This window comes from Chelatococcus asaccharovorans (genome assembly GCF_003201475.1).
In the GTDB taxonomy this organism is placed as follows: domain Bacteria; phylum Pseudomonadota; class Alphaproteobacteria; order Rhizobiales; family Beijerinckiaceae; genus Chelatococcus; species Chelatococcus asaccharovorans.
On record NZ_QJJK01000017.1, the window covers coordinates 1 to 57,671 of the forward strand.

A 57,671-nucleotide genomic window follows, 5' to 3' on the forward strand; every position below is an offset into this window, starting at 1 on the left:
CGGAAGGGGCGATCGTGGCGCGCGTCGAGGACACGGGTCCGGCGGCCAAGGCCGGCCTGAAGGCGGGCGATGCGATCGTGGCGATCGACGGCAAGCCGGTCAGCGATGCGCGCGCCCTATCGCGCGAGATCGCCGGCCATGCGCCGGGCTCCAAGCTCAACCTCTCGGTGTGGCGTGACGGCAAGACCGAGAAGGTCGCGCTGACGCTGGCGACGATGCCGGGCGAGAAGACGGCGGCGCTCGATACGGACGCGGCCGGCGGTCAGGGCAAGCTTGGGCTGCAGCTCGCGCCGGCGGCGAGCGTCGGCGGTGCCGGCAAGGACGGCGTGGTGGTGATGGGCGTCCAGCCCGGCTCGCCCGCCGAGGAGCGGGGCCTGAAGACCGGTGACGTCATCGTCGAGGCCTCCGGCCGCAAGGTCGAACGTCCCGCCGACATCACCAAGGTCATCGCCGAGGTCAAGAAGGAAGGCAGAAAGGCCGTCCTCTTCCGCCTCAAGACCGAAGACGGCTCGCGCTTCGTCGCCCTGCCGGTGGCGTAAGACAGCCGGCGGGAAGGACGGCGCGCCGCCCAAGTGGCGCGTCGGCCCCGCCCGCCAGCCGCAAGGCGCGCGACGCCTGTCGGACATCCCCCTGGAGAGCCGGACCCCTGCCGGGGATTGTCACTGCGTATCGGCTCTCCAAAGCGCGGCAGGCCGGACACCATCATCCAGCCTGCCGCTCTTCTTGTGAATGCTGATGGCGAAGAGGCGAAAATGCAGATATTTCCGCTCCCTCACGACGATTCTTCGCCTACACTCGATGCCATGCGGATTCTCGTTATCGAAGATGATCAGGAAGCGGCCGCCTACCTGACGAAAGCCCTTAGGGAAGCTGGCCATGTCGCGGATCACGCGCCGGACGGGCTGGAGGGCTACGCCCTTGCCCGTGAGGGCGCTTACGACGTGCTCATCGTCGATCGCATGCTGCCGAAGCTCGATGGCCTCTCGGTGATCAGATCATTGCGTGAACAGCATGTCGATACGCCGGTCCTCATTCTCTCCGCGTTGGGACAGGTTGATGATCGCGTCAAGGGCCTGAGAGCGGGCGGTGACGACTATCTGCCCAAGCCCTATTCCTTCTCGGAGCTTTTGGCCCGTATTGAGGTGCTGTCGCGCCGGCGTGCTGCGCCAACGGGCGAGGCGACCACCTACCGCGTGGGCGATCTCGAACTCGACCGCTTGTCGCATCGTGTTACGCGATCCGGCCAGGAGATCATCCTCCAGCCGCGTGAGTTTCGCCTGCTCGAATACTTGATGCGCCATGCGGGCCAGGTCGTCACGCGCACCATGCTGCTCGAAAATGTCTGGGACTACCATTTCGACCCGCAGACGAATGTCATCGATGTGCATGTGTCGCGGCTGCGCTCAAAGATCGACAAGGGGCATGAGCGCCCGCTGATCCAGACCATCCGGGGCGCGGGATACATGGTCCGTGACAGCGCTCACTAAACTCTTCAAGACGACGGCCTTCCGCCTCTCGGTTGCTTATCTCCTCGTCTTTGCGCTCTTCGCGGGCTTCATCCTGGGATATGTGGCGTGGAACGCGCGCCAGGTCCTCGACGATCAGATCCAGGGGACCATCGAGGCTGAGATCACAGGCCTCGCCGAGCAATATCGCCTCGGTGGCATCCGCCGCCTCGTCGGCGTCATCGACCGCCGTACCCGCGAGCCGAGCGCCTCCCTCTATCTTGTCACGACCAATGCCGGCGAACGCCTGGCCGGCAACGTGGGCAGCCTGCCCGCGGGCGTGCTGGACGACCCAGGCGTCCGCGAAACCGACTATCGCCAGAGCGACGAACCGGACGCTCATATCCGCCGGGCCCTGGTGCGGGTCTTCATCTTGCCGGGCGGTTTCCGGCTGCTCGTCGGCCGGGATGTCGAGGAACGCGAGCGGCTCGGCGCCGTTATTCGTCAGGCGCTCGGCCTGTCGCTCGGCCTCGTCACCATACTCGCCTGCCTTGGCGGCTGGTTCGTAACCAGACGCGTGCTGAAGCGGGTCGATGCCATGACGGAAACGACGCGCACCATCATGGCGGGCGATCTCGACGGGCGTCTGGCTGTCAGCGGCAACGGCGATGAACTGGACCGGCTGGCAACCAATCTCAATGCCATGCTCGACCGCATCGGCGAATTGATGTCGGGGATGAAGGAAGTCTCGGACAACATTGCCCACGACCTCAAGACGCCTTTGACGCGGCTCCGCAACCGCGCCGAGGAGGCCTTGCGCACGGCCAAGGCGCCCGAGGACTACGCCCGCGCCCTTGAGGGCACGATCGACGAATCCGACAATCTGATTCGTGTCTTCAACGCGCTCCTGATGATCGCCCGTCTCGAGGCCGGCAATGCCGCCACGACGATGGCCGATTTCGACCTGAGCGAAGTCGCCCGGAGCGTGGCCGAACTTTACGACGCGGTTGCGGACGAGGCATCCGTTCCGCTCGCGGTTGAGATCGAGCCGGACCTGTCTCTCCATGGCAACCGCGAACTGGTCGGCCAGGCGCTCGCTAATCTCCTCGACAACGCCCTCAAATATGGTGTCGCGACGGAAGGCGAGCCCGCTTGTCCGCCTTCCATCACCATTGCTGCCAAACGCGTTGGCGAGCATGTCGAGATATCGGTTGCCGATCGCGGTCCTGGCATTCCCGAAAGTGCACGCGGCCATGTGCTCGAACGCTTCGCCCGGTTGGAAGCGGCCCGGTCGCGGCCGGGATTCGGTCTTGGTCTCAGCCTCGTTGCGGCTGTCGCACGTCTGCATGGTGGCGAATTGCGGCTTGAGGACAATTCTCCCGGCTTAAAAGCCGTGCTAGCTCTGCCAGCCAAACCTGCCTGAACAGGGGCAGGGATCGGGACGCATTGCCGGGGATCGTGAATATGGCCAAGCGTGGGCGGGGCGAGGAGACGGGATTGGGGGCAGGTGCCAGGATTGCGCCCGGCCTTATCCCCTTTGATCGGAAGTCCGCGGAGCGCCGCCTTGACGACCTGCTCGCGGACGCGGCACGACACGCCGCATCCGCCCAACTCGCCGAACGCCTGTCGCAGTGGCGGGGCGCCCGCGATGTTGTGTCGGCGCTCGCCGATCACTCCCCCTTCCTGTGGTCGCTGGCGGCTGCCGATCCGGCGCGCCTCCTCAGTCTGCTGACTGATGATCCGGAGACACGCCGGCTGCATATTCTCGCGGAGACACGCGCATGCTGGCGCGATGCCGCCGATCAGCCGGCAATCATGAGGCGTCTGCGCCAACTCCGTGGCGAGCATGCCTTGCTCGTTGCGCTCGCCGACTGTGGCGGCCTCTGGCCGCTGGAGGCAACGACCGCGGCCCTTACCGACTTCGCGGATGCGGCCGTCGGCGCGTCCGTACGCTTTATCCTCAACGAGGCCCGCGAGGCCGGCCGCTTCACGCCTGTCGATTCCGAAAATCCGGAGGTTGGCTGCGGCATCGTCATTCTGGCGCTCGGCAAGCACGGCGCCGGTGAGCTCAATTATTCCAGCGATATCGACCTCGTCGTCTTCTATGAGCCGGACGGGGTCCCTGTCGCTGGCCGGGCGGAACCGCCGTCTTTCTCCATCAAGCTTGCCCAGGGACTGGTGAAGCTCCTGCAGGAGCGCACCGGCGACGGCTATGTCTTCCGCGTCGACCTGCGGCTGAGACCCGATCCGGGATCCACCGCGGTGGCCGTCTCCCTGCCGTCGGCCTTCACCTATTATGAGACTGTCGGGCAAAACTGGGAGCGGGCGGCCTTCATCAAGGCACGCGCCGTCGCGGGCGACATCGCCTTGGGGGAACGCTTCCTGGCGGATCTCACGCCGTTCATCTGGCGGAAGTATTTCGACTTTGCCGCGATCGCCGACATTCATGCCATGAAGCGCCAGATCCACGCCGCGCGCGGGCATGAAGCCATCGCTGTCGCTGGCCACGATATCAAGCTGGGGCGCGGCGGCATCCGCGAGATCGAATTTTTCGTCCAGACCCAGCAGCTCGTGTTCGGCGGCCGGCGGCCAGCCCTGCGCGGCCGGCGCACGCTCGACATGCTCGACGCACTTGTGACAGAGGGTTGGATCACGGCGCAGGCACGCGACGATCTCAGCGCGGCCTACCGCTTCCTGCGGACCGTCGAACATCGCCTGCAGATGGTCGCCGACGAGCAGACCCAGCGCCTGCCGCGCGACGCCGGTGAACTCGCGGATTTCTCGCGCTTCTGTGGATTTGAGGACCAGGCCGCCTTCGCCGATGCGCTGACGCACGAGGCGCAGGCGGTTCAGAAGCACTATGCGCTGCTCTTCGAGGAGGCGCCGGAACTGGCAAGCGATGTCGGCAGCCTCGTCTTCACCGGCACGAGTGACGACCCGGAAACCTTGGAGACCCTGCAGGCGCTGGGCTTCCAGGATCCCGCGCGCGTCGCGGAAACGATCCGTGGCTGGCATTTCGGCAGGCGTCCCGCCGTGCGGTCTGCGCGCGCGCGCGAAGTGCTCACGGAACTGACGCCGGCGCTCCTCACCGCGCTCGGCCGCAGCGCCGATCCGGATGCGGCACTTGCCGCCCTGGACGAGGCCTTCGGTCATATGCTCGCGGCCGTGGAACTCTTATCCATGCTGCGGTCCAGCGAGCGGCTTCTCACTTTGTTCGCCGATCTTCTCGGCAGCGCGCCCCGGCTTGCCGATGTGGTCGCATCGAGCCCGCATGTGCTCGATGCGGTGATCGACCCGGCCTTTCTCGATCCCACGCGGAGCGACGCCACCACGGAAGCGCGCCTCGCGGGCCTCGTTGGCGAAGCCTCGTCCTTCGAGGATTTCCTCGATCGGATACGCGGCGCCGCACGCCAGGAGAATTTCCTCGTCGGCGCCCAATTCCTGACCGGCATCCTCTCGCCCAAGGCGGTCGGCGAGGCTTATTCGGCCGTGGCACAGACGGTCGTCCGCCTCTGCTTCGCCGCGGTCGAGAGGGAATTTGCGGCCCAGCACGGCCGCGTGCCCGGCGGCCGGGCCGCGGTGTTCGGCTTCGGTCGCCTGGGATCGCGCGAGATGACGGCGACCTCCGATCTTGATCTCGTCATGCTCTACGATTTCGATGCGGACAACAGCCGCAGTGATGGTGAGCGGCCGCTTGAGGCGCTGGTCTATTACACGCGCCTGACCCAGCGTCTCGTCAGCGCGCTGACCGTGCCGACGCGGCGCGGACGGCTCTACGAGGTCGACATGCGGCTGCGGCCTTCGGGCAACAAGGGTCCGGTGGCGACGCAATTCCGCAGCTTTCTCGCCTACCACGACGACGGCGAGGCGGAGACATGGGAGCGGATGGCGCTGACACGGGCACGCGCCGTCGCCGGCGATGTGAGCCTCGGGGATGAGGCGACAGCAGCGATCCAGTCGATCCTGCGCAATCCGCGTGCCGCATCCGAGGTCGCGCGCGATGTCGCGTCGATGCGCCAGCTCATCGCCGCGGAGAAAGGCGATGCAGGGCCATGGGACCTCAAGATGGCGCCAGGTGGGCTCGTCGATCTCGAGTTCATGGCCCAGTATCTTGTTCTCGCCCAGGCACATGCGCATCCCGCCATCAGTGGCGTTGTCGGCACTGGCGAGGTCTTGGCCTTCGCGACGCGCAACGGCTTGCTCGGACCGGAGCAGGGCGAGGAGCTCCGGGTCGCCTATACGCTCCTGTCAGATGTCTTCCAATGGCAGCGGCTGACAGTCGATGGCCCCTTTGACGCGAAGGTTGTGGCGCCGGCCGTCCTCAGGCGGATCGCGGCGGCCATCGGCATGCCGGATGTCAAGGTGCTGACGAGCGACCTCAAGGAGACCCGTGGTCGCGTTCGCGCCCATTTCGAGCACATCATCGGGGCGGTCGGGAAGAGCGCGCGCAAGAAGTAGACGAGGGCAGCCGGATCTCAGGCCGCGCGGCGCCGCATCTGTTCCAGCGGGAGATGGACCAGTACGATGGTCCCCGCACCGACATTCGAGCGGATCCGCAGCGAACCACCGTGCAGTTCAGCCAGGGACCGGGCGATGGCGAGCCCGAGGCCCGAGCCCTTGTAGGTCTTCGACATCTCTGTCTCGACCTGCTCGAAGGGACGACCGAGCTTCTTGACGGCCTCGCCTGGAATGCCGATGCCGTTGTCCTCGATATAGATATTCACGGCGTCGGCCGCGGGGCGTGCGCGGACCGAGACCCGGCCGCCGTCCGGCGTGAATTTCACGGCATTGCGCAGGATATTGACCAGCATCTGCTGCATGGCGCGCCGGTCGGCCAGCAGGCCCACCCCTGGCAGGGGGTCGACCTCCAGCGTGATATCCTTGGCGTCGGCGTCTTTCGCCACGGCCTGGGCCGCATCGCCGATGATTTCGTCGACGGTGAGCGCCTCTTTCTCCAGCCGCACACGTCCAGCCTCGATGCGTGACATGTCGAGGATATCGGTGATCACGCTCAGGAGATACTGGCCGCTGTGGCGGATGTCGCGGCAGTATTCGTTATATTTCTCATTGCCCAGGGCGCCGAAGATGCCGCTCTCCATGACTTCCGAGAAGCCGATGATCGCATTGAGCGGCGTGCGCAGCTCATGGCTCATGTTGGCCAGGAATTCCGATTTGGCGCGGTTCGCGCCTTCGGCGGCCGCCTTCTGCTCGAGGTAGCGCTCCGCGAGATCGGCGAGCTGGGTGGCCTGGGCCTCAAGCTTGTGGCGCGAACGGCGGAGGTCGGAGACAGTCAGGAGCAGGCGGCGCTCGGAATCGATCAGCTGCTCTTCGTGGCGCTTGAGGTCAGTGATGTCGGTGCCGACGGACACATAGCCGCCGTCCTTCGTGCGACGCTCGTTGATCCTGAGCCATCGCCCGTCGCCAAGCTCCGCCTCGAACGAGCGGGCGCCGATCTTGGGGCCGTCGTGGGCGACGGGATGCGTGGCGATGAGCGGCGCATCGCTTGCCGCCATCAGGTCCTCATAGGCCATGCCGGTGATGACCGCATCCGGCGGCAGGTCGCGCAATTTCTGGAATTTGGAATTGCACATCACGAGCCTGTTGTCGGCGTCCCACAGGACGAAGGCCTCGGAGATCGTTTCGATCGCATCCCTCAGCCGCATATCGGCGGTCGCCGTGCGCTCGGCGAGACGCCTTTGCTCGGTGATGTCCATGGCGATGCCGACGAGATGCGGGCCTTCGCCTTCCTCGCCCTCGACGATCTCGGCACGGGCCTTGATCCAGACCCAGTCACCGGCCGCGTTGCAGATGCGGAAGTCGTGATCGATCGCGCTGGCCTGCGAGGAGGCGAGCAGGTCCGCCATGCCGTAGAGGTCGGTATCGTCAGGATGGACCAGACGGTTGACCTCGCCGAAGGAGAGGAATTCGCTGCGGCGCTCATAGCCGAGCATCGCGTACATCGAATCCGACCAGTAGAGCCGGCCGCGCGCGATATCCCAGTCCCACAGACCGCAACGCCCCCGGTTGAGCGCGGCATCGACGCGATCCTTCACGCGGTCGCAGACATCATCGGCGGCGCGTGCCCGCTCCGCCTGCATGAAATAGGCGAGCGCGATGGAGATAAGCACGAAGGCGGCGGCTGCCAGCAGCGTCGCCTGGCCGTAAAGGCGCGCTTTCCACCCAGCCAGCACCCCGCTCATGGGTTGCACGACGACGATCTGCCCCAGCGCCGGCAGGCTGCGAGCGGTGGCGAGAGCGTCCTGACCGTTGGGCAGCGTGATCTGCATCACGCCGGCACGGTCGGTAAAGGTGGTGAGCGGCTGGCCGGGGCCGATGATGTCGATCAGCGATGCATGCGGCCCCAAATCGACATGGGACGCGGCGACGACGCGACCGTCCTTATTCGCCACGAGAATGGTGCGCTGATTGTCGGTCGCGGCGTCGGGCAGGGCCTGGGCGAGTACACCGGCCGCCGTTTCTCCAAGACGAGCGACGTCGGGGGTGCGCTGCGCAAGATAGCTTTCCGTCAGCGTCGCGATGAGTTCGATGCTCTGCGTCGCCTCCTGAACGGCGTCACGTCGCGCATCCAGCGCCTGGATCACCGCTCCGACAATGAGAGAGGTCAGGAAAACGCCAAGGAGGGCAGGCACCGCCAGGCGCAGCCAAGGCTCCATCCTGGCGAGGCGCCGGTAGGCGGGATTCGCTATAGAACGTGCTATCCCTAGTACCGTGCCCGCGCGTGCAGGCACGCACGTCGCGTCGATACGCGCCATGCCTCACCCTTTCGGAATCCAATCATCGCTTCGGGTCGACGTGCCGCATCTCTCCGAATCATGACCATCAGAATCCTCTCTGAGCATTTTGTCCAGAGGTTGATGAAGCGTTGACGGAATTAAATAAATGGCTCGCAGGCAGGCTTCGGGCTAAACCGGTTCCGGCAGGTGCGCTCGTCGTTTCGGCGTTATTCGAGCGAGCGCCCGGCAATGTCGGAGACATCCGGTGATAACCCTTGCGTCGCGGCCACCCGGCGCAGCGCCGCTTCTGCCTTGCCGCGCCGGATGGGCTCGAGAACCCGCCAGGTCCGGAAGGCGGTCAGGAGGCGTGCCGCGACCTGTGGGTTGCGCGCGTCGAGCGCCAGGACCGTGTCGGCGATCAGATCGTAGCCACGTCCGTCTTCCCGGTTGAATTGCGTGGCATTCGTCATCGCGAAGCTGCCGAAGAGGGCCCGGATACGATTGGGATTGCCCATCGAAAAGGCCGGGTGGCGCGCGAGTTCTGTGATGCGATCGAGGGTGCCCTCCTCGGGAATCCCGGCTTGCAGCGCAAACCATTTGTCGAGGACGAGCGGATTGTCCCCGTAGCGGGCGGCGAATGTCGCGAGCGCATGGTCCCGCGCCGCTCCTGGAATAAGCACCAGGACGGCGAGCGCGCCGAGCCGTTCGGTCATGTTGTCGGCTTCATCGAACTGCGCCGTAGCGCGTGCCGCCCCCTCGGTCGCATCGCCGGCGGCGAGCAGATCGAGGGCTGCATTGCGCAGGGCACGTCGCCCCGTGTTCGCGGCGTCGGGACGATAGGCCTCGCTGGATTGCAGCGCGCCGTGCAGCGCGTTGAGGTGTGGGGCAAGCTCCGCGCCGAGCGCCCGCTTCACAGCGAGCCTCGCGTTATGGATCGCGGTCGGATTGATATCGCGGCCGATATCACGGGCAATGTCCGCCTCGCTCGGCAGTGCGAGAACCTGCGCCGCAAAGGCGGGGTCATTCCTGGCGTCGCTGTCAAGGAAATGGCCGAGCGCTTCGCCAAAGCGTGTATTGACGGTCTCGCCGCGCATGGCCGCGAGGATAAGGCGCGTCGCCAGCGTCTGGCCCGCCTGCCACTGGTTGAATGGATCGCTGTCGTGGCGGAAGAGGACGACGAGGTCGTCGTCATCGAGCTCCGATTCGAGCCGGACGGGCGCCGAGAAGCCGCGCAGCAGCGACGGCACGGGCCGCTCGGTGAGCCCGGTGAACGTGATGGTCGCATTTGCACTGTCGAGCACGAAAAGTCCGTCGGCGTCGACGGTGGCTTCATTTGTGGTCGCGATCGGCAAGGCGTCGCCCGACGCACCAACAAGCCCCAACACGATCGGAATGACCATCGGGGCCTTCGTCGGCTGGCCAGGGGTCGGCGGCGTGGCCTGGCTCAAGGTGAGGCGATAGGTGCCGGCCGCGGCATCATACTGTCCGGAAGCCGTGACCACTGGCGTGCCCGCCTGCTCGTACCATTGCGCGAAATGCCCGAGATCGCGACCGCTGGCCTCCGCGAAACACCCGAGGAAGTCCTCGATCGTCGCGGCCGTACCGTCGCAGCGCGCGAAATAGAGGTCCATCCCGCGACGGAATGCGGCGGGGCCGATCAGGCTGCGCAGCATGCGCACGATTTCCGCGCCTTTCTCATAGACCGTCGCGGTATAGAAGTTATTGATTTCACGATAGGTTCTTGGACGAACGGGATGGCTCAGCGGCCCTGAGTCCTCCGCGAACTGCTGGGTGCGCAGGGTGCGGACATCGGCGATACGCTTGACGGGGCGGGAGCGCTCGTCCGCGGAAAACTCCTGGTCGCGGAAGACGGTCAGTCCTTCCTTCAGGCAGAGCTGGAACCAGTCCCGGCAGGTGATGCGGTTGCCGGTCCAGTTGTGGAAATATTCGTGGGCGATGACCGTCTCGATGCCGGCGTAGTCGGCGTCGGTCGCCGTATCGCTGCTCGCCAGCACGTATTTGTCGTTGAAGATATTGAGCCCCTTGTTCTCCATGGCGCCCATGTTGAAATCAGACACGGCGACGACATTGAACACGTCGAGATCGTACTCACGGCCGAAGGTGGTCTCATCCCAGCGCATGGAGCGTCTCAGGGCATCGAGCGCATAGGCCGCGCGTTCGCGCTTGCCCGCCTCGACATGGACGGCGATCTCGACCTTGCGGCCGCTGGCCGTCACGAACTCCTCCGCAAGGGTATCGAGCGTGCCGCCGACCAGCGCGAAGAGATAGGCCGGTTTCGGGTGGGGATCATGCCAGACGGCGTAGTGCCGGCCGGTCCCGGGGATGTCGCCGCGTTCTACGAGATTGCCGTTGGCAAGCAGGAGAGGTGCGTCGGCGCGCGCGGCTTCGAGGCGCGTCGTATAGACGGACAGCACATCGGGGCGGTCGAGGAAATAGGTGATCCGGCGGAAGCCCTCGGCTTCGCATTGCGTGCAGTAGTTGCCGCCCGAACGATAAAGACCCATGAGCTTGGTGTTGGCGGATGGGTTCACCATCGTCTCGATGGTGAGGCTGAAGCTTTCGGGCAGGGGGCCGGGCAGGATCAGTCCCTGGGGATCGGCTTGATACTGATCGGCCGTCAGTCGCACCCCATCGCGGGTAACGGACAGGAGCACCAGTTCATCGCCCTGCAAGACAAGCGGTGCATCTGCACGGCCGGCCGGGTTGCGGCGCACTGAAAAATCCGCGTGAACGCGGGTTGCCGTCGCATCGAGAGCGATGTCGAGCACGACCGTATCGATGAGAAAATCGGTCGGGCGATAGTCCTCGAGGCGGACGACCGGGGCGGTATCTGTGCGCATTTGATGTCTCGGATGGGTCGGTGAGGCGGACGGCCGGCACTTTTCTCTTTAGTTCGGGTGCGCCGACGTCAGACGCAATGGTTCTGCCGCCAGCGGTTCCGCATGACCGACCACACGGCAGATCTCGGGGTGGCCGGCGCGCACCAGCCGCTCGAGCAGGTCCACCTGCTCGTGCACCTCGGCGACGTTCAGTTCGCCGTTGGCACGGCAATGATAGTTCACCACCAGGCCGGCCGGCGTTTCACGCACACGCACGCTGTGCACTTCGCTGATCACCGCCGAGGCTGTCGCCTGTTCGGCCAGAGCCAGAGCGACGCGCGCGACCGTCGCCGCATCCGCCTCCCGCCCGTCGAGTTGCGGCACGAGCGGCTCGATGTGGCTTTCCACCTCGACATCCGGGCCGAGCTCGTCGCGAATGGCGAGTTCGACGCGGCTGGCAATCTTGTGAGCCTCCCCCAGCGTCAGGCGTTGATCAACCTCCAGGTCGAAGCTCACCGACAGGCGGCGGGCGAGGCGCTGCACGGTCACGTGATGCAAAGGCACGCGCAGGCGCGCCGCAATGAGCATGACACGCTCCATCACCGTCTCGTCGTCGAGCTGCACCGGGTTGGTGGTCACGGTGAAGAACGAGCCGGGATGCTCCTGCATGAGCGCCTCCCGCACGCGATCCTTCAGCATCTGCACACCCTCCAGCGGCAGGGTGCGCGACACGCGGACGCCCACCTCGCCGATGACATGGCCGCCGGCGGGGCGAACGCGGACATGGTCCACGCCGACGACGCCAGGCAGCGCCTCGACCTCGAGAGTGATGCTATCCCCAAGCCCTTTCGGTGCTGTGTCGAGCAGGGTGTTGATGGTGCGCCGGGCCAGTCGAAAGGCGGCGATTGCGATGAAGACCGACACGCCGATGGCGATGATTGGGTCAGCCTGCGGGAAACCGAGCTGGGCTGCGCCGATGGCGATCAGCACGAAGATCGAATTGATGAGGTCCGAGGAGAAGTGCAGCGCGTCCGCGGCCAGCGCCTCGCTGTTGGTCTCCGCAGCAACCTTCCGCAGCGTCCACCAGCGCCAGCCATCCACAAGGATCGAGCCGACCAGCACGGCCACGGCGACCCACGAAAACAGAAACGCGGTCTGGCCGCTGGCAAGCCGGCGGATACCCTCATAGGCAACGGCGCCGGAGAGCAGGAAGAGAAAGGCCGTTTCAATCAGGGCCGACAGGGACTCGAACTTGCCATGCCCATAGTGGTGCTCGTCATCGGCCGGCTTGTGCGCCGCGCGGATCGCGAGCCACGTCATGGTCGTCGCGGCGATATCGAGAAGGCTGTTGGCGGCATCTGAAATCAGCGCCAGCGACCCCGTTGTGAAGCCGGCGAACCCCTTGGCGATGGTGAGCAGCGCCGACACGAAAATGGAGACGAGGGCGACACGTTCCTTGCGCCGCTCGGTGATGCTGATCCGGGCCGTGGTGTCGACCGAGGGGGGAGTTCCAGTCGCCCTATTCATGGCACCTATACCCGAGAGGAGTTTGACAGAAGGCTATCGACGCTGTCCTGTGTGCAGATTCTATGGAGGGATGCCAGATGCGCTATGTGCACACAATGGTCCGCGTTGCGAACCTGGATGACGCGCTCGACTTCTACTGCAAGAAATTTGGCCTGGTGGAGACACGCCGCACCGAGAACGAGAAGGGGCGCTACACACTGGTTTTCCTGGCCGCACCGGGTGACCAGGCGGCCGTCGAGAAAAATCGCGCGCCGGAACTCGAACTTACGTACAACTGGGACCCGGAAGTCTATACCGGCGGGCGCAATTTCGGCCATCTCGCCTATCGTGTCGACGATATCTATGCGTTCTGCGACAAACTCATGAAAGCGGGCGTGACCATCAACCGCCCGCCGCGTGATGGCAACATGGCCTTCGTGCGGTCGCCCGAGGGCATCTCGATCGAAATCCTGCAGGAAGGCCAGGCCCTGCCGCCGCAGGAGCCTTGGGTGTCGATGCCGAATACCGGTCAGTGGTGAGGATTGGCCGGGGCAGGCGTTGGGGATAGGGTCCGCAGGAGGCAACGCGGGCCTGCTCCCTACGCGCCCCGGCGTATATCCGGGACATTGAGTGTGGCACCGCCAGGACGTGCAGACGGCAGTGCGACAGGGCGACCGGCGGGGGGACGCCGGATTCGACGGTTTGATTGCGGGGAGCCATTCATGAAAGGGGTGGGGACGGATGTCCGTCAGGCAATTTGGTGAGATTGAAGGTACGCCGGTGTGGGAGGTCACGATTCGCTCTGCCGCCGGTGCGGAAGCGAAAATCCTCAGCTGGGGGGCTGTGGTTCGCGACATGACGGTGCCGTTGCATACCGGGACCAGGCAACGCGTCGTTCTCGGTCTGAATACGATCGATGACTACCTCGCGCATTCGCCCCATATGGGTGCAATTGCCGGTCGATGTGCCAACCGCATCAGCAACGGCGAGTTCAAGATCGGTGGCACGAAATACGAGCTTGAACGCAATTTCCGCGACAAGCATACGCTCCACAGCGGCCGGAGTATCGGCAAGTCGCTATGGCAACTGGCGCACCGCGATCGCTCGAGCGTGACCCTGACCCATGTCTCCCCTAACGGCGAAAGCGGCTTTCCCGGCACGGTGACGACCACCTGCACCTACCGTCTGGTGGAACCCGCCACCCTCCGGGTGGAACTGACCGCGACGACCGACGCCCCCACGCCTGTCAATCTCGCCCATCATTCCTATTTCAATCTCGACGGGGCCACCTCGGTTCTCGACCATCGTCTCATGGTGTCCGCGGATTTCTATACGCCGACGGATGCCGAGCTCATCCCCACCGGCGAGGTGCGTTCGGTCGGCGGCACGCCCTACGACTTTCGATCCAATCGCTCCGTCCGATTCCCCGATGCCGCGACGGGCGCGCCCTATGCCTACGACGTGAATTTCGTGCTGCGGCGGGACCGCATCGAGCCCGCAGGCTGGCTTGGCCTCTGGCTTGCGCATGCCGCCAAGTTCTCTTCACCCCAGACCAAGCTCGCCCTCGACGTCTGGACGACCGAGCCGGGCGTGCAGGTTTATGACGGCCGCAAACTGGACATGCCGGTCGCCGGTCTCGATGGCGTCGTCTACAAAGCGAGCGCGGGCTTGTGCCTGGAGCCCCAGCATTTCCCCGACAGCCCCAATCGCCCCCATTTCCCCTCCGTGATCTTGCACCCCGACGACGTCTATCGTCAGATCAGCGAATACCGTTTCCAGTCGGGCTGATCTGCGAGGGGGAACCGCCGGAGCCATGTCGACGATCGACGATGAGCGCTTTCTGCAATATGCCGCCGAATTGTCCCGGCGGCAGCTGAGCGAGACCTATGGCGGTCCTTTCGGCGCCGTCGTGGTTCGGGACGGGCGCATCATCGGCGAAGGGGCCAATGCGGTCACGGCCGTGAACGACCCGACGGCCCACGCGGAAATCGTCGCCATACGCGCGGCCTGCGCCGCGGAGGGCAGCTTCTCGCTCGCCGGAGCGACGATCTACGCAAGCTGCGAACCCTGCCCGATGTGCCTCGCCGCATCCTATTGGGCGCGGGTCTCCCGCATCGTTTTCGCGGCGACGCGGGCAGAGGCGGCCGCGGCGGGCTTCGACGACGCCTTCATCTATGACGAGATCCCCAAGCCACGGGAGAAGCGGAGCCTCGCGATGGAGCACCGGCCGAACGCGACCGCGTCGGACACCCTTGCGGCCTGGCTGGCGAAAGCCGATCGCATCGCCTATTAGAGGCGCTGACCCCGGCCGCCTGAGGAGGCGAGGGGTAAGCGTGGAGGACCGCGATGGCGTCGTTGCAAGGCGAAGCACTGGATATTCTCGCTTTTGGCGAGCCTTTGATGGAATTCGCCGAAACCGAGCGGCAGGGCGAGGCCCTCTACCTGCCGGGCTTCGGCGGTGACACGTCCAACGCGGCGATTGCGGCGGCGCGCATGGGTGCGCGCGTGGGCTATTTCACGGCTGTCGGCAGCGATGCTTTCGGCCAGGGGTTTCTCGACCTGTGGGACCGCGAGAACGTCGATCGCTCCAGCGTCAAGGTGATGCCCGGTGCCCGCACGGGCGTCTATGTCATCAGCTATGGGCCGCAAGGGCATCAGTTCAGCTATTACCGCGCGGGGTCGGCGGCAAGCCTCGTGACACCCGCGGATCTGCCGCTCGATGTCATCGCCTCCGCCAAGATCCTCCACGTGTCGGGCATCAGCCAGGCTATTTCGACGACGGCCGCCGACGCCTGCTTCGCGGCGATCCGCCATGCGAAGGCCGCCGGTGCGACGGTGAGCTACGACACCAACCTGCGTCTGAGCCTATGGCCGCTGGATCGGGCCCGCGCCGTCATTCATGGCGCAGTGGCGCTGTCCGATATCGCCCGTCCCGGACTCGACGATGCGCAGCAGCTGACGGGCCTCGATCGCGCCGAGGACATCTGTGACTTCTACCTCGGTCTGGGTTGTCGGATTGTCGCGCTGACGCTCGGCAAGGAGGGCGCCATGGTCGCCATTCCCGGCGAGCGTCAGGTCATCCCCTCGAAGAAGGTCGACGCGGTCGATGCGAGCGGTGCAGGCGACGCCTTCGGCGGCGCCTTTCTCGCGGAATGGCTGCGGTCTCGCAATCCTTTCGCCGCGGCGGAATTCGCGAATGCCGCAGCCGCCCTGTCGACGCGCGGCAAGGGCGCCGTCGCGCCACTTCCCCGTCGCGCCGATGTCGAGGCCTTCCTTCGAGCATAATCCGACCGGAGTGAAACGAGGATCGATAAGATTAAGCTTGAAATAAAAGAGGTTAGAGCGAGGAAAAAATAAGCCTTTATCGGGTCATATGTGAAGGCCTGCCGCCAAGGTCGTCGCGCGCTGGTCAAGCGGCGGATTGTGCGGCATCATGTTTGCTACGGGTATCTCCGACTAAACCATTCGTCCCGTTCTGGCACGCCGATCCAGCGGGAGAAGGAGATGCCATGTCGGTCTCGCAGCAAGTCTTCCATCGCGCCGCCGATCGCGCCGACGCTACCGTTGCAGCCACCATTGCTCCGGCGGAGAGGCAAGGGGATCAGGCGCCGCTGGTGCTCGATCTCGATGGGACATTGCTGCGCACGGATCTGCTCTACGAGTCCTTCGTCGCCTATCTCAGGCACAATCCGCTCGGTTTCTGGCGGGTGTTCGGTTGGGTCCTCAAGGGCAAGGCTCATGTGAAGCGCGAGCTGGCCGCGGCCGCGCCGCTCGATCTCGACAGCCTCCCGGTCAACGAGGATGTCGCAGCCTATGCCGTGGAGGCGCGCGCGTCCGGACGCGAGGTCTATCTCGCCACGGCGGCCGATGGCGATCTGGCTCGTCGCATTGCTGCCCGCTTTCCTTTCCTGACAGGCGTCATCGCCAGCGATGGGGTCACCAATCTGAAGGGCGGGCACAAGGCCGAAGCGCTCGCGGCCCAGTTCCCCGATGGCTTTTCCTATGCCGGCGACTGTCGCGCCGATCTCGCGGTCTGGCGCACGAGCCGCGAAATCGTCCTGGTCGGCGCGTCGCCCGCGGTGGAAAAAGCGGCGCGGGCGATCGGCGAGCCGGTAGCCGTCTTCCCGCGACCGCCGTCGGGGCTCAAGGTCTATGCCAAAGCCCTTCGCCTCCATCAGTGGGCGAAGAATCTTCTCATCTTCGTGCCGCTTATCCTGGGTGGAAAAACGCTTGATCCCGCGGCCTGGGGGGCGACGACCGCAGGCTTCCTCGCGCTTGGCCTCCTGGCCTCCGCCACCTATCTGCTCAACGATTTGACAGATCTGCCGGATGACCGGCGGCATTGGTCGAAGCGCGAGCGGCCGCTCGCCAAGGGCAGTCTCCCCATCCGGACGGCGCTCATCCTGGCGCCCCTCGGGCTTGCCGTGAGCTTCGGCATCGGCGCAGCGCTCGGGCCGCCCGCCCTCGTCATGCTCGGCCTTTATCTCGCACTGACCTTGGCCTATTCGCTGCGCCTGAAGCGCGAGCCGATCGTCGACGGCTTCGTGCTCGCCTGCCTGTTCACCCTGCGGCTCGGCTTCGGCATCGTGCTGGCGCAGGTGGTGACCTCGCCGTGGCTCCTCACCTTCTCCATGTTCCTGTTCCTGTCGCTGTCCTTCGCGAAAAGGCACACGGAGGTGGAGCGCATGGTCCAGCACGGGATCAAGAAGACCGCAGGCCGCGGTTACCGGGCGGGCGACGGACCGCTTCTCCTAGCTGTCGGCGCGTCGGCAGGTGTGGGCTCCGTGCTCGTCATGGTGCTGTACCTCATCCAGGAGGCGTTCCCAGCAGGCTACTATACCAAGCCAGCCTTCCTCTGGGCGTTTCCTGCCGTCCTCTTCCTGTGGGTCGGGCGTGTCTGGCTGTTGTGCCAGCGCGGCGAACTGAAGGACGACCCCGTGGCTTTCGCGCTGAAGGACCGCACCAGCATCGCGTTGGGCGGCGTGATGGCGGCCGCCTTTCTCGCCTCCCATATCGGGCAGTTCTGACCGATGCCCGCCCTCGATGCAGGGCCCGCCATCGCGGCGGGCGCAAGTCAGGTCGCTGTCCAGATCACTGCGGACCAGGTCGATGCCGCGCGCGGAGAAGAACTACGAAGGCTCCTGCGCTTCCTGGCCCTTGGCCTGGCCGCTGCCGCCGTCAACTGGCTCGTGCGCTTTCCCTTGTCGTGGTTCATGCCGTTCGGTGCCGCCGTGGCGGTTGCCCAGATCATCGGCATGACGGCGGGCTTCACCCTCTACCGCGCCTATGTCTTCCCCGCCTCCGACCTGCCGCTTAGCCGTCAGGTCATGCGTTTCATCGGTGTCAATTGTGTCAGTGGGATACAGGTTTGGCTGATGACGATGGGGCTTGCGGCCCTCTTGCCGTGGCTTGGCCTTGGCTGGCAGCATGAAGCCATCGCCCACGGCGTCTCGATCGGCGTCGGTGCCATGACGAGCTATGTCGGCCACAAATATCTGACATTCCGGCAGGGGTGACCGCGGATATCATCCGCGCCCCATCCGCTCCTCCACGCGCGGCAGGCGGCGTAATGGGGAGAGCCCGTTGCGCGCAACCGCATGGCCTGCCGAGCCCTGTCCCGCCTGCCCACAAGGAAACGGGCGCTCGCGCGCCCGTCAAGTTTGGTGCTTCGGCAGTGAAGGCTGAATTCAGGCACCGCCGCTCGTCACGGCGAGTACGCCCATCGTCGCCACATTGAGGACGAGTGCATAGGTCACGAGCAGGCGGAAGACCGGCAGGCGCTCGCTTGTCAGGGTGAGCGGCAGAAACAGGAAGAGGAGCGGCAGCCAGTCCAGCGTGTAGCGCTGTACATTGTACTGGGAGTAGCCGTTGGAATGGTAGAACAGCGTCACCCCACCAATGACGAGGGCCGTCAGGGCGGCGATGATCACGTCCCGCCGCCACGGCAGGAAGAAGGCGAAGAGCACGAAGGGGCTCGCCGCCAATAGCGAGGTGCCGTTGGAATCGAGACCGGCGAGCCGCGTCATCAGCGGGCCGGTGAACTCCGCGTGGAACCCCTGCACGAAGAGATAGAACAGGTTGAACAGCACGTAGCGCGGCGAGAACAGGGCCTCGGCGATGCGCTGGCCGAGATAGCTGTGCCCGTCCGGTACGATGTAGCTGTAGCCGGTCTCGAGCGGATTGCCGAAGCGCAGGCCGTTGTAGATGAAATAGGTGATGAGCGCGATGGCGACGGGCACGGCGAACTGGATGAGCTTCCGCCACCAGCTCGCACGATTGAGGCTGAACAGGCCTTCATCCTTGTCGAGGGCCAGCACGAAGAGGAAGGGCACGACGAGGATCGCCATCTGCCGGCAGAGGAAGGCAAGGCCGATGGCGATGCCCGCCGTGACGAGCCGCTTGTGCAGTGTCTCGTGCAGGGACAGCGTCAGCAGGAAAAGCCCGACCACCTGGGCGAAGAACCAGATGCCGTCGGCCCTGAGCGTGATGAAATAGACCGGCGAGCCGAAGCCGAGCGCCAGCATCAGCCACAGGCGGGTATCGCCACGGGCGCCCATCGCCGCGAAGAGACGCCACCACAGCGCCAGGGTCGCCGCGAAGAAGGCGAGCCCGATCACCATGAAGCCGGCGAAGTTCGGGCCGAACAGGGCGACGAAGGGCATGGCGACAAGGGCCGGCACGGGCGGGAAAATGACATAGCCGCGCCCCGCGACCATGGCGCAGTCGCCATCGAAGCAGCGTTCGACATCGAAACGGCCGTTGAGGAAGGCCTCGGCGAGCAGGGCATAGCTGTTGGTCCCGCCGCTCTCCTGCAGAAGGCGCATGAGAAGGCCGGTGATGAACAGCGCGGCCATGGCGAGCGCCGCGACCGTCAAAAGCGTCCATCTGTCGAGCGCGAGGCCAGGCTTGGCGGGCTGGTCAAGGGCGGCTGTCATCGCATGGTCCCGGTTCTTCTGGTGGCGAGGCGTGGCTTTCAGCACGCAGCGTCATGTAACGAAATGGCACGGCGCCATCGACCTGTACAGCGGATCAGCAGGAGCCATGCCATCGATGCGGCTTCCCGCAGGCGATCGCGCGCCATAGACTGCTGGACAGCGCTCGGACCTCACGGAACGAAACTGATCGACGAGCGCGGATGGAGGCGACATGTTCAAGGATCTGGCCGGCAAGCGGGTGTTGATAACCGGCTCGAGCACTGGCATCGGTGCGGCGGCCGCCCGTGGTTTTGCTGAGGCTGGCGCGCGGGTGGTTGTGCATGGGAACTCAAGCAAGGCCGAGGCGAAGGCCGTCGTCGACGGCATCCGCGGGGAGGGCGGGGAAGCGCATCTCGTGCTGGGCGATGTCAGCCGCACCGTCAGTGCGCATAAGGTGGTCGAGGAGGCCGCGGCGGTCCTCGGCGGGCTTGACGTGCTGATCAACAACGCCGGTGCGCTCGTGAAGCGGGCGCGGCTCGCCGATATCGACGATGCGCTCTACGATACCGTCATGGATCTCAATGTCCGCTCGGTCATCGCGGCGACGCAGGCGGCCATTCCGCATCTCAAGGCCGCCGGCGGCGGCGCGATCATCAATACGGCGTCGATCGCAGCGCGGAACGGGGGCGGGCCGGGTGCAGCCCTCTACGCAAGCGCCAAGGCCTTCGTGTCCAACGTGACCCGAAACATGGCCAAGGAATTCGCACCCGATAACATCCGCGCCAATGCGGTGGCGCCGGGCGTCATTCTCACGCCCTTCCACGAGAGGTTCTCGACAGCGGAACAGCTGGAAACGATGCGCCTCACCATTCCCATGGGGCGGCTCGGCCAGCCGCAGGAATGCGTGGGCGCTTATCTCTTCCTCGCGTCGCCCGCGGCGAGCGGCTATATCACCGGCCAGATCATCGAGGTCAACGGCGGCCAGCTCATGCCCTGAGGCTTCGCGCCTCCGCCCGCGGCTCGCGCGGCTGGCGGAGCGCTGCCCGGTCCGGGCTAATGCCCGTCCTTGCCGTGGTCATGCCCGTGATGGGCGTGGCTATGATGGCGGTGCCCGTGCGCAGCGTCATCCTCGTGATGATGGTCATGGCCGTGTTGGCCCGAACTTTGATGACCCTTGCCGTGATCATCATGCTCGTGATGATCACCGGCGTGATCATGATGGTCATGGCCACAGCCGCAGGCGCCGTGGTCGTGATGCGCGTGTTCATGATGCGCATGACCATGATGCTCATGACCATGATGATCATGATGCGCGTGCCCATGATGATGACCATGGTGGTCATGGCCGCAATCGTGGCCTGCGATCGCCCGTTCGGGGCGGAAGGGCCGCTCGACCGATACCAGGCTGCAGCCCTGCCCGCGGATCAGTTCCGCCACCGCATCGTCCTGCGCGACGTAGATCGCGTCGTTCGTCACCTCTACGGCCGTGTGGTTCTGGCCGAGATGCCAGAGCACGCGCATGAGGCGCAGCGGGTTCTCGGCCTTCACCTCGATGAGCTTTTCGTCCGCGGCCTTCACCGCCACGAGCTTGCCGTCTTCGAGCTTGAAGGCGTCGCCGTCATTGAGCTGCGATCCCTCCGGCAGGTGCAGATGGACATTGAGACCGGCCTCCGCCGTGAGGTCAGCCGGCGGGTTGTCTCGAGCGATATGGTCGAGTGTGACCGTATCGACGATACGGTCGGCCTTGACGGCCGCTTTGCGAACGATGCCCGTGGCCTTGGTCATGCCTGTACCTCTTTGAAATCATGTATCAGCGGCTGCGGCCGTCGACGGGCGTGGGGCTCAAGGCCGCGATGTCGACGCCGTCGAGGCAACGTACATTGATGGCACGCATCGGTGTCCCGTCCGGCATCGCGCCCTCGGCGAAGGGTTCGACGCCGCAGTTTCCGCAGAACCGATGGCGGATGCGCATGGTGTTGAACTGATAGTCCTTCAGCGTGTCCTCGCCGGCCGCGAGCGTGAACCGATCCGCCGGCACGAATGTCAGTATGAGGCCGTGCTTGGAGCAGATCGAGCAATTGCAGCTGATGACGTTGGCCAGGTCGGCATTCGCCGAGAATTGCACGGCGCCGCAGTGACAGCGCCCCTCGAAGTGTTGCGTTTCGCTCATCGGTCACTCGCTCGTGGGCCGCATCGCCGTGCGGCAGGCGGCATGACTAGCACGAAGCGGTCTAGACGGACAGCTTCCGGCGCACTTCGGCGTCGACCATCTCGGCGCGTGTGCCCGCCAGCACCACCTGTCCGCGTTCCATCACCGCGAAGCTGTCGCAGAGATCGCGCGCGAATTCGAAATACTGCTCGACGAGCAGAATCGCCATGTCGCCCTTGTTGCGCAGATAATCGATGGCGCGGCCGATATCCTTGATGACGGAAGGCTGGATGCCTTCGGTCGGCTCGTCGAGAACGAGAAGACGCGGGCGCGTCACAAGGGCACGCCCGATGGCGAGCTGCTGCTGCTGCCCGCCCGAGAGGTCGCCGCCACGCCGGTGCAGCATGTCCTTGAGCACGGGAAACAGGTTGAAGATGTCCTCCGGGATCGACTGGTCGCGTCGCTTCAGCGGCGCGAAACCGGTTTCGAGGTTTTCCCTGACGCTGAGGAGCGGGAAGATTTCCCGCCCCTGCGGAACGAAGGCAATGCCGCGGCGCGCGCGTTCATAGGGCGGGAGGCGCTTGAGATCCTGCCCGTCGAGGCTGATCGCGCCGTGGGAAATCGGCTGCTGGCCGACGATGGCCCGCAGCAGCGAGGTCTTGCCGACGCCGTTGCGCCCGAGCACGCAGGTGACCTTGCCGGTCTCGGCGGCGAGCGACACGCCGCGCAGCGCCTGCGCCGCACCGTAGTGGAGGTCGATGGCGTCAACGGTGAGCATGGCCAGGGCTTTCGCCCCTCCCCCTTGCGGGGAGGGGTAAGGGGTGGGGGTGAACGAAGGGAGACGATGGACGGACTCGGCGACGAACGAGGGGAGGTTTATCTTTATCCGACCGTTGCCCAACGGCTCCCACCCCCGACCCCTCCCCGCAAGGGGGAGGGGCAAGGCCGTAGCGCTCCCCATCAATGCTCAATGCCATCTCACCGCCCCAGATAGACTTCGATGACGCGCTCGTTGGCGGAAACCGTGTCGATGGAGCCCTCCGCCAGCACCGAGCCCTCGTGCAGCACCGTGACCTTGCAGTCGAGGTCGCGGACGAAGGCCATGTCGTGCTCCACGACGATGACCGTATGATCCTGCGCGATCTCACGCAGCAAACGCGCAGTCTCCTCCGTTTCGGCATCCGTCATGCCGGCCACCGGCTCGTCGACGAGGAGGAGCTTCGGGTCCTGGGCGAGCAGCATGGCGATCTCGAGCCATTGCTTCTGGCCGTGGCTGAGGTCGGCGGCCGGTCGTTCGCGATGCTCGATCAGCCGGACTTTTTCCAGGACCTTGTCGATGTTCTCATCCGCGATGTGGTTGCGGGCGCCGAACAAGGCGGACCAGGGGCCGCGCTCGCCCTTCAGGGCGAGCCGTATATTGTCGGCAACGGTGTGGCTCTCGAAGACGGTCGGCTTCTGGAATTTCCGGCCGATGCCGAGTTCGGCGATCGCCGCCTCGTCGAGCTTGGTGAGATCGACGGTGCCGCCGAACATGACGTCCCCCTCGTCGGGCCGTGTCTTGCCGGTGATCACGTCCATCATCGTGGTTTTTCCGGCGCCGTTCGGCCCGATGATGGCGCGCATCTCGTTGGGGGCGAGCGCAAGCGACAGGTTGTTCAAGGCCCGGAACCCGTCGAAAGTGACATTGACGCCGTCGAGATAGAGCAGCGCGCTGGTCAGCGTGGTGTTGAGCATCGTGCTTACTCCGCTGCCGGCTGGGGCACGGGCGTGCCGGCCACGCCATCATCGGCGCGGCGGCGGCGGGTGAATGTCTGGAAGAGGCCCAGAATGCCTTTGGGCATATAGAGGGTCACCACCACGAACAGGGCGCCGAGCGCGAAGAGCCAGATCTCCGGCAGGGCGCCGGTGAGCCATGTCTTGGCGAAATTCACGACCACCGCGCCGAGCGCCGCCCCGACGAGCGTGCCCCGACCACCGACGGCGACCCAGATGACCGCCTCGATCGAATTGGCCGGCGCGAATTCCTGCGGGTTGATGATGCCGACCTGCGGCACATAGAGCGCGCCTGCAATGCCGGCCATCATCGCCGAGACGGTGAAGGCGAGGAGCTTGTAGTGCTCGACACGATAGCCGAGGAAGCGCGCCCGCGATTCCGCATCGCGGATGGCGATCAGCACCTTGCCATAGGTGGAGGTCACCATGACGCGCGCGACGAGATAGCCGAGCGCCAGCGCCAGCGCGCTGACGGAAAAGAGCGTGACGCGCATGCCCTGCGCCTGGATGTTGAAGCCGAGCAGGTCCTTGAAATCGGTGAGGCCGTTGTTGCCGCCGAATCCCATGTCGTTGCGGAAGAAGGCGAGCAGCAGGGCAAAGGTCATCGCCTGGGTGATGATCGACAGGTAGACGCCCGTGACCCGCGAGCGGAAGGCGAGCCAGCCGAAGACGAAGGCGAGAAGCCCCGGAACCAGCACCACCATCAGCATCGCGAAGGGGAAGGAGGAGAAGCCGTACCAGTACCACGGCAGCTCCTGCCAGTTCAGGAACACCATGAAATCCGGCAGCACCGGGTTGCCGTAGACGCCGCGGGTGCCGATCTGCCGCATGAGATACATGCCCATGGCATAGCCACCCAGCGCGAAGAAAGCGCCGTGCCCGAGCGAGAGGATGCCGCAGTAGCCCCAGACGAGATCGAGGGCGACGGCGAGCAGGGCATAGCAGAGATATTTGCCCATCAGCGACACGGCATAGGTTGGCACATGCAGGGCGGATGTCGGCGGCAGCATGAGGTTCGAGGCCGCCACGAGGACGGTCACGGCCACGAGAATGCCGAGGAAAATCCGCCCTTTGCCGTCGATCAGCGTGAGTATGAAAGGCTGGCGGGTCATCATCAGGCTTCCACCGACCGGCCCTTGAGGGCGAAGAGCCCGCGCGGCCGTTTCTGGATGAACAGGATCAGGAAGACGAGAAGCAGGATCTTGCCGAGCACGGCACCCGCGTAGGGCTCGAGGAACTTGTTGGCGACCCCGAGCGTGAGCGCCGAGACGAAGGTTCCCCAGAGATTGCCGACGCCGCCGAAGACCACGACCATGAAGGAATCGATGATGTAGCTCTGGCCGAGATTGGGCGAGACATTGTCGATCTGCGACAGCGCCACCCCGGCGATGCCGGCGATGCCGGAACCGAGCGCGAAGGCCAGCATGTCGACTCGCGGCGTGCGAATGCCCATCGCGGAGGCCATGCGCCGGTTCTGGGTGACGGCGCGCATCCTGAGGCCGAAGGGCGTGAGCTTCAGCACGGCGATGAGGCCGAGGAAGACAAAGAGGCTGAAGATAACGATCCACAGCCGGCCGTAGGTGATCGTCACGCCCATGACGTCGAAGGCGCCCGACATATAGGATGGCGCGCCCACTTCACGGTTCGTCGGTCCGAAGATCGAACGCACCGCCTGCTGCAGGATAAGGCTGATGCCCCAGGTCGCGAGCAGCGTTTCCAGCGGCCGGCCGTAGAGATGGCGGATCACCAGGCGCTCGATGAGCGCGCCGACGCCGCCCGCGACGAGGAAGGCGAGCGGCAGGGCGACGGGCAGCGACCAGTCGAACAGACCGGGGAAACGGGTGCGGCAGATCTCCTGCACCACGAAGGTGGTGTAGGCGCCGATCATCACCATCTCGCCATGCGCCATGTTGATGATGCCCATCACGCCGAAGGTGATGGCAAGGCCGATGGCGGCCAGCAGCAGCACGGAGCCCAGCGACAGGCCATACCAGATATTCTGGACGGTCGCGGCGATGGCAAGCCGGCGATCGATCGCCTCGATGGCGGTTTCGGCCGCGAGTTTGAGCACCGGCGAACCGCGCCCCGCGACCTGGATGAGCATGGAGCGGGCATCCTGGTCGCCGCGGGCCGCCACGATATCGACGGCCGCGATCCGGTCGGAATCCGCGATGCCGTCGGCGGTGAGGAAAATGGCCGCCTGGGCCTGGCGCAGCGCCTGTTTCACGCCGTCGTCGCGCTCGGCCGCGATCGCCTTGGCGAGTGCCGGTAACGTCGCCGCATCGCGTGAGCGGAAGACGGCCTCGGCCGCCTGGCGCCGCTTGGCGGCTTCCGGCGACATGAGGGTCAGCGTGCCGACGGCCGCTTCCACGGCGCGGCGCACCCGGTTGTTGAGGCGCACCGGCTTGAGGCCGGTTGGTGCTGGTGTGACGACCGCGCCGGTGGCGGCGTCGTGAAAGGCCCCGCTCGCGTCCTTGTAGAACAGAGCCTTGTCGGAGGGGCGGTAGAGCAGGCGGTTGTCACCGAGCGCGTTGAGCACGGCTTCCGCGGTCGGCGCGCCGCTTTCCGCAATGGCCCCGATGCCTTTCTCGATATCTGCGTAGTTGTCCGTGGCGAGTGTGGCGAAGGTCGCCTTCGCGTCCTGCGCCAGTGCCGGCTGGACGACGGCGGCAACGAGGATGCCAAGAAGCGATAGAAGCCTGATCATTGAAGACATGGGGAGCCCGCCCGCTTGGCCTTTCCCGGATGGCGGAGCCATCCCATCGGGAACTTGGGTCCCTCTCCACGCGGGAGAGTGGCAGCGTGATGAGGAACAATAGTCTCTGGTGAAGGGAGATTTCCCCCTCACCGGCGCTTCACGACGCGCCTTTTCGTCGGCGAGAGGTGAGCGGTTTCACTGTGGGCGCTCCCCCGCATGTCGGGGGAGCGCGTTTCGGTTACTTCGCCGCCGCTTGCGCGCCCTGGCCGCCGCATTTGCCGGTCTTGACGTTGAAATTGCCGCAGGACAGGGGGGCTCTCCAGTCGGAGATCAGGTCCTTCGAGCCTTCCAGGTAGTCGGACCACTCGTCGCCGACGACGAGGCCGGGCGTCTGCGAGACGATGTTGAACTGGCCGTTATCCTGGATCTCGCCGATCAGGACGGGCTTGGTGATGTGGTGGTTCGGCATCATCGCCGAAGAGCCGCCGGACAGGTTCGGCACCGAGACGCCGATGAGCGCATCGATCACCTTGTCCGGATCCGTGGTTCCCGCCTTCTCGACGGCCTTAACCCACATGTTGAAGCCGATATAGTGCGCTTCCATCGGATCGTTGGAAACGCGTTTGTCGTTCTTGGTGAAGGCCTTCCAGGCCTTGATGAACGCGGCGTTCTCCGGCACGTCGACGGACTGGAAGTAGTTCCAGGCGGCGAGATGGCCGACCAGCGGCTTGGTGTCGATGCCGGCCAGTTCTTCCTCGCCGACGGAGAAGGCAACGACCGGAATATCGGTCGCCTTGATGCCCTGGTTGGCGAGTTCCTTGTAGAACGGCACGTTGGCATCACCGTTGATGGTCGAGACCACGGCGGTCTTCTTGCCCGCCGAGCCGAATTTCTTGATGTCGGCCACGATCGTCTGCCAGTCGGAATGTCCGAACGGCGTGTAGTTGATCATGATGTCCTCGGCCTTGACGCCCTTCTGCTGAAGGTAAGCCTCGAGGATCTTGTTGGTCGTGCGCGGATAGACATAGTCGGTGCCGGCCAGCACCCACCGTTGTACGCCTTCGTTCTCCATCAGATAGTCGACGGCGGGGATGGCCTGCTGGTTCGGCGCAGCGCCGGTATAGAAGATGTTGCGCGAGGATTCCTCGCCTTCATATTGCACGGGATAGAAGAGAATACCGTTCAACTCCTCGAAGACCGGCAGAACCGATTTGCGCGACACGGACGTCCAGGCGCCGAAGACGGCTGCGACCTTGTCCTTTGTGAGAAGTTCGCGGGCCTTCTCCGCAAACAGCGGCCAGTTGGACGCGGGGTCGACGACAACCGCTTCCAGTTTCTTGCCGAGAACGCCGCCCTTCTTGTTCTGTTCTTCGATGAGCATCAGCATGACGTCTTTCAACGTTGTTTCGCTGATCGCCATCGTGCCGGACAGGGAGTGAAGGACACCGACCTTGATGGTGTCGTCGGCGGCGTGAGGAGCTCCCCCCGAAATCGCCAGGCCTGCTGCAAGAGCAAGGGCGGCGCATGCACGTCTCAAGCCATTCTTCATGTTTGACGTCTCCCACCTCGGGATTGTTTGGCGGGAGAAAACTCGCAAGGCTTATGCCAGCGGTTCGAGAGGGCGCTCCCATCGGGCAGCAGCGGCTGTTTCCACCGAGAAAGTGCTGTCCGCCGCCATGGTGCGCGGAAACCCCGGAATAGATCGGTGATTTGATATGATTAATTCGTAGGCAGCGTTCGCTTAAGTGGGGAGAATTGCCCGAAAATCATGCATCCTGGATGCGGAGTAGGCGTAAATTGAGGATCAGCAGGAGCGTTGCCTCATGCTTCGGCGGGTTTTGCGCAGAATGCGGCGGTGTCCACACCGGTTTGTGAAGAGGGGGGAGCTTGCAGCCGACGTGTTGGATGTCCAGCCTCGCAAGGTGGAGTGCCGGGTTGATTATGTATTTATAAGTTTTAGAATATGTATTCGTCGAATAACTCTGTATATTGCGCCGGCGATTGATGTTTCCAGTTCCCTAGAGTAGATTTAGAATAAATCTAAAGTGCATTGTATTGGCTATTATTGCGAATGGCGCGTTGCTTTCGCGCCTGAAATGTGACCATTTCCGGGTCTGTATGCGGGCACGTTGCGGGCGTGGTGGCTTTATCGCGAGCCGTCGCGGCTGGTTGGCGTCAAAGCAGAAGCAACCCGCCGTCTTCGCCCGGTTTGGGGACGGCGTCTTGGTTCAACGGCGAATTGGAACGGGTCAGGAGGGATTCATGTCCATCAATCGGATCGTACGGATTGCTTGCCTTGCAGGCATCGCAGGCTTTTCGGCAGGGGTTTCGCCTGCCGCGCTGGCCGCCGAGGAAGTGACCCTCTATACGACCCGTGAGCCGGGCCTCATCAAGCCGTTGCTGGATGCCTTCACCGAGAAGAGCGGCGTCCAGGTGAAGACGCTGTTCGTCAAGGACGGCTTGGCCGAGCGCGTGGCGACCGAGGGCGCGAATTCACCCGCGGATGTCCTGATGACGGTGGATTTCGGCAATCTCATCGATCTGGTCGACAAGGGCGTCGTGCAGCCGGTGAAGTCGGACGCGCTGAATGCGGCCATCCCCGCCAACCTGCGCGATGCCGACGGCCGCTGGTTCGCGCTGTCCACCCGCGCGCGCGTGCTCTACGCCTCCAAGGATCGCACCGATCTCAAGTCCTTCACCTATGAGGATCTGGCCGATCCTAAATGGAAGGGCAAGGTCTGTATCCGCGCCGGCCAGCATCCCTACAACACGGCCCTGATCGCCAACATGATCGCCAAGGACGGCGCGGCGAAGACGGAAGAATGGCTGAAAGGCGTGAAGGCGAACCTCGCCCGCAAGGCCGGCGGCGGCGACCGCGATGTCGCCCGCGACATCCTCGGCGGCATCTGTGATGTCGGCCTCGCCAATTCCTACTATGTCGGCCTGATGCGTTCGGGCGCCGGTGGTCCTGACCAGGTCAAGTGGGGCGAAGCCATCAACGTCATCCTGCCGACCTTCGAGAAGGGCGGGACGCATGTGAATGTTTCCGGCGCGGCCGTCGCCAAGAACGCCCCCCATGCCGCCAATGCCGTGAAGCTGCTCGAGTTCCTCGTGTCGGATGAGGCCCAGGAGCTCTATGCCAAGGCGAATTTCGAATATCCGGTGAAGGCCGGCGTGAAGGCTGATCCCATCATTGCCAGCTTCGGCGAGCTCAAGATCGATCCGGCCGAACTCACCGCCATCGGCAAGAACCGCAAGGCGGCGAGCGAACTCGCCGACAAGGTCGGCTTCGACAACTAGTGGCGACAGGTCATCCTCCTGCGACAGGGAGGGACACCGTGCCCTATCCGAGCCGCGGCCCTACGGAGGGCTGCGGCTTCGAGCCTTTCAGAGCCACCTGAATGTCCATCGGGTCGTCCACGCCCACCGATAGGTCTGGCGCCATGTCCAGCCGACCCCCCCCGCGGCAGATGCCGCGCGGCGCGCCGGAGCGTGGCTGGCGCTTGGCCGGGATGGCTGTGGCCCTCATCGTGCTCGCGCCGATCCTTGCGATCGTCGCGGTGGCGAGCGGTGCGGCGGAGGGCGTCTGGCCGCATCTCGTCGCCTATGTGCTGCCTGAGGCGATCCGCCAGACGGCCATCCTGGTCGCGGGCGTCGGCATACTCGTCGTGACGATGGGGACGGGCCTCGCGTGGCTCGTCGTCGCCTATGACTTTCCCGGCCGCCGTCTGCTGGAATGGGCGTTGCTGCTGCCGCTGGCGATGCCGACCTATATCGTTGCCTATGCCTATCTCGACATCCTGCATCCCGTCGGCCCCGTGCAGAGCCTGCTGCGCGCCGCGCTCGGCATCACCAGCCCGCGCGATCTCGGCTTTCCCGACGTCCGCTCGATGGGCGGCTGCATTCTTCTGCTGAGCTTCGTCCTCTATCCTTATGTCTATGCCTCAGTGCGGGCGACCTTCCTCGTCCAGGCCGGGGGCGTGGTCGAGGCCTCCCACTCGCTGGGCGCGGGACGTTTCCGGACCTTCCTGTCGATTGCCGTCCCGCTCGCCCGTCCGGCGATCGTGGCTGGGACGACGCTTGCCCTGCTCGAGACGCTTAACGACATCGGCGCGTCGGAATTCCTCGGCGTCAGGACCTTGACGGTGTCGATCTATACCACCTGGATTAACCGCGGGAGCCTGGCCGGCGCGGCACAGATCGCCCTCTTCATGCTCGCCGTCGTCATGACCCTCGTCGTCGTCGAGCGGATCGCCCGTCGCCATGCGGATTATGCAGATGCCGAGCCCGGGCGCCTGAAGCCGAAGCGGCTTCAAGGCTGGGCGGCGGTGACCGCGACGGCGATGGCGGCGCTCCCGGTCCTCGTCGGCTTCCTCATTCCGGTGCTGCACCTCTGCAACGAGGCCTACAGGCGGCTTCGTTTCGCCGGTTTCTCGCACAATCTGGTCGATGCCATCCGCAACACCGCGTCGCTTGCCGTCGTCGCCACCGTGGTGACGCTCGTGCTCGCCACCGCGATCATCGTGGCGCTCCGGCTGGCGGCCCAGCGCGGCCCGCGGGAGGTGCGCCGGGTGGGAATGCTGGCGCGTCTCGCGAGCCTCGGCTATGCGGTGCCCGGCACCGTGCTCGCCATTGGCCTCATGGTGCCGCTCGCCACCATCGACAATGCGATCGACGCTGCCTTGCGCGCCAGCCTCGGCCTGTCGACGGGGCTGATCTTCTCCGGGACGGTCTTCGCGCTCATTTATGCCTATGCCATGCGCTTTCTGGCGCTCGCCATCGGCGGGATGGAGGCAGGGCTCGCCAAGATGCCGCTGACCCTTGACGATGCGGCCCGCACGCTCGGTGCCTATTCCGGTGGCCTCATCAGGCGCATCCATCTGCCGCTGCTATGGCCGGCGATGGCCTCTGCGGCCATCCTGATCTTCGTCGATTGCATGAAGGAACTGCCGGCCACCCTGTTGTTGCGGCCGCTTGACTTCGAGACGCTCGCCACCCAGCTCTATGCGGAGGCTTCACGCGGCACCTATGAGGACGGGGCGGTCGCTGCCCTGCTCATTGTGCTGGTCGGCTTCTTGCCGGTGGTCGGGCTGGCGCGGCTCAGCCGGCATGGATTTGTGCGGCCGCGCCGCTCATCGTCCCGCCGCGGTTCAGGGACCGACAGCGAGATTGATGGGGACTTGACGGCCGGCCCCCAACCCGGCTTTTGACTTCCTGGCTGTTTTGAGTAGCTTGCAGCCAGCAGCAGCGGGAGAGACTCGACTTCACGGTCGAGCGCCGAAGGAGCAACCGCCCCGGAATCTCTCAGGCAAAAGGACCGCTGCCGCTTGACGACATCTGGAAAGAGACGCAGGGCCTTGTGGGGCTTGCGCGTCCGCCGACGGGATAACGCTCTCAGGCAAAGAAACAGATGGGGCGCCACGGAGGCCGCGAGGCCGAAGGAGGTCAGCCATGATTCCCGACGGCTTTCTTCGCTGTCGGCTCATGGTGCTTCCTGAGGAGCGAAGGCTGTCCGGGGTTCACCCATTTTGAGCCGCCCGACCTGCGCCCGAGGTGTCATTGATGACCGATCCCGAAATTCTCCTCAGCCGGACGGAGTCCGGCTTTGCCCGCCGCCATATCGGCCCGTCCGCGGCGGATATCGCCTCGATGTTGCAGACCGTCGGCGGCGGCAGCCTTGACGGCCTGATCGGCGAGACCGTGCCGCGCTCCATCCGCCAGGACAAGCCGCTCGATTTCGGGCGCGGACTGACGGAGCGCGAGGCTCTGGCCGAACTCGGTCGTGTGGCCGCCCAGAACGAGGTCTTCACCTCGCTGATCGGACAGGGCTACTACGACACGGTGCTGCCGGCCGTCATCCAGCGCAACATCCTCGAAAATCCCGCCTGGTACACGGCCTACACGCCCTACCAGCCGGAAATCAGCCAGGGGCGGCTCGAGGCGCTGGTCAATTTCCAGACCATGATCGCCGACCTCACGGGCCTCGACGTGGCCAATGCCTCGCTGCTCGACGAGGCGACGGCTGCCGCCGAAGCCATGACCATGGCCAAGCGCGTCGCGAAATCGAAGGCCAATGCCTTCTTCGTCGATGCCGGCTGCCATCCGCAGACCATCGCGGTCATCCGCACCCGCGCCGCGCCGCTCGGCTTCGAGGTCATCGTCGGCGATCCCGAGAAGGATCTCCATCCGGCCGCCGTCTTCGGCGCCATTTTCCAGTACCCCGGCACCGATGGTCACGTGCGCGATTTCAGGGCGTCGATCGCGGCGGTGAAGGGCGCGGGCGGGCTGGCCGTCGTCGCGGCCGATCTGCTCGCCTTGACCGTTCTTGCGTCTCCGGGCGACCTCGGCGCTGACCTCGCCGTCGGCACGAGCCAGCGCTTCGGCGTGCCGATGGGCTTCGGTGGCCCGCATGCGGCCTATATGGCCACCCGCGACGCCTACAAGCGCTCGCTTCCCGGCCGCCTCGTCGGGGTGTCCGTGGACGCGCGTGGCGCACCCGCCTATCGCCTCGCGCTGCAGACCCGCGAGCAGCACATCCGCCGCGAGAAGGCGACGTCCAACATCTGCACGGCCCAGGTGCTGCTCGCCGTCATCGCCTCGATGTACGCGGTCTATCATGGCCCGGAGGGGCTGAAGGCGATCGCCGAAAGCGTGCATGCCAAGACGGCACGGCTGGCGGCGGGTCTTTCGCAGATCGGCCATGCGGTCGAGCAAGGGGCTTTCTTTGACACGGTCACCGTCAGGGCGGGCAGCCGCCGCGACGAGATCATCGCCCGCGCCCGCGACGCCCGAATCAATCTGCGTGTCTACCCCGGTGATGCCGGGTTGATCGGCATCAGCCTTGATGAGACCTCGACCGAGGCGACCGTCGAGGCCGTATGGGCGGCCTTCGGCGGCTCCATGCGCTACGGCAGCGTGCTCGCCGAGGCCAAGCTGCCGCGGGCGCTCTTGCGCCAGTCGCCCTATCTGACGCATCCGGTCTTCCACCGCTATCGTTCCGAGACGGAGCTTCTGCGCTATATGCGCAAGCTCTCCGACAGGGACCTCGCGCTCGACCGCGCCATGATCCCGCTCGGCTCCTGCACCATGAAGCTGAACGCCACGGCCGAGATGATCCCGATCACCTGGCCGGCCTTTTCCTCGCTCCATCCCTTCGTGCCGGCCGAGCAGGCGAAGGGCTATGCCGCGATGATCGCCGACCTCGAGGCCAAGCTCGTCGAGGTGACGGGCTATGACGCGGTGTCCCTGCAGCCGAATTCCGGCGCCCAGGGCGAATATGCCGGCCTCCTCGCCATCCGCGCCTATCACCTCAGCCGCGGCGAGGGTCATCGTCGGGTCTGCCTTATTCCGTCGTCGGCGCATGGCACCAATCCGGCCTCCGCGCAGATGGTCGGCATGGAGGTGGTGGTTGTCGCCTGTGATGCCGCCGGCAACGTCGATCTCGGCGATCTCACCGCCAAGGCCGAGGCGCATCGCGACGACCTCGCGGCGATCATGATCACCTATCCCTCGACCCACGGCGTGTTCGAGGAGCATATCCGCGACATCTGCGACGTGGTCCATGCCAACGGCGGCCAGGTCTATCTCGACGGCGCCAATCTCAACGCGCAGGTCGGCCTCTCGCAGCCCGGCAAATACGGCGCCGACGTCAGCCACCTCAACCTGCACAAGACCTTCTGCATCCCGCATGGCGGTGGCGGTCCGGGCGTCGGTCCCATCGGCGTGAAGGCGCATCTCGCCCCGTTCCTGCCGGGACACCCCGAGCGCCCCGACCTCGGCGGGGTCGTCGGCCCGGTCTCGGCCGCGCCCTTCGGCTCGGCGTCGATCCTGCCGATCTCCTGGGCCTATATGCTGATGATGGGCGGCGAGGGGCTCGAACTCGCGACCTCGGTCGCGATCCTCAACGCCAATTACATCGCCGCGCGCCTTAATGAGCACTATCCCGTGCTCTATTCCGGCACCAATGGACGCGTCGCGCATGAGTGCATCCTGGATCTGCGCCCGCTCAAGGAGACATCGGGCGTTACCGTCGACGATGTCGCCAAGCGCCTGATCGACTTCGGCTTCCACGCGCCGACCATGAGCTTCCCCGTGCCGGGCACGCTGATGATCGAGCCGACGGAATCGGAATCAAAGCACGAGCTCGACCGCTTCATCGAGGCGATGATCGCCATCCGCGGCGAGATCCGCGCGGTGGAGGAGGGGCGCTGGCCGGTCGCGGAGAGCCCGCTGCGCCATGCGCCGCATACGGTGCATGACCTCGCCGACGACAACTGGAACCGTCCCTACAGCCGGGCCGAAGGCGCTTTCCCGCAAGGCGCGCAGCGCCAGGACAAGTATTGGTCGCCGGTCAACCGCGTCGACAACGCCTATGGCGACCGCAACCTCGTCTGCTCCTGCCCGCCTATTGAGGACTACCTGCAGGCGGCGGAGTAGGGGCGCGATTGGCCATTCCGGGACGCGCGACAAGCGCGGACCCGGAAGCCATGAATATCGTCGGTCATCGAAAAGTGAGCGGTGGTTGTGGATTCCCTTCCCGGCGCTACGCGCCGCCGGGAATGACACCCAGCCACGACCTGCCGGCGTGTCATCCCCGGCGACCGGCGAAGCCGGTCGGGAAGGGGATCCAGAAACTGCATTTCACCCCGCAGCGAGGTTGGGATGCCTTCACCCCATCGTCGGGATGGAGAACTCCGCACCTTCCTTGACGCCGGAAGGCCAGCGCGAGGTGACGGTTTTCGTCTTCGTGTAGAAGCGGATCGAATCCGGGCCGTGCTGGTTGAGATCGCCGAAGCCAGAGCGCTTCCAGCCACCGAAGGTGTAATAGGCGATCGGCACGGGGATCGGCACGTTGATGCCGACCATGCCGACTTCGACCCTGGCGGCAAAGTCGCGTGCGGCGTCGCCGTCGCGGGTGAAGATGGCGACACCGTTGCCGTATTCATGCTCGGTGGGCAGCCGCAGCGCCTCGGCATAGTCCTTGGCCCGCACCACCGAGAGCACCGGCCCGAAGATCTCTTCCTTGTAGATCCGCATGTCGGGCGTCACGTCGTCGAACAGGCAGCCGCCGAGATAGAAGCCGTTCTCGTAGCCTTGCATGGTGAAGCCGCGCCCGTCGACGGCGAGCTTGGCGCCTTCCCTCACGCCGAGGTCGATGTAGTCCTTCACCTTCTCGAGATGCGCCTTGCTGACGAGCGGCCCGTAGTCGGCGGTGAGGTCCGTGGACGGGCCGATCTTGAGGCCTTCGACGCGCGGAATGAGCTTGTCCATCAGCCGGTCGGCGGTCGCCTTGCCGACGGGCACGGCGACCGAGACGGCCATGCAGCGCTCACCCGCCGAGCCGTAGCCCGCGCCGATGAGCGCATCGACGGCCTGGTCCATGTCGGCGTCGGGCATGATGATCATGTGGTTCTTGGCGCCGCCGAAGCACTGCACGCGCTTGCCGGTGGAGGCGGCGCGGCCGTAGATATATTCGGCGATGGGCGAGGAACCGACGAAGCCGACGGCCTTGATGTCGGGATCATCGAGGATCGCGTCGACCGCCTCCTTGTCGCCGTTGACGACATTGAGGATCCCGGCCGGCAGTCCCGCCTCCAGGAAAAGCTCGGCGATGCGCATCGGCACAGAGGGATCGCGCTCGGACGGCTTCAGGATGAAGGCATTGCCGCAGGCGATCGCCGGGGCGCATTTCCACAAGGGGATCATCGCCGGGAAGTTGAACGGCGTGATGCCGGCGACCACCCCGAGCGGCTGGCGCATGGAATAGACGTCGATCGACGGGCCGGCGCCCTCGGTATATTCGCCCTTCATGAGATGCGGGATGCCGCAGGCGAATTCCACCACCTCGAGACCACGCTGGATGTCGCCCTTGGCGTCGGGAATGGTCTTGCCATGCTCGCGCGCCAGGAGTTCGGCCAGGCTGTCGTATTCCTTGTTCAAGAGGTCGAGGAACTTCATCATCACGCGGGCGCGGCGCTGCGGATTGGTGGCGCCCCAGGCCGGCTGGGCGGCCTTGGCATTCTCGACGGCCGCGCGCAGTTCCGCCTTCGAGGCGAGCGTCACTTTGGCCTGCACTTCGCCTGTCATGGGCTCATAGACGTCCGAGAAGCGCCCCGACGTGCCGGCGACCGTCTTGCCGCCGATGAAATGTCCGATGGTGTTCATGGGTTTCTCCTCCCGATCACTGGTTCGGATGTGTCCCGCAGAATGGCGATAGCCCGCGCCAGACTGCCATCAATCCTGGGTAGGAGCGTGCTCGCTCAAGTCATGCACAGCAATGGCGAATATTTCGCATTCAAATTGCAGAATTTGGCGTAAGGTGACGTCGTCCTCGCCTTGTCCACCGGCGTGGCGTCTTGGCCTCACGCCTGTCATTCCGGGGCGCCGCGTAGCGGCGGGCCCGGAATCCATGAACACCGTCAGTTCCTTATGTGGCGCCGTCGTGGTCATGGATTCCCTTCCCGGGCTTCGTCCGTGAAGGCCGCGCGTCACCTCTCCCCGGTGGGGAGAGGTCGGCTCGCCAAGTCGGGTGTTGCCGACTTGGCGCTATCTCGATCGGCAACACGGCAACAGCCGTGTTGCCATGCGCCGGGTGAGGGGGACAGGTGTGACACCATCAGGAGGAACGTGATTGGACTGGGACCATGCCCGCGTATTTCTCGCCGTCGCGCGTTCCGGCCAGATGCTCGGCGCCGCCCGCCGCCTGGGGCTCGACCACGCGACGGTCAGCCGGCGGCTCGCGGCGCTTGAGGCATCGCTGAAGACGAAGCTGGTGGAGCGCAGCACGCTTGGCTGTGTCCTGACCCCGGCCGGCGAGCATTTTCTAAGCGTTGCCGAGCGGGTCGAGCATGAGATGGCGGAGGTGCAGGCCGCGCTCGCCAATGCGGATCTCGCACTGGCGGGGGCCGTGCGCGTCGGCGCACCCGATGGCTTCGGCACCTATTTCCTGGCCGAGCGTTTCGGCCCCTTCATCGCGCGCCACCCGGACCTTGTCATCCAGCTCGTGCCGCTGCCGCGCACCTTCTCCCTGTCGAAGCGCGAGGCGGATATCGCCGTCACTTTGGAGCGCCCGGAGAAGGGGCGCCTCGTCTCGCGCAGCCTCACCGACTACGGCCTCGGTGTCTATGCCGCGCGCAGCTATCTCGACAAAGCTCCTCCGCTTGCGACGCGCGACGATCTCGCCGCCCATACGCTGATCACCTATGTCGACGACCTCATGTTCAGCCGGGCGCTGGATTATTCCGCCGATCTTGCGGCCGCGACCTCGCGGCGCTTCGAATGCGCCAGCGTCACCGGCCAGATGGAAGCTGTCCGCGCGGGCGTCGGCATCGGCGTGCTTCATGATTATGCCGCCCGCCGCTATCTCGAGCTGGTGCGCATCCTGCCGGATATCAGCTTCTCGCGCAGCTACTGGCTCGTGATGCATGCCGAGGGCCAGAAGCTGCGGCGCGTCACCGCCGTGGCGGACTTCATTGCGGCCGAGGTCAAGGCGAACCGACGGCTGTTTGCCTGATCAGGCCTAGTCCGCCGTCCGTGCCCCGCGCACATGCTCATAGGCATCGCGCGCGCGCCGGCGGGCGGCGTCGTGGTCGACGATGGGCTTCGGATAGCTCTCGCCGAGCGTGACGCCCGCCTTCTCCAGCACGTCGGCGGGCGCCGCCCAGGGCTTGTGTAGCCATTTGTCGGGGAGGCCGGCGAGTTCCGGCACCCAGCGGCGGACATAGGCGCCGGCCGCGTCGAAGCGCTCGCCCTGGAGGATGGGGTTGAACACGCGCACATAGGGCGCGGCATCGGCGCCGCAACCGGCGACCCATTGCCAGTTGGCGGGGTTGGAGGCGGCATCCGCATCCACGAGGGTATCCCACAGCCATTCTTCGCCACGCCGCCAGTCGATACCAAGGTGCTTGATGAGGAAAGACGCGACGACCATTCGCACGCGGTTGTGGACGGTCCCCTCATGCCAGAGCTGGCGCATGCCGGCATCGACGAGGGGATAGCCGGTCTGCCCGCGCCGCCAGGCGGCCTCGCCGGCGGTATCGTCGCGCCAGGGCATAGCCCGGAAGGCGGAATCGAGCGGTTCTGTCGCGATGTCCGGCTGGTGGAAGGCGAGGCTGGCGCAGAATTCACGCCAGATGAGCTCGGACAGGAATTTCTCGATGTCGCGCTCCGGGGCCGCGCCCGCCTCCCGCGCATGAGCCGCGGCATGCCAGACCTGGAACGGGCTGATCTCGCCGGACCTGAGATGCGGGGACAACCCGGAGACATGGCGCTTGGCCGGACAATCCCGCCCCTCTGCATAGCCCTTGAGGCCATTGTCGAGAAAATCCTTCAGCCGGGCGGCGGCACCCGCCTCGCCGGGCTGCCACGCGGCGCGCAGCCCTGCCGCCCAGTCTGGTTTCGGATTGGGCTTCTGACCGGGAAGAAGGCCCCAGTCCTCCAGCCGGTCGGAGGCGATATCGCGGGGCCCATCCGGCAGGGCGCTTGGAGCCGGCAGGGGGGCTCGCGGTGCGCCCAGGGCGCGCAAGGCCCTGGCGAAGGGCGTATAGACCTTGAAAGGCGTGCCGGCCTTGTTCTTGAGGGCGAAGGGCTCGGCCAGAAGATTGGCCTGCAGGCTGTGGACCTCGATGCCGGCCGCCGTCAGCGCGGCCTTGACGGCGGTGTCGACGGCCACTGCGGCCGGCTCGTAGCGCCGGTTCCAGAACACCGCGCTGACTCCGGCCTCGGCACAGAGGCGCGGCAGGATATCGAGTGCCCGTCCACGCCGCAGGATGAGACGGCCCCCTTTGTCGGCGATCGCCGAAGCGAGGGCCGCGAGGCTGTGGTGCAGCCACCAGCGCGCCGCGCCGCCCGGCAGCCGTGGCGCGTCCTTTCCTTCTTCCAGAATATAGAGCGCGATGAGCGGCGCGCCCGTATCAAGCGCTTTGCGCAGGGCCGGATTGTCCGCGAGCCTGAGATCGTCGCGGAACCACAGCAGGGCAGGGGCGTGGCCTGAGGAGCGATCGGCGGGCGTGTTCATAGGTCTGGCGAACCTGGATAGGGAAGCAACGAGGACTTGGGAACAACGAGGACTTGGAAGCAACGAGGACACGGGATCAACGAGCACATGGCCTGTCTACGCCGGTCAAGCGGCGCGGGATCACCGCGTGCCGGGAAAAGCGCAGGATCGGCGCGTCGCCGGCATCCGCGCAGCTTGAATCGATGTGTGAGGATCTCGCCCCAGGGGCTTGCGACAATTCCGTGATTCGCCCCAGTTGAATCAATATCTTAACGTCGGTGCGGGCGGACGGCCGGCGCATTCGGAGGGGCGGTGCGGCGGAGGTCGGTACGACTAACGGGCCGATCGCCCGCACCGTCCGAGGCCGCGACATTTCGGACCTTGGCGCCGCGTTCGGGACCGTTGCCAGGGAGATATTTTAAGTATAAAATAATTTCCGTCACAGCTTGAAAGCGGGGCATCAGCCATGAAGATCACGGTAGTGGGGGGCGGGCCGGGCGGCCTGTACAGCGCGCTTCTGACCAAGAAGGCACGGCCGGACTGGACCATCGAGGTCTTCGAGCAGAACCGCGCGGACGACACCTTCGGTTTCGGGGTGGTCTTCTCGGACGACACGCTGGAGGAGTTTCTCTCGCGCGATCCCCAGTCCTACGAGCGCATCCGCGACCATTTCGCCTACTGGGACGACGTCGCCATCCATTACAAGGGCAACGAAATCCGCTGCGCCGGCAACGGCTTCTGCGGCATTTCGCGGCAGGAACTGCTCACCCTTCTGCAGCAGCGCTGCCGCGAGGAGGGCATCGCGCTCACCTTCTCCGAGCGGATCGATCCCGCCGATCTCAAGACGCGTTTCGCCTCATCCGACATCATCATCGCGGCCGACGGCATCAATTCGCCGATCCGCGAGCATTTCCGCGACGCCTTCCAGCCCAGCATGACCCTGAAGTCCAACCGCTTCTGCTGGATGGGCTCGACGCGTCCCATGGACGAGTTCAACTATTTCTTCCGGGAGACCGAGCACGGCGTCATCTGCGCCCACACCTACCAATATGAGGCGGGCCGCTCGACCTGGGTGTTCGAGATGGACGAGGCCTGCTGGCAGGGGCACGGCTTCGAGGAGTTCGACGAGGAAGGCTCGAAGGCCAAGCTCGAGGCCATCTACGCCGAGGAACTCCAGGGCCATCCGCTTCTGCTCAACCGCTCGAACTGGCGGCGCTTTCCGCGCATCTTCTGCGAGAACTGGTGGCACGACAACATCGTCATCCTGGGCGACGCCAAGGCCTCGGCCCATTTCTCCATCGGCTCCGGCACCAAGCTCGCCATGGAATGCGCCATCGGCCTGTCGGACGCCATTCTCGCCCATGCCGAGGAGAGCGTGGAGAAGGCCTTCAAAGCCTATGACGAGACGCGGCGTACGCCATGCCAGATCGTGCAGCACAACGCCGACGTGTCACTGGCCTGGTTCGAGCATATGAACCGCGCCTTCGACATGGAGCCGATGCAGTTCGCCATGGTGGTGATGTGCCGGGCGAAGTCCATCACCTACGACAATCTCATCGTGCGCGACCCGACCTTCGTGGAGAAGGCCGATACGGAATTCTACGAGCGGCTCTACCGCGAGACCGGCGACGACTATCGCAAAAGCCGGCCGACGCCGATGTTCACCAAGTTCCGCCTGCGCAGCATGGAACTGCCCAACCGCGTGGTGATGGCGCCGATGGCGCAATATTCAGCCGATGTGCAAGGCAATCTCACCGACTGGCATTTCGTGCATTACACCTCGCATGCGCTTGGTGGCATGGGGTTGATCTTCGCGGAGATGACCTGCCCCTCGCCGGATGCGCGCATCACGCCCGGCTGCCCCGGCCTGTGGACCGATGACCATGAGGCCCAGTGGAAGCGCATCGCCGATTTCGTCCACACCCATTCCGCGGCCAAGATCGTGATGCAGCTCGGCCATGCTGGCCGCAAGGGCTCGACCCAGCTCGGCTGGGAAAAGCCCGATTATCCGCTGGCCGAGGGCAACTGGCCGCTGTATTCAGCCTCGCCAATTCCGTGGTTCGATGGCATCAGCCAGCAGCCGGAGGCGCTGGACCGCGCCACCATGGACCGCATCAAGGCGGATTTCGTGCAAGGCGCGGAGCGTGCGGCACGCGCGGGCTTCGACATGCTGGAGCTGCACTGCGCCCACGGCTATCTCTTCGCGTCCTTCCTGTCGCCGCTGACGAACCAACGCACCGACGACTACGGTGGCTCGATCGAGAACCGTCTGCGTTATCCGCTGGAGGTCTTCGCCGCCATGCGGGCCGTGTGGCCCGAGGATCGGCCGATGTCGGTCAGGATCTCGGCGTCGGACTGGAAGGAAGGCGGCATCTCGGAGGCGGAGACCTTCGCGATCGCCAAGGCCTTCCATGAGGCCGGCTGCGACCTGATCGACGTGTCCGCCGGCCAGACGGTGCCGGACCAGGAGCCTGTCTACGGCCGCATGTTCCAGGTGCAGTTCGCGGAGGCGATCCGCAACGTGCCGCAGATGGCGACCATGGCGGTCGGTGCCATCACCGAGCCCGGCCAGATCAACACCATCCTGCACACGCGGCGCGCCGATCTTGTGGCGCTGGCGCGCCCGCATCTGTGGAACCCCTATTTTGCGCATCAGGCCGAGGCCTGGTATGGCGCGCGCAACCAGTTCTGGCCGAAGCCTTACCTCGCAGGCCGGAACCAGGCGCATCGCGAGATGGAGAAGACCCGCGAGAAGCAGATCGCCCTGCAGGTCAAGGCGCGGCCGGCCCGCCACGCCCGGCCGCAGGTCGAGGAGCGGCCGCTCGCGGCGGAGTAAGGCTACGCGGGTGCATTTCTAGAGCATTTTCGAGCGAAGTGGACACCGGTTCGCGTGAAGAAAATGCGTAGAATCAAAGACCCGGAGCACTTCCGGTGAACCGGAGTTCACCGGAAATGCTCTAGGCGCCGGTCATCCCGGGGCAAGCCGTGAGGCTTGAGCCCGGGACCCATGACCACTGTCGATGATCCATGAAGACGCGCGGTGCGCATGGATCCCGGACAGCCGCTCAGCGGCTTCCGGGATGACCGCGCGAGTAGTCCGGAAGCGTCACCCCGCCGCGAAATCTGCGAGCGTCTGGCGGGCGATGATGACCTTCTGCACCTCGCTCGCGCCTTCATAGATGCGCAACGCGCGGATATCGCGGTAGAGTTCCTCGACCTTCGAGCCGGTGCGCACGCCGTCGCCGCCGTGGAGCTGCACGGCGGTGTCAATGACGCGCTGGGCGTTCTCGGTGGCGACGAGCTTGGCGAGCGAAGCCTCGCGGGTAATGCGCGCCGCACCATTGTCCTTGGTCCAGGCGGCGCGATAGACCATCAAGGCGGCCGCTTCCACGTCCGTCACCATGTCCGCGATCTGCCCCTGAACCATCTGCAGATCGGCGAGCGGGCCGCCGAAGAGCTGGCGTGTCGTCACGCGCTGCAGCGCCTCGTCGAGCGCCCGGCGTGCGAAGCCGAGCGCTGCCGCCCCCACCGTCGAACGGAAGACGTCGAGCGTCGCCATGGCGATCTTGAAGCCCTCGCCCGGCTTGCCGATGCGGTTGGCGACGGGCACGCGGCAGGCGTCGAAGGAAAGGCGGGCGAGCGGATGCGGCGCGATGGTGTCGAGCCGCTCGGCGATGGTGAAGCCGGGCGCGCCGGCCTCCACGACGAAGGCCGACATGCCTTTCGTGCCGGGGCCCTCGCCGGTGCGGCAGAAGACGACATACTGATCGGCGATGCCGCCGTTGGAAATCCAGGTCTTCTCGCCGGTGATCCGCACATGGTCGGGCCCGTCCGGCTCGGCGGTCGTGGCCAGTGCTGCGACATCGGAGCCGGCGACCGGTTCGGTCAGCGCGAAGGCGGCGATCGCCTCGCCGGCGGCGACGCGCGGCAGATAGCGCGCCTTCTGCTCCTCCGTGCCGAACAGGCAGATGGGGCCTGAGCCGAGCCCCTGCATCGCGAAGGCGAAGTCCGCCAGTCCGTCGGCGTAGCCCAGCGTCTCGCGGATAAGGCAGAGCGAACGCACGGCGAGCTTGTCGGCCTTGCCGCCATGGGGGGCGACGACCGCATGGCGCAGGATGCCGGCGCGGCCGAGGGCATCCACCAGCCGGCGGCAGGAGCCATCCACGTCGTGGTGATCGACGAGGCTGGGCACGGTCTCCTTGGCGAAGGCCGCGATCTCATCCCGAAGCGCGCGGTGGGCCGCCTCAAAGAACGGCCAGTCGAGAAAGCGTGTATCGACCATCTCAATCGCCCTTGAAAACCGGCTTTTCCTTCGCGACGAAGGCATGGTAGGCGCGGGCGAAGTCCTCCGTCGTCATGCACAGCGCCTGGGCGATGGCCTCCGACTCGATGGCGTCGTCGACGCTCATGGCCCATTCCATGTGCAGCATGCGTTTGGTGACGCCATTGGCGAAGGTCGGGCCGTCGACGATGCGCTGCGCGAGCAGGGTCGCGGCGTCGGCCAGTTCCTCGGCCGGGACGATGCGGCTGAAGAAGCCCCAGCGCTCGCCCTCGTCGGCGCCCATGGCGCGGCCGGTGAACAGGAGTTCGCTGGCCCGGCCCTGGCCGATGATGCGCGGCAGGATGGCGCAGGCGCCCATGTCGCAGCCGGCGAGGCCCACCCGGTTGAACAGGAAGGCGACCTTGGCCTCGGGCGCCGCCAGGCGCATATCCGACGCCATCGCCATGATGGCGCCGGCGCCGACGCAGATGCCATCGACCGCGGCGATGATCGGCTGCGGGCAGGCGCGCATGGCCTTGACGAGATCCCCGGTCATCTCGGTGAAGCGCAGGAGATCGGTCGTCTTCATGGCGACGAGCGGCCCGATGATGTCGTGGACGTCGCCGCCGGAGGAGAAATTGCCGCCTTCGCCACTCAAGATGAAGGCTTTGACCTCGCCATCCGTGCGCGCGGCGCGAAAGATCGCCGTCAATTCGCCGTAGGATTCGAAGGTCAGCGGGTTCTTGCGCTCGGGCCGGTTGAGGGTGACCCATGCGATCCCACCGGACACGTTCAGCATCACATGCCGGGCCTGATAGGCGGAGAGGGGGCCGGCGACGACCGCGCCTCCAAGAACTACACCACTCGCCGTCATGTTTCCTCTCCACGCTTTATGCCCGCCCGGACTGACGTTTTCAGCTTGCCGAGCAGGTTCATCAGATGATCGATATCGGCGGGCTCGAGCCCATCGAACATCCGGCCGATCCATTCGCCGTGTTCGTCGGCCATGGCCTTGAAGGCCTTGCGCCCTTCCTCCGTCATCCGCACGATCTGTGTGCGCCTGTCCTGCGGCAACGCCGTGCGCGTGACATGGCCGCTGGCGAGCAGGCGCTCGACGATGGCCGTGACATTGCCCGCCGAGACCATCAGACGCTTGGAGACTTCGCCGAGGACGAGCCCGTCTTCGGCTTTCTCCAACTGCGCGAGCAGGTCGAAACGCGGCAGGGTGAAGTCGAATTCGTCGCGAAGCTGGCGGCGGATCTCGTTTTCGATCAGCGTCGAACAGGTGAGGAGGCGCAGCCACAGGCGCAGTTCCGCGCGGTGGTCGGCGGGGGCTTCCGCCACTTTGGTCTCGGCATCGATCCAGGGGTCGACGTCGGTCGTGCTCACACCTCACCTCCGGCAATGACGATACATTGTCCAGTCATAGCGGCTGCGCCGTCGCTCGCAAGCCAGACGGCGGCACTCGCCACTTCTTCAGGCTTGATAAGCCGCCCAAGGGGATTGGATGCGGTGAAATGGGCTTTGGCCTCCTCGGCGGACCGCTGTGTCTTGGCGACAATGCTCTTGACGCTGTCCGCGACGAGATCCGTATCCGTGTAACCCGGGCAGACGGCATTGATGGTCACGCCGGTCTTGGCCATCTCCAGCGCAACCGCACGCGTCAGCCCGACGACGGCGTGCTTGGCCGCCACATAGGCGGACACATAGGCATAGCCCTTGACCCCCGCGGTGGAGGCGACATTGATCACGCGGCCGAAACCGCGCTCGATCATGCCGGGAAGCGCCGCGCGCATGGCCTCGGCGGCGCTCTCCACATTCAGCGCCATCATGCGGCTGAAAAGCGCGCGATCGCTCTTCAGGAACGGCGCGGTGCCGGCGCCGCCGGCATTGTTGACGAGGATGTCGTAGCCCGCGCCGGCGATGGCGGCGAGACGATCGACGTCGGTCACGTCGACGACCTCGCCGCGCGCCGCGACGCCCTGCGCCAAGGCTTCGTCGAGCGAGGCGCGGTTGCGTCCGAGGATCGTGACGTCATGGCCCGCGGCCGTCATCGCGGTCGCAATGGCGCGCCCGATCCCCCGACTTCCCCCCGTCACCAGCGCGCGCCGCCCTACCATCATTGATCCACTTTTTGTCGGCTGAATGGCGGGAAGTGTAGTCTGGCGCGGAAATAGTTCAAGCTCAAAATAATTAGCGTCGCTGGCCGGGCGGAGGCGCGAAACGCCCTCCGAGCCAATGGTTGCGACAGGGTTGCACCATTCCCGCGATGGAGGTATAACCCGCGGCGAATGTCGGGTTTTACCCCCACGGGAGGGGCAGCATGCAGAACACCACCATCGGCGTGAAGGTGAGCGACGAGCTGAAGGCGCGGCTCAAGGCGGCGGCCGAGGCGGTCGGGCGCTCCCCGCACTGGTTGATCAAGCAATCCCTGGTCGCCACCATCGAGCGCATCGAGCGTGGGGAGATCCGCGATTTTGGCGCCGAGGCGCCGCTCGCCCTGGATGTTCTCGACACGCCGGACGAGCCGGAGCAGGGGCCGCGCCCCTTCATCGCTTTCGCGCAGTCCATCCAGCCGCAGAGTGTGCTGCGGGCCGCCATCACGTCGGCCTATCGCCGGCCTGAGCCGGAGTGTCTGCCGGCGCTGATCGCCGGGGCCACCTTGCCGCCGCAGGCGGCCGAGCTTGCCCGTGGCCGTGCGCGCGATCTGGTATTGGCTCTGCGCGTCAAGAATGACGGCGGCGGCGTCAAGGGGCTCATCAACGAGTATTCGCTGTCGAGTCAGGAGGGCGTCGCCCTCATGTGCCTCGCCGAGGCGCTGCTGCGCATTCCCGATAAGCCGACGCGCGACGCACTGATCCGCGACAAGATCGCCTCCGGCGACTGGCAGACCCACGTTGGCCAGAGCCCGTCGCTCTTCGTCAACGCCGCGACCTGGGGCCTCGTCGTCACCGGCAAGCTCACGGCCACGACCAGCGAGGGAGGGTTGTCCGCCGCGCTCACCCGCCTCATCGGGCGCGGTGGCGAGCCGGTGATCCGCAAGGGCGTGGATATGGCCATGCGCCTGATGGGCGAGCAGTTCGTCACGGGCCAGACCATCGGCGAGGCGCTGGCCAACAGCCGCGCGCTCGAGGCGCGCGGCTTCCGCTATTCCTATGACATGCTGGGCGAGGCGGCGACCACCGCCGAGGATGCTGCTCGCTACTTCGCCGACTACGAGCAGGCCATCCATGCCATCGGCAAGGCCTCCAACCGCCGCGGCATCTACGAGGGGCCGGGCATTTCCATCAAGCTGTCCGCCCTGCATCCGCGCTACAGCCGCGCCCAGGCCGACCGCGTGATGACCGAGCTCCTGCCGCGCGTGAAGGCGCTGGCGGTGCTGGCGCGTGGCTATGACATCGGCCTCAATATCGACGCCGAGGAGGCGGACCGGCTGGAGCTGTCGCTCGACCTCCTGGAATCGCTCTGCTTCGATCCCGATCTCGCCGGCTGGAACGGTATCGGCTTCGTGGTGCAGGCCTATCAGAAGCGCTGCCCCTTCGTGATCGACTATCTCATCGATCTCGCGCGCCGCAGCCGCCACCGCATCATGGTGCGCCTGGTGAAGGGCGCCTATTGGGACAGCGAGATCAAGGCCGCCCAGGTCAACGGCCTCGAGGGCTTCCCCGTCTTCACGCGCAAGGTGCACACCGACGTGTCCTATGTCGCCTGCGCCAAGAAGCTCCTGGCGGCGCCGGATGCGGTCTTCCCGCAGTTCGCGACGCATAACGCCCGCACGCTCGCGACCATCATGGCGATGGCCGGCGAGAACTACTATGCGGGTCAATACGAGTTCCAGTGCCTGCACGGCATGGGCGAGCCGCTCTATGACGAGGTGGTCGGCCCGACGAAGCTCAACCGACCCTGCCGCATCTATGCGCCGGTCGGGACCCACGAGACCCTGCTCGCCTATCTCGTGCGCCGTCTCCTGGAGAATGGCGCCAATACCTCCTTCGTGCACCGCATCGCCGACAAGGCGGTCCCGGTCGAGGAACTCATCGTCGATCCGGTCGAGGAGGCGCGTGCCATCGAGCCGGTCGGCGCGCCTCATGCCAGGATTTCCGCCCCCCGCGAACTTTTCGGCCGCGAACGGCCCAATTCGGCCGGGCTCGACCTCTCCAACGAACAGCGTCTCGCCTCCCTGTCGGCAGCGCTTCTCTCCAGTGTCGAGGTTGCCTGGGCGGCCCGGCCGATGCTCGGCGACGGACAGGGGGAGGGGGCGGCGCAGCCGGTCCTCAATCCCGCCGACCGGCGCGATCAGGTCGGCACGGTGATCGAGGCTGACATGGCCACTGTCGCCCGCGCCACGGCGCTGGCGGCGGCGGTGGCGCCAATCTGGGAATCGACGCAGACCGATGAGCGCGCGGCCTGCCTGGAGCGGGCGGCCGACATCATGGAAAGCCGCATGCCGACGCTGATCGGCCTCATTGTGCGCGAGGCCGGCAAGTCCTTTGCCAATTCCATTGCCGAGGTGCGCGAGGCGGTCGATTTCCTGCGCTACTACGCGGCCGAGGCGCGCAGCCGGCTCAACGGCGACGCGTATCGCCCCCTCGGCCCCGTCGTCTGCATCAGCCCCTGGAACTTCCCACTGGCTATTTTCACGGGCCAGGTGGCGGCGGCGCTCGCCGCGGGCAATCCGGTGCTCGCCAAGCCTGCCGAGGAGACACCGCTCATTGCCGCCGAAGCCGTGCGCATCCTGCGCGCGGCGGGCATTCCCGATGCGGCGCTGCAGCTCCTGCCCGGCGATGGCAAGGTCGGCGCGGCGCTGGTCGCGGACGCGCATGTGCGGGGCGTCCTGTTCACCGGCTCGACCGAGGTGGCCCGCCTGATCCAGGGGCAACTGGCCGAACGCCTCTTGCCCGATGGCCGGCCGGTGCCGCTGATCGCCGAGACCGGCGGCCAGAATGCGCTGATCGTCGATTCGTCCGCACTCGCCGAGCAGGTGGTGATGGACGTGATCCAGTCCGCCTTCGACAGCGCCGGCCAGCGTTGCTCGGCACTGCGCATCCTGTGCCTGCAGGAGGACGGGGCCGATCGCACCCTGACCATGCTGAAGGGCGCGCTGAAGGAACTCGCCATCGGCAACCCCGACAACCTGTCCACGGATGTCGGGCCGGTGATCACGGCGGAGGCGCGCGACAATATCCACACCCATGTGGAAACCATGCGCCAGCGCGGCCGGCGCGTCGAGGAAAGCCCGCTGACGGATGAGACGAAGCACGGCACCTTCGTGGCGCCGACCCTCATCGAGATAGACAGCATCGCCGATTGCGAGCGCGAGGTGTTCGGCCCGGTGCTCCACGTACTGCGCTACAAGCGTGACGATCTGGATCGCCTGATCGCGGACATCAACGCGACCGGCTATGGCTTGACCTTCGGCCTGCATACCCGCATCGACGAAACGATCGCCCGCGTGACGAGCCGCATCGAGGCCGGCAACCTCTATATCAACCGCAACATCATCGGGGCGGTGGTCGGCGTGCAGCCCTTTGGCGGCCATGGCCTGTCCGGCACCGGGCCGAAGGCGGGCGGGCCACTCTATCTCAGCCGTCTGCTGGCGGTGCGGCCGGCGGAGCCGCAGCCGGCCGTGCGCGCGCCCGCGCCCGACGCCGGGGCCATCAGCTATCGTGATTGGCTGGCCAGCCAGGGCTTGAACGCGGAAGCCGCGCGCGTCACCGCCTATATCCAGCGGTCCCAGGTCGGCGGATCCGTCGAGCTGCGCGGTCCGGTGGGCGAGCGCAACATGTATACGCTCAAGCCACGCGGGCGCATCGCGGCGCTCGCGCAGACCGAAAGCGGCTTTCTCCTTCAGGTGGGAGCCATCCTGGCCACGGGCAACAGGGCGGTGGTCCCCGCTTCCGGCGCGGGAGCCGTGCGCTGCGCCGCTTTGCCGGAAGCGCTCAAGCGCCGCGTCACCCTGGTCGATGACCTCTTGGCGGACGATATCTCGGCCATGCTGTTCGAGGGCGACAGCGATGCCCTGCAGGACGTCAATCGCAAGCTCGCTGTGCGCCCCGGCGCGATCGTCGGCCTGCAGGGCGCTTCCGCTGCCGGGCTCGCTTCGGGCGCCGAGGACTACTGCCTGGACTGGCTGTTGGAGGAGGTGTCCATCAGCACCAACACGGCAGCCGCCGGTGGCAATGCGAGCCTCATGACGATCGGCTGAGAGGCTTGCCGACGCTGCATCGGTGATCACGAAGCCCGGGTGGCCATCGGCTCCCGGGCTTTGTCGTCGATAGGCACCGGAGGGACCTGCCTACCGGGGCGGCGGCAGGGTCAGCGAGGGCGGAGCCTGCAATCCCTGCCGATCGGACGGTTGCCGCTGCTGTGGTGCGGGACTTTCCGTCGCCGTGCGGCGCGGGGCAGCACGTTCAGTCTGCTGGGAGCGGGGAGCCCGCGGCTTGGCCTGCGCCGGCGCCTTCGCGGCCGGTTTTCCGGGCGCGGAAGCGGGCTCGGGGTCCTTCAGCCGGAAATCGATGGGCAGGCTCACGGTCGCCCCAACGGGTTGGCCGCCCCGGGTTGCCGGCGAAAAGCGCCAGCGGCTGACCGCGCGCACCGCCGCCTCGTCGAGCAGGGCGACGTTGCTGCTGCGCGCAATGCCGATCTGTCGCGGAACGCCGCCGGCATCCACCCTGATCTGCAGCAGAACCATGCCTTGCTCGCCGGTGCGACGCAAAGCCTCCGGATAGACCGGCCAGTTCTTCATCACGTCGCTGGGATTGGGACGCGGCGGTATGACAGGCGCGACCGCCGCCGATGCAGCCACCGCCCCGGGCTGTGATTGCTGTGCCCGGACGCCGGTGCCGGTCACAGCCGAAAGGCCGAACACGAGCAATCCGACAAGGATGTGGGATGCTTGATAAGGTATCATAAGCGCAGGGATATACCGATTGCCGGCGCAGGTCGAGTGCACTGATGTAGAATTCCTAGAAGTCGACCCCGTCGGCCAGCTAATATTACAGTTTACATGATGTTTTATTAAATAGAACAATTTTAAACTGCTATCAGAGCTGTCGACGCTGGAGGTTGCGTCTGGCGCGCCTCGGGTTGGTATGCTTTCACACCATAGGATGACGCGCCTGCGGCGAAACCGCCGCTTGCCGTGAGGGCAAAAAGGGCGTTTTTCGATGGCGTCGAGATAGGAGCCTATGCGGATGGAAAGTCGAGGCGTGACGCGTGAAGGTAAGGCAGAGGCACTGAGCGTCCGGGACGCTGAGGACGCCGACATGGCCGTCGTGCAGGCCATTTATGAGCATCATGTGCTCCACGGGCTCGCGACGTTCGAGGAGGTCCCACCCGATGTCGCGGAAATGGCCCGGCGGCGGCAGGAGGTCCTGAAGGTCGGTTTGCCCTATCTCGTCGCCGAACTGGGCGGGGAGGTGGTGGGCTACAGCTATGCGACGACCTATCGTCCGCGTGCCGCCTATCGTTTCACGGTCGAGGATTCGATCTATGTCCGCGACGGGCTCGCCGGCAGGGGTATCGGCCGTGCGCTTCTGCGCGAACTGATCACGCGCTGCGAGGCTGGTCCCTGGCGGCAGATGCTGGCGGTGATCGGTGATTCCCGCAATGCAGGCTCCGTCGGGTTGCACCGCAGTCTTGGATTTTCGTTCATCGGGACATTGCCCGCCGTCGGTTTCAAATTCGGCGGCTGGGTCGATACCGTACTCATGCAGCGTGCGCTTGGCGAAGGCCAGACGACCTTGCCCCAGACGATTCACCGCTGACCTTTGGATATCATGGCCATTCCCCCGTCCACGCCCACTCCCGCCACGCCCACTCCCGCCGAGCCCACGCCCGCGGCCCCCAATGCCGCCCAGGCGGCCTCACCGTCCTATCGCCTGCCGGCACTCGATCAGGACTTCCTGCTCGGTGATTCCATGCGCGGGGTGCGCTTCCTGCTGGAATATGCCAAGGCCGAGGAAGCGCTGCGTGCCTGGGGCGTCCGCTCGACGATCGTCGTGTTCGGCAGCGCGCGCGTGGACGAGAACGGCGGCGGGCGCCATCCCAACTGGTATGCCGCGGCGCGTGAATTCGGCCGGATCGCATCCCTGCGCGGTGGCGCGCTCTGCCCGAATGGCAACGAGCGGGACAATGTCATCGCGACAGGCGGCGGCCCCGGTATCATGGAGGCCGCCAATCGCGGCGCGCTTGACGCCGGTGCGCCCTCGATCGGCTTCAACATCACATTGCCGCGCGAGCAGGAGCCCAACGCCTATTCGACGCCCGATCTCACCTTCCGTTTCCACTATTTCGCGATGCGCAAGATGCATCTGGCGATGCGCGCGAACGGGCTCGTCGTGTTTCCCGGCGGCTTCGGCACACTTGACGAACTCTTCGAGATCCTGACGTTGCGCCAGACGCACAAGGCGCCTCCCGTGCCTATCGTGCTCTACGATCCGCACTATTGGAAATCCGTCATCAACTTCCAGACGATGGTGGACGAGGGCACCATCAGCGCGGCGGATTGTGAATTGTTCGGTTTCGCGGAAACGGCGGAAGGGGCGTGGTCCGAGTTGCTGCGGCTGGGCTTGGATGTCGTCACCGCCGCGCGCCAAGGTTGAAAGCGCGTTCTCGCTATTGGCTGACATCAGGCACAGCTCTGACGACATTAAGCATTTTCGGACTTCGCTGCCGATTGCGCTGACCGGCAGCTTCGTCTGTGGTAGAACAGCACCGGTCGAAGCAAGATCTGTCGCCGTTCTACCTCGCTGACCTGAAATCGCGTGTCCTGACCTATCGCCCGTCCTGGCGGATCTTGATGCTTTGGCTGTCCCTATGCTGCAGGCGCCCATGTGCCTGCGGGGCAGATCTATGTCGATGGGTCGCGATGCGATACCGAGAAGGAGCCGTCCAATGGCCCGAGCAACTGCGAAAACCTCCACGAGAGCATCAGAAAAGACATCCGCCAAGCCGAAGAGCAAACAGGCGGCCGCGCGGAGCGATAACACTGCCGAGGCCCCTGGGCTGCATACGCCGACAGACCTGACGCAGGGTGCCGTTGCGGCCATTTCAGACGTGCTCAATGCTGTTCTCGCGGATGCCTTTGCGCTTTACTTGAAGACCAAGAATTTCCATTGGCATGTCAGCGGTCCGCATTTCCGCGACTATCATCTTCTGTTCGATGATCAGGGTGCGGACATCATCGGCGTGACCGACGACGTCGCCGAACGCGTACGCAAGATCGGTGGCACAACACTGCGGTCCATCGGCCATATCGCGAAGCTGCAGAGCATCGCCGATAACGACGCGCCTTTCGTCTCGGCCGCCGACATGCTGCGCGAGCTCGTGGCCGACAACAAGGCGATGGTCAAGACGCTGCGCAAGGCCCATGACGTCGCCGACGAATACAAGGATGTGGCGACCGCGAGCCTGCTCGAAAACATCATCGACGCGACCGAGAAGCGCGTGTGGTTCCTCTTCGAGGCGAGCCGGTCGGGCGACAGCAGCGGCCACTGACCGCCGCGCGCCGTCATTCCGGGAGCCACGCATCAGCAAGGCGCCCGGACTGGCGCGGTCGTTGCCCGCTGAACCTATCCACCCCCGGCAAAAACCGTCGCCCCACAGCGGCCCATAGGGGGCCCGGCCAGGCGCACCTGGTCGGGCGTCGCGGCCGGGCGTTGCATCCACGGCATGGATCGAGCGCGAGCTCTGCGCTTGCGCCGGGCATCTCTGCGCTTGCGCATGGCGCCTGAGCGTACCACCTCATCCCCATCTGACGCATGACGGTTCATGCTGGGAGTTGGGCCATGCCGGTATTCTCTGTCCTTGATCTCGCGCCTGTGACGGAGGGCTCGTCTCCCGCCGAAGCGCTGCATCATTCTCTCGATCTGGCGCAGCATGCGGAGCGTTGGGGTTACAAGCGCTTCTGGCTCGCCGAGCATCACAACATGACCGGTATCGCCAGCGCCGCGACGTCGGTCGTCATCGGCTATATCGCGGGTGGAACGAAGAGCATCCGTGTCGGCGCCGGCGGCATCATGCTGCCGAACCATTCGCCTCTGGTGATCGCCGAGCAGTTCGGTACCCTCGAGACGCTCTATCCCGGCCGCATCGACCTCGGCCTCGGCCGCGCGCCCGGCACGGACCAGCGCACGCTGCGCGCCCTGCGCCGCGATTATTCCTCCGCCGAGAACTTCCCGCAGGACGTGCTGGAGCTGCAGGCCCTTCTCGGCCCGCTGCAGCCGGGGCAGGTCGTGCAGGCGGTCCCCGGCACGGGGCTGAACGTGCCCCTGTGGATCCTCGGATCCAGCCTGTTCGGTGCACAGCTCGCGGCCATGCTCGGGCTGCCCTATGGCTTTGCCTCGCATTTCGCCCCGGATGCCTTGATGGATGCGCTCGCCGTCTACCGCGAGCGCTATGAGCCCTCGGCGCGCAACCCGAAGCCCTATGCGATGGTCGGGGCCAATGTCTTCGCCGCGGAGACCGACGCGGAGGCGCGCAGGCTGTTCACCTCGGCCCAGCAGCGTTTCGCGGATATCTTCCGTGGCACGCGTGGCCTGTTGCCGCCGCCGATCGACGACATCGAGGCCTATTGGAGCCCGAGCGAGAAGGTTCAGGCCTCGCGCATGCTCGCCTGTTCCTTCGTCGGCTCGCGGGAAACGGTGCGCCGGGCGCTGGGCGAATTCATCGAGAAGACCCGCGCCGATGAGGTCATGGTCTCCGGCATGATCTACGATCACGGCGCGCGGCTGAAGTCCTACGAGATGCTGGCGGAGATCGCGCGCGAGCTGGCGTGAGTCGTCCGCCGCTGCATCAGCTCAGGCGTGCAAGTTCGGCCGACGCCTGCGGTCGAAGTCCACTTTGCGAGAAAGGGGCGAAGATGTCGCCCCCTTCCGTGCTGGTGAGGTGGCTCACGCGCGGACCGTCAGGCCGTCCAGCCGCCGTCGATCACGTGGATCTGTCCGGTCGTATAGGCCGCCTCGTCGCTCGCGAGATAAAGCACCAGCGCGGCGATTTCCTCCGGCTTGCCGATGCGTCCGATCGGCTGGCGGGCGATGAAGGCCTTGCGCGCGGCCTCGTAGTCGCCCTGGGCGCGCAGGCGGTCGTCGAGGGACGGAGACTGCACCGTGCCGGGGCAGATCGCGTTGCAGCGGATGCCGCGCGAAACGTAGTCCGCCGCAACGGATTTCGTGAGCCCGATGGTGCCGGCCTTGGAGGCGCTGTAGGCGAAGCGGTTGGGCACGCCCTTCACGCTGGAGGCAACCGACGACATGTTGATGATGGAGCCGCCGCCCTTCTCCAGCATGGCCGGCAGATAGGCGCGGATGGTGCGATAGGCGGCCGTCACGTTGAGCTGGAGGGCGAAGGCGAGGTCCTCGGGCGGGCATTCCAGGATCGTGCCGTTGTGCACGACGCCGGCGCAGTTGAAGAGAATGTCGATCGGCCCCGTGCGTTCGGTCGCGCGCTGTACGTCGGCATCGTCAAGAACGTTGAGCCGGAAAGGCTCGATGCCCGCGTGGGCCTCCTTGAGCGCGGCGAAGGTCGATTCGTTGATGTCGGTGGCGAAGACTTTGGCACCTGCTTCGGCCAATGCCACTGCCGAAGCAAAGCCGATGCCCTGACCTGCCGCCGTGATCAGCGCGGTCTTGCCGGTGAGATCGAACGCCATACCAACTCACTCCTTGTCTGCCGGCTCAACGCTGCCGGGGTCTATGCTGCATGTTCCGGGTGCTATTTAGAGCATCACGATGCGCGATGGATACCGGTTTTCAGGGGAAGTGGCCATTTCGGCTGCAAGGTCGCCCGCCAAATGCGAAGGCGGCGGCCCGCATGGCGATCACCACGATCCTTTGCTATAAGGCGCCCATCCGAACACCGTTTTGAGATAATGAAGCCTTATCGCGCTGCCCCTTTCGCCGTTGCCCCCCTGATGGACTGGACGGACCGGCACTGCCGGTTCTTCCATCGCATCCTGACGCGCCGCGCGCTCCTCTATACGGAGATGGTCACCACCGGCGCCGTCATCCATGGCGATCGCCAACGGCTACTCGGCTTCAGCCGGGAGGAGCATCCGGCTGCCCTGCAGCTCGGCGGCAGCGATCCGGCGGACCTGGCCGAGGCGGCGCGCATCGGCGCGGACTTCGGCTATGACGAGATCAATCTGAATGTCGGCTGCCCCTCGGACCGGGTGCAGAACGGCCGCTTCGGCGCCTGCCTCATGCGCGAGCCCGCCCTCGTGGCGGATTGCGTGGCTGCAATGAAGGCGGCCGTCGCGATCCCCGTGACCGTCAAATGCCGCATCGGCGTCGATGATCAGGACCCGGAGGAGGCGCTCGACACCCTGACCCGCGGCCTCGTGGCGGCCGGCGTCGACGGGCTCGTCGTGCACGCGCGCAAGGCGTGGTTGCAGGGATTGTCGCCCAAGGAGAACCGGGAGGTGCCGCCTCTCGACTACGGGCGCGTCCATCGGCTCAAGCGGGCCTGGCCCGATCTGCCGATCGTCCTCAACGGCGGCCTCGCCGATGTGGCGGCCGGCCTTGCCGCCATGAACGGGGAGGGGGTCACGCTCGATGGCATGATGCTCGGCCGCGCGGCCTATCAGAACCCGGAAATTCTGATGGCTGTCGACCCCTTGCTCTATGGCGAGCCCGCACCGGTTGCCACCGCGGAGGAGGCGATCAACGCCTATATTCCGTATGTGGAAGCGCGCCTCGCGGAGGGCTATCGCCTTAACCAGATGACGCGACATCTGCTCGGCCTGTTTCCGGGGCGCCCGGGTGCCAGGCTCTACCGCCGGCACCTGGCGACGGAAGCGGTCAAGCCGGGCGCTGGCGTTGACGTTCTGCGCGCGGCCGTTGCTCAAGTGACAGAAGCCTCAGCGCGCCAAGCCGAGCGCGACGCGCTCGAAAGCGCCGCCTGATTGCTGCGACTGACCGACATTCAAAAATGGCGTGAGCGAAATGAGTGTCTTCCCCGGCGTCGCGCAGCGACGGGAAGGGGACCCATTGATCCTCGATACATAGTTCTGGATCCCCTTCCCGGGCTGCGGCGCAGCCCGCCGGGGATGACACGGAGCAGAGAACGGACGCGTGCTTCAGAATACCGATTGCGCTTACGTCTGCGGCCGCATGATCAGCCGGTCGCCGCGGACCTCGTAGGAGCCAAGGCGCTCCAGGAAGGTCATTCCCAGGAGGTTCTGGAACAGGCTGCCCTGGCGTGCAACGAGCGCCGGCACCCGTCGCTCGACGATCGAGCCGACCGCGAGCGTATCGATGGTGATAGCGGCCGCCATGGTCGATCCATTGGCCGTGCGCACGGGACGGTTGAAGGCCAGTTGATCGACATTGATGCCGATGCGCTTCGCGGTTTCTGTCGTCAGCACCACGACACTGGCGCCGGTATCGAGGATGAAGCGGGCCGTGCGGCCGTTGACCTCGGCCTCGACGTCGAAACTGCCGCTGCCCGATCGCACCACCGAGATTTCGCCGGCGGGCCCAGGGACAACGCGTCCCGGGGTGAGTTCGCCGAGGATGCGATGGCCGAACACGGTGATATCGTCGCGATAGCTGTAGAGGCCGACCAGGCCGACGAGTGCGATCATCCAGAAGGCCAGAGCCTGGACTGCCTGGGACCAGCGTCCCCGAAATAGGGCGACCATCGATCCGAAGATCACAATGCCGAAAGCCGACAGGCTCGCGAAACGCGCGAGCTGATCGGGCGCCATGCCGGCGATGGTCTCCTCGCCGCTGAACAGCAGGAGGAGGACGAGTGCCACGCCGATGATGGCAAGGGGAACGATCAATCGCATAGGGCCGGCCGGATCATCAGGGGTGGTTACCTCCATATAGGCCAAGATCTAGGGAGACATCGCCAGGATACCAAAAAAAAAGGCCATCTCGGCGGCCTGCTGGGCGGCGCCTGCGATGTCGCCGGTGTGTCCGCCGAGCTTCGTCCGGGCCAGGCGGGTTATGCCCCAGGCCGCGGCGATGGCGGCGAGCGCGCCGACCGCCGCGGGGCCGATGGCGAGACCGGCGACGAGCCGTGCGACGATGATCAGGGCGAGGCACAGCAGCGCGGCGACGCTGAGCGCCGTCGCGTCGGGTCGGCCGGCGCGGGCGCCGGCGCCCGCGGGACGCGCGGGCGGCAGGACGGCGAGCGGCAGCAGCCCCGCCGTACGCGAGACTGCTGCGGCCACGACGATGGCTGCCACAACGGCGAGGGGTGGCATGCGGCTCGCAAACTCGGCGAGCAGCGCGACGCGGAGCAGGAGGCCGAGGCACAGCGCGGCCGCGCCGAAGGCACCGATGCGGCTGTCGCGCATGATCTCCAGCCGGCGTTCGCGCGTCCGGCCGCCGAACAGACCGTCCGCGGTATCG

44 protein-coding genes and 1 riboswitch (1 of these 45 running past the window's edge) are annotated in these 57,671 nt (G+C 65.7%); of the genes, 22 read left to right on the plus strand and 22 right to left on the minus strand.

Going from position 1 to position 57,671, the window contains the following annotated elements:
* From C7450_RS29320 to C7450_RS29335, 4 genes are all read left to right on the plus strand, one after another.
* Window positions 1–539 (plus strand): PDZ domain-containing protein (locus C7450_RS29320; protein WP_146227583.1); only part of this gene is annotated, 539 nt, incomplete at its 5' end.
* Between the two features lie 264 nt (window positions 540–803).
* Window positions 804–1,487 carry a response regulator transcription factor gene (locus C7450_RS29325; protein WP_110378152.1) on the plus strand — a complete coding sequence of 228 codons (684 nt, stop codon included), beginning with the start codon at window positions 804–806 and terminating at the stop codon, window positions 1,485–1,487.
* Window positions 1,471–2,868 carry an ATP-binding protein gene (locus tag C7450_RS29330; protein ID WP_110378047.1) on the plus strand — a complete coding sequence of 466 codons (1,398 nt, stop codon included), beginning with the start codon at window positions 1,471–1,473 and terminating at the stop codon, window positions 2,866–2,868. Before C7450_RS29325 ends, C7450_RS29330 begins: the two co-directional genes overlap by 17 nt.
* 41 nt (window positions 2,869–2,909) lie before the next feature.
* Window positions 2,910–5,903, plus strand: coding sequence for a bifunctional [glutamine synthetase] adenylyltransferase/[glutamine synthetase]-adenylyl-L-tyrosine phosphorylase (locus tag C7450_RS29335; RefSeq protein ID WP_110378048.1), 2,994 nt, complete (start codon window positions 2,910–2,912; stop codon window positions 5,901–5,903).
* Between the two features lie 17 nt (window positions 5,904–5,920).
* On the opposite strand, the gene C7450_RS29340 is transcribed toward C7450_RS29335, so the two are convergent.
* The 3 genes from C7450_RS29340 to C7450_RS29350 form a co-directional block, all read right to left on the minus strand.
* Window positions 5,921–8,218, minus strand: coding sequence for a sensor histidine kinase (locus C7450_RS29340; RefSeq protein WP_110378049.1), 2,298 nt, complete (start codon window positions 8,216–8,218; stop codon window positions 5,921–5,923).
* Between the two features lie 188 nt (window positions 8,219–8,406).
* A complete protein-coding gene (pepN, locus tag C7450_RS29345) occupies window positions 8,407–11,040 on the minus strand; it encodes an aminopeptidase N (protein WP_110378050.1) in 2,634 nt (877 codons plus the stop codon).
* Window positions 11,041–11,088: 48 nt separating this feature from the next.
* Entirely contained in the window at window positions 11,089–12,546 is a 1,458-nt protein-coding gene (locus C7450_RS29350; RefSeq protein ID WP_110378051.1) for a cation diffusion facilitator family transporter, read from the minus strand.
* A gap of 77 nt (window positions 12,547–12,623) precedes the next feature.
* Between C7450_RS29350 and C7450_RS29355 the strand changes: the two genes are divergently transcribed.
* From C7450_RS29355 to C7450_RS29380, 6 genes are all read left to right on the plus strand, one after another.
* Window positions 12,624–13,064, plus strand: coding sequence for a VOC family protein (locus C7450_RS29355; RefSeq protein WP_110378052.1), 441 nt, complete (start codon window positions 12,624–12,626; stop codon window positions 13,062–13,064).
* Window positions 13,065–13,266: 202 nt separating this feature from the next.
* A complete protein-coding gene (locus tag C7450_RS29360) occupies window positions 13,267–14,313 on the plus strand; it encodes an aldose epimerase family protein (RefSeq protein ID WP_110378053.1) in 1,047 nt (348 codons plus the stop codon).
* A gap of 25 nt (window positions 14,314–14,338) precedes the next feature.
* Window positions 14,339–14,818 (plus strand): nucleoside deaminase, encoded by a 480-nt coding sequence (locus C7450_RS29365; RefSeq protein ID WP_110378054.1) that lies wholly within the window; start codon window positions 14,339–14,341, stop codon window positions 14,816–14,818.
* A gap of 53 nt (window positions 14,819–14,871) precedes the next feature.
* The gene (locus C7450_RS29370; protein ID WP_110378055.1) at window positions 14,872–15,810 is read left to right on the plus strand and encodes a sugar kinase; all 939 of its coding nucleotides are present in this window, start codon (window positions 14,872–14,874) and stop codon (window positions 15,808–15,810) included.
* 224 nt (window positions 15,811–16,034) lie between these two features.
* Window positions 16,035–17,552 carry a UbiA family prenyltransferase gene (locus C7450_RS29375; RefSeq protein ID WP_110378056.1) on the plus strand — a complete coding sequence of 506 codons (1,518 nt, stop codon included), beginning with the start codon at window positions 16,035–16,037 and terminating at the stop codon, window positions 17,550–17,552.
* A 3-nt stretch (window positions 17,553–17,555) separates the two neighbouring features.
* On the plus strand, window positions 17,556–18,041 hold the full coding sequence (locus C7450_RS29380; protein WP_110378057.1) for a GtrA family protein: 486 nt from the start codon (window positions 17,556–17,558) through the stop codon (window positions 18,039–18,041).
* Window positions 18,042–18,212: 171 nt separating this feature from the next.
* Here C7450_RS29380 and C7450_RS29385 read toward each other — a convergent pair whose 3' ends face one another.
* Entirely contained in the window at window positions 18,213–19,460 is a 1,248-nt protein-coding gene (locus tag C7450_RS29385) for a hypothetical protein (RefSeq protein ID WP_146227584.1), read from the minus strand.
* A 211-nt stretch (window positions 19,461–19,671) separates the two neighbouring features.
* On the opposite strand from C7450_RS29385, the gene C7450_RS29390 reads away from it, so the two are divergent.
* Window positions 19,672–20,436 carry an SDR family NAD(P)-dependent oxidoreductase gene (locus C7450_RS29390; RefSeq protein WP_110378059.1) on the plus strand — a complete coding sequence of 255 codons (765 nt, stop codon included), beginning with the start codon at window positions 19,672–19,674 and terminating at the stop codon, window positions 20,434–20,436.
* 56 nt (window positions 20,437–20,492) lie between these two features.
* Here the strand turns inward: C7450_RS29390 and C7450_RS34950 are convergent, their stop codons facing one another.
* The 7 genes from C7450_RS34950 to urtA all read right to left on the minus strand — a co-directional run bounded on the left by C7450_RS34950 (window position 20,493) and on the right by urtA (window position 27,608).
* Window positions 20,493–21,224: an urease accessory protein UreE gene (locus C7450_RS34950; RefSeq protein ID WP_110378060.1), complete on the minus strand. Its 732-nt coding sequence runs from the start codon at window positions 21,222–21,224 to the stop codon at window positions 20,493–20,495.
* Window positions 21,225–21,249: 25 nt separating this feature from the next.
* Window positions 21,250–21,609: a GFA family protein gene (locus tag C7450_RS29400; protein WP_110378061.1), complete on the minus strand. Its 360-nt coding sequence runs from the start codon at window positions 21,607–21,609 to the stop codon at window positions 21,250–21,252.
* Between the two features lie 61 nt (window positions 21,610–21,670).
* Window positions 21,671–22,366: an urea ABC transporter ATP-binding subunit UrtE gene (gene urtE / locus C7450_RS29405; protein WP_110378062.1), complete on the minus strand. Its 696-nt coding sequence runs from the start codon at window positions 22,364–22,366 to the stop codon at window positions 21,671–21,673.
* A gap of 200 nt (window positions 22,367–22,566) precedes the next feature.
* Complete coding sequence (gene urtD, locus C7450_RS29410; RefSeq protein ID WP_110378063.1) at window positions 22,567–23,322, minus strand: urea ABC transporter ATP-binding protein UrtD; 756 nt, start codon at window positions 23,320–23,322, stop codon at window positions 22,567–22,569.
* Between the two features lie 5 nt (window positions 23,323–23,327).
* Window positions 23,328–24,473 (minus strand): urea ABC transporter permease subunit UrtC, encoded by a 1,146-nt coding sequence (urtC, locus tag C7450_RS29415; protein ID WP_110378153.1) that lies wholly within the window; start codon window positions 24,471–24,473, stop codon window positions 23,328–23,330.
* Between the two features lie 2 nt (window positions 24,474–24,475).
* Window positions 24,476–26,068, minus strand: a complete 1,593-nt coding sequence (urtB, locus tag C7450_RS29420; RefSeq protein ID WP_110378064.1) for an urea ABC transporter permease subunit UrtB — start codon at window positions 26,066–26,068, stop codon at window positions 24,476–24,478.
* A gap of 229 nt (window positions 26,069–26,297) precedes the next feature.
* Window positions 26,298–27,608, minus strand: coding sequence for an urea ABC transporter substrate-binding protein (gene urtA, locus C7450_RS29425; protein WP_110378065.1), 1,311 nt, complete (start codon window positions 27,606–27,608; stop codon window positions 26,298–26,300).
* 719 nt (window positions 27,609–28,327) lie between these two features.
* On the opposite strand from urtA, the gene C7450_RS29430 reads away from it, so the two are divergent.
* From C7450_RS29430 to gcvP, 3 genes are all read left to right on the plus strand, one after another.
* Entirely contained in the window at window positions 28,328–29,359 is a 1,032-nt protein-coding gene (locus C7450_RS29430; RefSeq protein WP_210206575.1) for a Fe(3+) ABC transporter substrate-binding protein, read from the plus strand.
* Between the two features lie 143 nt (window positions 29,360–29,502).
* Window positions 29,503–31,269 (plus strand): ABC transporter permease, encoded by a 1,767-nt coding sequence (locus C7450_RS29435; RefSeq protein ID WP_245450215.1) that lies wholly within the window; start codon window positions 29,503–29,505, stop codon window positions 31,267–31,269.
* A gap of 28 nt (window positions 31,270–31,297) precedes the next feature.
* Window positions 31,298–31,389, plus strand: a riboswitch (glycine riboswitch).
* Window positions 31,390–31,621: 232 nt separating this feature from the next.
* Window positions 31,622–34,495: an aminomethyl-transferring glycine dehydrogenase gene (gcvP, locus tag C7450_RS29440; protein ID WP_110378068.1), complete on the plus strand. Its 2,874-nt coding sequence runs from the start codon at window positions 31,622–31,624 to the stop codon at window positions 34,493–34,495.
* Between the two features lie 231 nt (window positions 34,496–34,726).
* Here the strand turns inward: gcvP and C7450_RS29445 are convergent, their stop codons facing one another.
* Both C7450_RS29445 and C7450_RS29450 read right to left on the minus strand, forming a co-directional pair.
* Window positions 34,727–36,223 (minus strand): CoA-acylating methylmalonate-semialdehyde dehydrogenase, encoded by a 1,497-nt coding sequence (locus C7450_RS29445; RefSeq protein WP_110378069.1) that lies wholly within the window; start codon window positions 36,221–36,223, stop codon window positions 34,727–34,729.
* A gap of 69 nt (window positions 36,224–36,292) precedes the next feature.
* Window positions 36,293–36,508: a hypothetical protein gene (locus C7450_RS29450; protein ID WP_110378070.1), complete on the minus strand. Its 216-nt coding sequence runs from the start codon at window positions 36,506–36,508 to the stop codon at window positions 36,293–36,295.
* 181 nt (window positions 36,509–36,689) lie between these two features.
* On the opposite strand from C7450_RS29450, the gene C7450_RS29455 reads away from it, so the two are divergent.
* Window positions 36,690–37,571: a LysR family transcriptional regulator gene (locus C7450_RS29455; RefSeq protein ID WP_110378071.1), complete on the plus strand. Its 882-nt coding sequence runs from the start codon at window positions 36,690–36,692 to the stop codon at window positions 37,569–37,571.
* Window positions 37,572–37,577: 6 nt separating this feature from the next.
* On the opposite strand, the gene C7450_RS29460 is transcribed toward C7450_RS29455, so the two are convergent.
* Entirely contained in the window at window positions 37,578–39,074 is a 1,497-nt protein-coding gene (locus C7450_RS29460) for a cryptochrome/photolyase family protein (RefSeq protein ID WP_110378072.1), read from the minus strand.
* A 445-nt stretch (window positions 39,075–39,519) separates the two neighbouring features.
* Here C7450_RS29460 and C7450_RS29465 point away from each other — a divergent pair, with 445 nt between their 5' ends.
* Window positions 39,520–41,889 (plus strand): oxidoreductase, encoded by a 2,370-nt coding sequence (locus tag C7450_RS29465; RefSeq protein ID WP_110378073.1) that lies wholly within the window; start codon window positions 39,520–39,522, stop codon window positions 41,887–41,889.
* Between the two features lie 270 nt (window positions 41,890–42,159).
* Here C7450_RS29465 and C7450_RS29470 read toward each other — a convergent pair whose 3' ends face one another.
* Genes C7450_RS29470 through C7450_RS29485 form a run of 4 tightly spaced genes read right to left on the minus strand, consistent with a single transcriptional unit; the run spans window position 42,160 to window position 45,434 of the window.
* A complete protein-coding gene (locus tag C7450_RS29470) occupies window positions 42,160–43,335 on the minus strand; it encodes an acyl-CoA dehydrogenase family protein (protein WP_110378074.1) in 1,176 nt (391 codons plus the stop codon).
* Between the two features lies 1 nt (window position 43,336).
* The gene (locus tag C7450_RS29475) at window positions 43,337–44,188 is read right to left on the minus strand and encodes an enoyl-CoA hydratase family protein (RefSeq protein ID WP_110378075.1); all 852 of its coding nucleotides are present in this window, start codon (window positions 44,186–44,188) and stop codon (window positions 43,337–43,339) included.
* Entirely contained in the window at window positions 44,185–44,703 is a 519-nt protein-coding gene (locus tag C7450_RS29480) for a MarR family winged helix-turn-helix transcriptional regulator (protein ID WP_210206571.1), read from the minus strand. The genes C7450_RS29475 and C7450_RS29480 overlap by 4 nt, the downstream gene beginning before the upstream one ends.
* On the minus strand, window positions 44,700–45,434 hold the full coding sequence (locus tag C7450_RS29485; protein WP_170147509.1) for an SDR family NAD(P)-dependent oxidoreductase: 735 nt from the start codon (window positions 45,432–45,434) through the stop codon (window positions 44,700–44,702). The genes C7450_RS29480 and C7450_RS29485 overlap by 4 nt, the downstream gene beginning before the upstream one ends.
* A 203-nt stretch (window positions 45,435–45,637) precedes the next feature.
* Here C7450_RS29485 and putA point away from each other — a divergent pair, with 203 nt between their 5' ends.
* Window positions 45,638–49,519: a trifunctional transcriptional regulator/proline dehydrogenase/L-glutamate gamma-semialdehyde dehydrogenase gene (gene putA / locus C7450_RS29490; protein WP_110378077.1), complete on the plus strand. Its 3,882-nt coding sequence runs from the start codon at window positions 45,638–45,640 to the stop codon at window positions 49,517–49,519.
* Window positions 49,520–49,609: 90 nt separating this feature from the next.
* On the opposite strand, the gene C7450_RS34185 is transcribed toward putA, so the two are convergent.
* Window positions 49,610–50,182: an energy transducer TonB gene (locus tag C7450_RS34185; RefSeq protein ID WP_170147510.1), complete on the minus strand. Its 573-nt coding sequence runs from the start codon at window positions 50,180–50,182 to the stop codon at window positions 49,610–49,612.
* A 325-nt stretch (window positions 50,183–50,507) separates the two neighbouring features.
* Here C7450_RS34185 and C7450_RS29500 point away from each other — a divergent pair, with 325 nt between their 5' ends.
* The 4 genes from C7450_RS29500 (at window position 50,508) to C7450_RS29515 (ending at window position 54,092) form a co-directional block, all read left to right on the plus strand.
* Window positions 50,508–51,080: a GNAT family N-acetyltransferase gene (locus tag C7450_RS29500; RefSeq protein WP_110378079.1), complete on the plus strand. Its 573-nt coding sequence runs from the start codon at window positions 50,508–50,510 to the stop codon at window positions 51,078–51,080.
* Between the two features lie 12 nt (window positions 51,081–51,092).
* Window positions 51,093–51,917 carry an LOG family protein gene (locus tag C7450_RS29505; protein WP_110378080.1) on the plus strand — a complete coding sequence of 275 codons (825 nt, stop codon included), beginning with the start codon at window positions 51,093–51,095 and terminating at the stop codon, window positions 51,915–51,917.
* A 292-nt stretch (window positions 51,918–52,209) separates the two neighbouring features.
* Window positions 52,210–52,812: a Dps family protein gene (locus C7450_RS29510; protein ID WP_110378081.1), complete on the plus strand. Its 603-nt coding sequence runs from the start codon at window positions 52,210–52,212 to the stop codon at window positions 52,810–52,812.
* 290 nt (window positions 52,813–53,102) lie between these two features.
* On the plus strand, window positions 53,103–54,092 hold the full coding sequence (locus tag C7450_RS29515) for an LLM class flavin-dependent oxidoreductase (protein ID WP_110378082.1): 990 nt from the start codon (window positions 53,103–53,105) through the stop codon (window positions 54,090–54,092).
* A 128-nt stretch (window positions 54,093–54,220) separates the two neighbouring features.
* On the opposite strand, the gene C7450_RS29520 is transcribed toward C7450_RS29515, so the two are convergent.
* A complete protein-coding gene (locus C7450_RS29520) occupies window positions 54,221–54,964 on the minus strand; it encodes an SDR family oxidoreductase (protein WP_110378083.1) in 744 nt (247 codons plus the stop codon).
* Window positions 54,965–55,183: 219 nt separating this feature from the next.
* Between C7450_RS29520 and dusA the strand changes: the two genes are divergently transcribed.
* The gene (gene dusA, locus C7450_RS29525; protein WP_110378084.1) at window positions 55,184–56,215 is read left to right on the plus strand and encodes a tRNA dihydrouridine(20/20a) synthase DusA; all 1,032 of its coding nucleotides are present in this window, start codon (window positions 55,184–55,186) and stop codon (window positions 56,213–56,215) included.
* A gap of 192 nt (window positions 56,216–56,407) precedes the next feature.
* Here the strand turns inward: dusA and C7450_RS29530 are convergent, their stop codons facing one another.
* Window positions 56,408–57,103, minus strand: a complete 696-nt coding sequence (locus C7450_RS29530; RefSeq protein WP_170147511.1) for a retropepsin-like aspartic protease family protein — start codon at window positions 57,101–57,103, stop codon at window positions 56,408–56,410.
* Between the two features lie 48 nt (window positions 57,104–57,151).
* Window positions 57,152–57,671: the 3' portion of an adenosylcobinamide-GDP ribazoletransferase gene (cobS, locus tag C7450_RS29535; RefSeq protein ID WP_110378086.1), read on the minus strand. It continues 326 nt past the right edge of the window; 520 of the gene's 846 nt are visible here — the last part of the coding sequence; its start codon lies beyond the right edge, outside the window; it ends in the stop codon at window positions 57,152–57,154.

Coding starts and splice junctions, on each gene's coding strand:
- C7450_RS29530 (WP_170147511.1), bottom strand. CDS start 57,103: ATGCGATTGATCGTTCCCCTTGCCATCATCGGCGTGGCACTCGTCCTC.
- C7450_RS29475 (WP_110378075.1), bottom strand. CDS start 44,188: ATGACGGCGAGTGGTGTAGTTCTTGGAGGCGCGGTCGTCGCCGGCCCC.
- C7450_RS29435 (WP_245450215.1), top strand. CDS start 29,503: ATGTCCAGCCGACCCCCCCCGCGGCAGATGCCGCGCGGCGCGCCGGAG.
- C7450_RS29470 (WP_110378074.1), bottom strand. CDS start 43,335: ATGGTCGATACACGCTTTCTCGACTGGCCGTTCTTTGAGGCGGCCCAC.
- C7450_RS29325 (WP_110378152.1), top strand. CDS start 804: ATGCGGATTCTCGTTATCGAAGATGATCAGGAAGCGGCCGCCTACCTG.
- C7450_RS29460 (WP_110378072.1), bottom strand. CDS start 39,074: ATGAACACGCCCGCCGATCGCTCCTCAGGCCACGCCCCTGCCCTGCTG.
- C7450_RS29360 (WP_110378053.1), top strand. CDS start 13,267: ATGTCCGTCAGGCAATTTGGTGAGATTGAAGGTACGCCGGTGTGGGAG.
- putA (WP_110378077.1), top strand. CDS start 45,638: ATGCAGAACACCACCATCGGCGTGAAGGTGAGCGACGAGCTGAAGGCG.
- pepN (WP_110378050.1), bottom strand. CDS start 11,040: ATGCGCACAGATACCGCCCCGGTCGTCCGCCTCGAGGACTATCGCCCG.
- C7450_RS29370 (WP_110378055.1), top strand. CDS start 14,872: ATGGCGTCGTTGCAAGGCGAAGCACTGGATATTCTCGCTTTTGGCGAG.
- C7450_RS29365 (WP_110378054.1), top strand. CDS start 14,339: ATGTCGACGATCGACGATGAGCGCTTTCTGCAATATGCCGCCGAATTG.
- urtD (WP_110378063.1), bottom strand. CDS start 23,322: ATGCTCAACACCACGCTGACCAGCGCGCTGCTCTATCTCGACGGCGTC.
- C7450_RS34950 (WP_110378060.1), bottom strand. CDS start 21,224: ATGACCAAGGCCACGGGCATCGTTCGCAAAGCGGCCGTCAAGGCCGAC.
- C7450_RS29355 (WP_110378052.1), top strand. CDS start 12,624: ATGCGCTATGTGCACACAATGGTCCGCGTTGCGAACCTGGATGACGCG.
- C7450_RS29500 (WP_110378079.1), top strand. CDS start 50,508: ATGGAAAGTCGAGGCGTGACGCGTGAAGGTAAGGCAGAGGCACTGAGC.
- C7450_RS29385 (WP_146227584.1), bottom strand. CDS start 19,460: ATGACAGCCGCCCTTGACCAGCCCGCCAAGCCTGGCCTCGCGCTCGAC.
- urtE (WP_110378062.1), bottom strand. CDS start 22,366: ATGCTCACCGTTGACGCCATCGACCTCCACTACGGTGCGGCGCAGGCG.
- urtB (WP_110378064.1), bottom strand. CDS start 26,068: ATGATCAGGCTTCTATCGCTTCTTGGCATCCTCGTTGCCGCCGTCGTC.
- C7450_RS29515 (WP_110378082.1), top strand. CDS start 53,103: ATGCCGGTATTCTCTGTCCTTGATCTCGCGCCTGTGACGGAGGGCTCG.
- C7450_RS29485 (WP_170147509.1), bottom strand. CDS start 45,434: ATGGTAGGGCGGCGCGCGCTGGTGACGGGGGGAAGTCGGGGGATCGGG.
- urtC (WP_110378153.1), bottom strand. CDS start 24,473: ATGACCCGCCAGCCTTTCATACTCACGCTGATCGACGGCAAAGGGCGG.
- C7450_RS29505 (WP_110378080.1), top strand. CDS start 51,093: ATGGCCATTCCCCCGTCCACGCCCACTCCCGCCACGCCCACTCCCGCC.
- C7450_RS29350 (WP_110378051.1), bottom strand. CDS start 12,546: ATGAATAGGGCGACTGGAACTCCCCCCTCGGTCGACACCACGGCCCGG.
- urtA (WP_110378065.1), bottom strand. CDS start 27,608: ATGAAGAATGGCTTGAGACGTGCATGCGCCGCCCTTGCTCTTGCAGCA.
- C7450_RS29445 (WP_110378069.1), bottom strand. CDS start 36,223: ATGAACACCATCGGACATTTCATCGGCGGCAAGACGGTCGCCGGCACG.
- C7450_RS29450 (WP_110378070.1), bottom strand. CDS start 36,508: ATGACCACGACGGCGCCACATAAGGAACTGACGGTGTTCATGGATTCC.
- C7450_RS29335 (WP_110378048.1), top strand. CDS start 2,910: ATGGCCAAGCGTGGGCGGGGCGAGGAGACGGGATTGGGGGCAGGTGCC.
- C7450_RS29520 (WP_110378083.1), bottom strand. CDS start 54,964: ATGGCGTTCGATCTCACCGGCAAGACCGCGCTGATCACGGCGGCAGGT.
- C7450_RS29465 (WP_110378073.1), top strand. CDS start 39,520: ATGAAGATCACGGTAGTGGGGGGCGGGCCGGGCGGCCTGTACAGCGCG.
- gcvP (WP_110378068.1), top strand. CDS start 31,622: ATGACCGATCCCGAAATTCTCCTCAGCCGGACGGAGTCCGGCTTTGCC.
- C7450_RS29510 (WP_110378081.1), top strand. CDS start 52,210: ATGGCCCGAGCAACTGCGAAAACCTCCACGAGAGCATCAGAAAAGACA.
- dusA (WP_110378084.1), top strand. CDS start 55,184: ATGAAGCCTTATCGCGCTGCCCCTTTCGCCGTTGCCCCCCTGATGGAC.
- C7450_RS29380 (WP_110378057.1), top strand. CDS start 17,556: ATGCCCGCCCTCGATGCAGGGCCCGCCATCGCGGCGGGCGCAAGTCAG.
- C7450_RS29400 (WP_110378061.1), bottom strand. CDS start 21,609: ATGAGCGAAACGCAACACTTCGAGGGGCGCTGTCACTGCGGCGCCGTG.
- C7450_RS29340 (WP_110378049.1), bottom strand. CDS start 8,218: ATGGCGCGTATCGACGCGACGTGCGTGCCTGCACGCGCGGGCACGGTA.
- C7450_RS29375 (WP_110378056.1), top strand. CDS start 16,035: ATGTCGGTCTCGCAGCAAGTCTTCCATCGCGCCGCCGATCGCGCCGAC.
- C7450_RS29390 (WP_110378059.1), top strand. CDS start 19,672: ATGTTCAAGGATCTGGCCGGCAAGCGGGTGTTGATAACCGGCTCGAGC.